Genomic DNA, 44,845 nt, shown 5'->3' on the forward strand with positions numbered 1-44,845 from the left:
GTTGGGCTGCTGGTTCTGGTGTGGGGAATTCTTGTTCGATGAGGTATTGCGGATGTGGGACCGAGGTGGTGGAGCCGAATGCGGGAATGACCGGCTCTGGCGTGGCTGCGGGTGCCGGCGCGGGGGCGTCGAAATCGAGCACGTAGTCCAGCCGCGGTACCGATCCCGATACCGCCGGATATTGCGGGCTCATGGTGGGCTGCTCCCCGTCCGGAGCCTGTTCCGGAACGGTCGAGTACCCACCGGACAGGGTCGGCCGGGCGGCGTCCGGCGTCTGGTCCACGGCACCATGAGGTCTTGCGGCCAACGTGGGCGGATCGAGATCGGGTTCTGCGTCGAAGAATCGCCATCCGAGGCGGCTTTTCTCCGGGTTCATAACCGTTTGTATGAATTGCTGCCCTGGCGCAGCCGGTTGCGGCTCGGGTGAGATCCACGTTTCGATGGCGGACAGGGCGGTTTCGAATTCCTCCGCGCTGTCGTAGCGGTGCGCCGGGTTCTGCGACAGTGCCTTGTCCAGAGCGGCCTGCAGTTCCGCCGGGACGACGTCGGCGGCGACGGGTGGCGCGGGTTCGCCCAGCGCGCGTTCGCGATAGGCGAAGAAATCCAGCTCGGTTTCACCCGGCCGGGCGAACGGCGGATGCCCTGCAAGCAATGTCCACAATGTCGAGGCGAGGCCGTAGACATCGGACGCCTCGGAGCGTCGCCCGCCGAGGAGCACCTCCGGCGCCGAGTGGTACGGCGTCGACATGCCGAGTGTGCCGGTGAGATCGTCCGGCGGACGTGAGATCGGAAAGTCGGTCAGCGCCGGGCCGGTCTGCGTCTGGAGGACATTGCTCGGCGTCACGGACCCGTGCAGCATTCCCTCGGCATGCGCCGCCGCCAGCGCCGAAGCGATCGCGACGCCCGTCTCGACGACCCTGGCCACCGGCAGGGACCCCCGGGCGGCGAGAATGTCGGCGTACGACCCGCCCTGGCAGTACTGCATCGCCACGCACGGACGGCCGGTCGTGGTGACGCCCGTCGTGAGAATGCTCACGATGTGCGGATGCGCCGACAGCCTGAGCATGGTGGCCAGGTCCTCGCCGTCGGACGGCGCCGCGACCGGCTCCTTGAGCCTCAGCACCTTCAGCGCGACCGGCGCGTTGGTGCCGTCCTGCAATGCGTGATAAATGACAGCGCCCTTGTTCCGATGACTCACCGACAACGAGTGATAACCGGTAACGAGACGGGCGACGGATTCATCGCCTTTCATCGTCGACATATCGGGCTCCTGCCATAACGGTGAGGCATCGGTGCGGCCGGTGCTTCACGGGCACGTTCAATCACGAGCAAGCCGTGCGTCCGCCGGGGATCTGGGATCCGGAAGACGCCCACCCTCCGTCGATGAGCCGGATGGGCTCCATCGTCGGATGGATGCGTCTTCTGGATGGGTCGACTGGCCACCCCTTCGCCGGCGACTCGACCCGGATCCGCGGCACTTCAAGTATGGCGGTCAGACCATCGGTTTTCCAGTCGGGCAGAACACGCATCCGGCCGGACCGCGCTGAATCATTCTGCCGCTGTCGGCGCTTTGGCCGGCGGCGCCCGTGGAACCTCGCGAGCGGTGCGGAACCCCTCCGATCTCATCGCCCCGGGGGTACATCTACGTACCGAACGTCGACTGACGAAGGCGGCGCGTTGTACGTTTCGAAGAGATCTCGAACCGCTTCCTGGCCCTCCCGTTCGAGATACGAGCCGTCCGCCCGGCCGAAAGGGCAGGAGGTGAGCCGTACCCGGAGGTCGGGCCGGATGGGCCACCCATCCGTCGGCTGGATTCTCGACAATTATCCATGGTATGGGTTCCGGCGTTGGAAGCCTCGGCCGTTCGGCTCCGCGGGCCGCCGGCCGTGCCCGCGTACAGAGGCGCCTCGGCCTTTCTTCCGGCCATGATGATATGCTGGCCTTCGATGTGCTGAGCCTCTCGGATATGAACCCGAAAGCTACTTTATTTTAGCTATTCGAGGCGATCATATAGCGCCGTATCCGAGCGCTGTCGGGTGAATCCGGGCCGGGCGAATATCCGGCCGGAGGCGATCGGCAGGGGGCCGAGGGCGGCCCGCCGCGACGGGGCCGAGATGCGAGTCGATCGATCGATCACTAACGTTGCGGCTGACATGCCAGATCTGAGCTTCATCGCCGTGGCCGGGTTCGCCGCCATCATCGGTGCGATCGTGCAGGGCAGCGTCGGACTCGGCCTCGGGCTGGTGGCCGCGCCGGTCGTGACGTTGCTGTTCCCCTCTCTCATGCCCGGGTCGGTGCTCGTCGCCGCCAGCGTGCTCCCGCTCTTCACGCTGGTCCGTGAGGTCCGTTTCGCGGACTGGCGCGGGCTCCGCTGGGCGTTCGGCGGCCGGCTGGCCGGGACCCCGCTCGGTGTCTGGGTCGTGGCGGTGCTGCCGTCCCGCCTCCTCGGGATCGTGGTCGGCGGCATGGTGCTGGCCGCGGTCGGGATCACGGCGCTGCCCCGCCTCGTGCCGCGCAGCCCCCGGACGCTGGTGGCGGCCGGCGTGTTCTCCGGCGCCACCGGCACCGCCACCTCAATCGGCGGGCCGCCGCTCGCTCTTCTCTACCAGCGCGAGGAGGGCCCGAGGATCCGGGCGACCCTCGCCGTCTTCTTCACCATCGGAGCGCTGATCTCGCTGCTTACGCTGGCCGCCGCCGACCAGTTGCCGGTACGGCAGGTCACGGCCGGGCTGGCGCTCACCCCGTTCGCCGCGGCGGGGTTCCTGCTCTCCAGGCCGCTGCGCCGGGTCCTGGACAACGGCCGCATGCGGGCCGGCGTCCTGCTCGTCACGGCGGCCTCGGCCACCGTGCTCATCCTCCGGAGCCTCGGCTGACATGGAACCGCGCCCCGGCTCCAAGCCGACCGCAGACCAGGTGAGGGACGCCCGAGGCCGTGCCATCGGTGACGTGCTGCCGCCCGCCGGAACGTCGCTGCGGGTGCTGTTCTGCGGCATCAACCCGGGTCTGTACTCCGGTGCGACGGGCCATCATTTCGCTCGCCCCGGCAACCGCTTCTGGCCGGCTTTGCACCGGTCCGGCTTCACCGACCGGCTGCTGGCACCGTACGAGCAGGAACTGCTGCCCTCGTACGGCCTCGGCATCACCAACCTGGTCGACCGCGCCACCGCCCGCGCCGACGAGCTCAGCGGCGAGGAGCTGCGCGAAGGAGGAGAGCGGCTCCGCACCCTCGTCGAGCGGCACCGGCCGCGCTATGTCGGGATCGCGGGGGTGACCGCCTACCGGGCCGCGTTCGGGCGGCCCCGCGCGGCCATCGGCCCGCAGCCGGAAGGGTTCGGAGCGGCCGGGCTGTGGGTGCTGCCGAATCCCAGCGGGCTCAACGCGAGCTGGACCCTGGACCGGATCGCCGCCGAGTTCGCGCGCCTTCGCGCCGCGGTCAGCGGTTGAGCCCGGCGGTCTCGAGCATGGTCTCGACGTCGGCGACCAGAGCGGACGGTGGCTGCCAGAGACCGGGCCGGCCGAGTGCGACGACGGGCCGGGGCAGGGCGTGCACGTTCGACAGCCGCCAGTGGTAGGCGCCGGGTTCGGCCCAGGCGCCGCAGGAGCACCGGACATCACCGTCCCCGCCGCCGTCCGCGCCGCCGATTTCGGCGCCCCCGTTCCCGGCGCTTCGGCCCGCGGCGCCCCGGGCCATACCGCGGACGGAGGCCGTGCAGACGTCGTCGAGCTCGGCGAGCGCGATGGCGGCGCCGAGCGTGGCGAGCGGGTCCCCGGGGTCCCATCCCGCGGTGTGCATGAGCGGTGAGTCACCGGCTTTCAGATCGACCCGCATGGAGGCATGGATGAGGAGCGGGCCTCGGTAGACGGTGGGCAGGCTCTGGTTGGAGAGCGTCTTGTGTCCCCGCGCGATGGCCCATGCCCACGGCTGCCGAACACTGATCGCCTGCAACGAAGTACCTCCCGTGTGCTCACCTGACACCCATCTTTACCGGGGTAACGGCTGGTGATGTGCCCGATTTAGAAGGATTTATGGCTTAGTAGAGACGTGATTCCGTTCGCACTCCCGGCTGGCCCCCGTTGACCAGTGGCTTCGACCGTCGGATGTGCTGAGACGCAATCTTCTGGCCCCATCAATGGGACGCTCGGCAATGCCATCCGGTTGTCCTGCGGCCGGTATTCCGGTCAACCCTTGAGCGCGCCCGCCAGCAGCCCGCGCATGAAGAACCGGCCGAGCAGAAGATAGACGACGAGCGTCGGCAGTGATGCCAGCAGCGCCGACGCCATCTGCTGGCTGTACTGCACGGCGACCGCACCCGACCCGGCGGTGTTGTTCAGCATGACCGTCACCGGCCAGCTCTTCGGCGCGCCGAGGAAGACCGCGAACAGGAAGTCGTTCCACAGCGAGGTGAACTGCCAGATGAGCGTCACCGCGAAGGCCGGCCCCGACACGGGGAGCACGATCGAACGGTAGGTCCGCAGCATCCCCGCCCCGTCCACCCGGGCCGCCTCGATCAGCTCCGTTGGAATCGTGACGTAGTAGTTGCGGAAGATGAGCGTGCAGATCGGGATGCCGTACACCACGTGCGCGAGCACCAGTCCGCTGATGCTGCCCACCAGTTCCATGCGGGTCAGCAGTCCGGCCAGCGGGATCATCACCGCCTGGTACGGGATGAACATCCCGAACAGGAACAGCGTGAAGACGGCGTCCGCCCCCGGAAAACGCCACTTCGCGAGCACGAAGCCGTTCAGCGACCCGAGTATCGCCGAGATCAGCGAACCTGTCACCGCGATCTTGAAGCTGTTCACCAGCCCGGGCTTGAGCGCCGTCCACGCGGCCTGCCACCCCTCGAAGCTCCAGTTCTTCGGCAGGCTCCACGCCGTGCTCGGGTCGGCCTCGCTGAGTGACTTGAAACTCGTGACGACCAGCACGTACACCGGCATCAGGAAGACCATCGCGATGGCCAGCAGGATCACCAGCTTGGCCGTCCGCAGCGCCTGTCCCCGGTGTACGGGGGAGAGCGCGATCACCGGCGGTCCGCGCGTACGGACCAGACGAGGTAGGGGATCACCAGCACGGCGACCGCCAGCAGCAGGTAGGTCGCGATGGTCGCGCCGTTGGCGGGGTCATGCCGGTCGAACACCTCCACGTACGTGGCGATGGCGGGAACATAGGTGATGATCTGCTTGCCCGCGATCGCCATGATGAGGTCGAACACCTTGAGCGAGATGTGGCCGAGGATGATCAGTGCCGAGAGCGTCACCGGCCGGAGCTGAGGGAAGACGATGTGGCGGTAGACCTGCCACTCGGAGCAGCCGTCCACCCGGGCCGCCTCGCGCAGGTCCTCGGGGACGCCACGGAAGCCGGCGAGATACAACGCCATGACATATCCCGACATCTGCCAGATCGCCGGGATCGCCATCGCGGCCATGCCCCACCGCGGGTTCTGCCACCAGTCGTTCGCCACGAAGCCGAGCCCGAGCTTGTCCAGCAGCTGGTTGAACCCCACGGCGCGCTCGTGCGGCGCGGGGTTCATCAGCCAGCGCCAGACGACGCCGCTCGCGATGAACGACACCGCCATCGGGAACAGGTAGATCGCGCGGAAGCCGCCCTCCCACCTGATCCCCTTGTCCATGAGGAAGGCCAGGAACCAGCCGAGCAGCAGCGCGCCGCCGACGAAGACCGCGGTGAACAGCAGCGCGTGCCGCACCGCTCCGGGCCAGCTGGGCTGGCTCCACAGGTCGACGAAGTTCTCGCCCTTGTCGAAGCGGTACGGGGAGATCTCGTCGTGCCGGCCGCTCACCGCGACCCGGGTGTTCCAGAAGATCAGCCCGTACACGAACACGCCGATCGCGACGATCGACGGCGAGACCAGCAGCAGGCCGGGCAGCCACTGGGGCATCCGGCGTGTTCTGGTCATCCGGCGAGTTTCGGGCACCCGGCCGGGCGCGGACGCGGGTGGGGCGGAGCGTCATTGGCTGTCGTTCTTGGCCGCCGTCACCAGGGCGCTCTGCAGCTTGGCCACGTCCTTGTTCTGCAGGAACAGGCCCACCGCGGTGTCGATGTCGGTGTGCAGCTTGTTGTTCGCGGTCACGCCGTGCCAGAACGACCCGGCCAGCTTGGTCGACGGGGACTGCCACTGCTCCAGTGCCCACGCCAGGTAGCCGGTGTAGAGCGCCTTGTCGCCGTCCTTGCGGGCCGGGATGGAACCCTTCTTCGGGTTGAAGAGGTCCTGGCCCTCCTTGCTGGCGGCCTCCTTCAGCCACGCGGTGGCGCCCTCCTTGTGCGGGGCCCCCTTCGGCAGGGTGAAGCTGTCCGACAGCCACATGTAGGTGCCTTCGGTGCCCGGCGACGCGGCCCACTTGAAGTCGGTGTCGGCCTTCTTGCCGAGTCCGTTCGGCGCGGAGCCGACGAAGTAGCCGTAGGCCCAGTCGCCCATGATGTTGAAGGCGGCCTTGCCGTCGACGACGGCCTTCGCCGCGCCCTGCCAGTCCGTGGAGGCGGCCTCGAAGGTCGTGTACTTCAGGATCTCGGCGAAGTCCTGCAGCGCCTTGGTGACCTGTGGACTGCTCCAGTCGGCGCCCGGCTTCCACAGCGCGTTGTAGCCGTCGGTCCCGAGATCGCCCAGCAGTACGTTCTCGAGCAGGTGGTCGGAGGTCCACTGGGCGCCGAGCGACAGCGGCACCTTCTTCGTCTTGTCCTTCACCGCCTTGAGCGCCGTGATGAACTCGGCGATCGACTTCGGCGCGCCCGAGACGCCGGCCTCCTTGAGCACCGAGGGGCTGTACCACAGGACGTTGGAGCGATGGATGTTCACCGGCACCGAGTAGATGTGGCCCTGGTAGCTGATCTGGTCCAGCAGCTGCTGCGGGTAGACCTGGCGCAGGCCGTTCTGGTCGTAGAACGAGTCGAGCGGCTCGATCTGCCCGGCCTTGATGTAGTCGAGCAGTTCGGCGCCCGCGTGCCCCTGGAAGGAGTCGGGCGGCTGCCGGTTCTGCAGCCGGCTGGCCAGCACCGCCTTGGCCTGGGTGCCCGAGCCGCCGGCGATGGCGGCGTTGTCGAACTTGATGCCGGGGTTCTTCTTCTCGAAGTCGGCCTTCATCGCCGCGAGCCCGTCGGCCTCACCTGGCCCGGTCCACCAGGAGAAGACCTCCACCTTGGTGTCGGGCTTGCCGCCGCCACTGTCGTCGCCTCCGCCGCAGCCGGTCGCCACCAACAGACTGCTCAGCGCGACCGCGGCGAACGCGGTCCACCGTCCTCGCATCGGCATGTCCCTTCGGGTTTCTCGCCGTCCCCCGATGCCCCGGCCGAACGGAAAGGGCGTTCCCGGCGCGTGTCCACAAACAAGCGTCTGCTTGGACAGCGTCCAAAGCAAGGTTCGTTACGCTCCCGTGATCATTTACCGGGCGGTCCGAAAGGCGACGGGGAGGGGATCACCAGGAGAGGGCGGGAGGCAGCAACGACACCGGGGCGCCGGGCCAGTCGGCGGGAGTGCCGAGCGAGGTGAGCTGCGCGACCTGGAGGCGGTACCAGGCCGAGGCCTCGGGCCGCCCGGCGAGATCGAGGCACTCGTCCCAGGTCCGCCACTCGGCGGCCGCCACCTCGCTGGGATTCGGCCGCAGCGCGCCCGCCTCCGCGGGGCCGACCCGCACCCGTACGACCGGGCACCGCTCGAACTCCGTCACGCCGTTGTCCATCTCGGCGCGGTAGGAGAACTCCGGCAGGAGCAGCGTGAAACCCTCCGCGCCCGGCCACACCCCGAGCTCGTCGCCGAGCCGGCGCAGCACGGCGTCCCGCAGCCCCTCGCCGGGTGCGGGATGCCCGCAGCAGCTGTTGGTCCACACCGAGGGGAACGTCGCCTTGTCGTGGGCGCGCTGAGTGATCAGCACCCGCCCGGCGTCGTCCACCAGATAGCAGGAGAACGCCAGGTGGTACGGGGTGGCGCGGTGGTGGCTGGCCGCCTTCGGGGCCGTGCCGATGGCCGCGCCCGCCTCGTCCAGGAGCACGATCTCCTCATCGCTCATGTCTCCGTACTACCCCCTCGCCGTTATGTCCGGATCCCGTGGGAAGATCCTTACAGATCCGAGACCGGCGCGGCGGAGCCGGCAACCACCATTAAACTCAGGACGTCCAATAGTCAGAGCCGAGGTCGTCTCTGATCCGAGGAGCGCATGTGAGCCTGCTGACGTCGATTCGAAGGCCGGAAGACCTTAAGCGACTGGACCAGGCGCAGTTGTCCCAGCTCGCCGGGGAGATCAGGGATTTCCTGGTCGACGCCGTGTCCAAGACGGGGGGACACCTCGGGCCCAACCTCGGGGCCGTGGAGCTGACCATCGCGCTTCACCGGGTGTTCGACTCTCCGCACGACAAGATCCTCTTCGACACCGGCCACCAGGCCTACGTGCACAAGCTGCTCACCGGCCGGCACGAGGGGTTCGACCGGCTCCGCCAGCGCGGCGGTCTGTCGGGCTATCCGAGCCAGGCCGAGTCCGAGCACGACATCATCGAGAACTCGCACGCCTCCACCGCGCTGTCGTACGCCGACGGGCTGGCAAAGGCCTACGAGCTGCGCGGCGAGTCCGACCGCACGGTCGTGGCCGTGGTCGGTGACGGCGCACTCACCGGCGGCATGTGCTGGGAGGCGCTGAACAACATCGCGGCCGGCCGGGACCGGCCGGTCATCGTCATCGTCAACGACAACGGCCGGTCGTACTCCCCGACGATCGGCGGGCTGGCCAGCCACCTCGCCGACCTGCGGGTCACCCAGGGGTACGAGCACGCGCTCGACCTCATCAAGAAGACGGTGCCGCGGGCGCCGGTCGTCGGCAACCTCGCCTATGAGGCGCTGCACGGCATCAAGAAGGGGCTCAAGGACGTCCTGCAGCCGCAGGCGATGTTCGAGGACCTCGGCCTGAAGTACGTCGGCCCGATCGACGGTCACGACGAGGACGCCGTCGAGCACGCGCTGCGCAAGGCGCGCCGGTTCGGCGGCCCGGTGATCGTGCACTGCATCACCCGTAAGGGCTTCGGCTACGCGCCCGCCGAGAACGACGAAGAGGACTGCATGCACGGCGGCGGGGCCTTCGACCCCGCCACGGGCAAGCAGCTGCCCAAGGGCGGCCCGGGCTGGACCAAGGTCTTCGGCCAGGAGATGGTCGAGATCGGCGCCGAGCGGCCGGACGTCGTCGCGATCACCGCGGCGATGTTGCACCCGGTCGGGCTCGGCGGCTTCGCCGACGCCTATCCGGAGCGGACCTACGACGTCGGCATCGCCGAGCAGCACGCCGTGACCTCCGCCGCCGGCCTGGCCATCGGCGGCCTGCACCCCGTGGTCGCCCTCTACGCCACCTTCCTCAACCGGGCCTTCGACCAGATGCTCATGGACGTGGCCCTGCACAAGCAGGCGGTGACGTTCGTGCTCGACCGGGCCGGCGTCACCGGCGACGACGGCGCCAGCCACAACGGCATGTGGGACCTGTCGATCCTCCAGTTGGTGCCCGGCATGCGCATCGCGGTGCCGAGGGACGGCGCCCGGCTACGGGAGCTGCTGCGCGAGTGCGTCGCCGTGACCGACGGCCCGACCGCCCTCCGCTTTCCCAAGGGTCCCGTCGCCGACGACCTCGACGCGATCGACTCACTCGGCGGGATGGACGTGCTGGCCCGCCACACCGGCTCCAACGGCGCGAGCGTCCTCGTCGTCGCCGCCGGCTCGATGGCCGGTCCCGCCGTCGAGGTGGGGGAGCGGCTGTCCGCGCACGGCATCGGCGTCACGGTGGTCGACCCGCGGTGGGTCAAGCCGCTCGACCCGGCGCTGGTCGCGGCGGCGGGCGAGCACAGCCTCGTCGCCGTCGTCGAGGACAACGGCCGGGTCGGCGCGGTCGGTGACGCGGTCGCGCGGTTGCTCCGCGACGCGGGCGTCGACACGCCGGTGCGCACCTTCGGCATCCCGCAGGAGTTCCTCGACCACGCCAAGCGCGCCGAGATCCTCGCCGACATCGGGCTCACGCCGCAGGCGCTGGCCCGCGACATCACCGCGGCGGTGGCCCGCGTCACGCACGTCACCGAACTGCAGCAGATCCCCACCGACTGAGGCGAGGCGGCCGGGCGCGGCCGGGCGGAAGCGAGCCCGGCCCGTCGGCGCCGCCGGTCAGAGCCGTGCGCCGGCGCCGCCGATCGGCGCGGCCCGCCGAAGGCGCGTGCGGGTAAGTGGGGTCGGTCAGGCGCGGTCAGACACCGTCCGCGGAGAAGAGCTCCCAGTAGTGCGTGATCGACGCGGTGGCGGTGCCGAGGTCACGGCCGACGTAGGTCCACCGTCCGCGCAGCCGCCAAGGCCGGCCGCTGCCGTCCTGGACGAACACCTGGAGCAGGAAGCCGGCGTCGTGGTCGCGGATCATGCCGCGTGAGTCCACCGACGCCTTGAGGTCGGGCCGGGACTCGCAGTGCACGCCCATCACCGAGGTGCCTGCGTCCTGACGCCGCAGACCCTGGGTGAGGTCGCGCACAAGAACGGCGACGTAGTCCTGGCCCAGCCACCTGAGCTGCGGTAGCTGCCTGGGCGTGGGGAATCCGGCCACCTCGGGAGCGTCGGGCACAAGCGCACGGTAGCGCCCGTGTCATGCCCGCGTCACCTTTTCCAGTACGCCCAATCCGCTCGGCAAGGCCTTTGGCGGCATTCGCCCGACAGGTCGTACGAAACGAGCGTCAGGGTCATATGAGCGTCCCGCGATCGACGGAGAATCTTCTCCGCAAAGCGCGACATCGCGGGCGTCACCCAACGGATACCCGGGAAACGTGACTCACCGCCCGCGGCGTGGCCGACCACGGGCCGTCCGGGTACCGCTCCTCCACCGGCCGTGGGCGAGACGTGGCGGAACCGGCACCAGGTCAACCGCCGTTGTCAGGACGGCCGTCCTCGGAGGTGCCTCAGGGGCGGCAGGCGTCCCGCATGGCCGCCCAGCGCCCGAGCTTGACGCGCTCGCCGCGGTCCAGCGACCGGGCCAGCGCGATCTCGGCGGCATCCAGGTTCAGCCAGTCGGCGTAGGTGATCGCCGGGACGCCGCGCGCCTCGATCAGCGACTCGATGCGCTGCTGCGGCCGGGTGTGCTCGAGCCCGCCGAGATCGGCGAGCAGGGCCCGCACGGTCTCGGCCGCGTCGGACTTGTTGGTGCCGACGACCCCGGTGGGTCCCCGCTTGATCCAGCCGGCGACGTACTCCCGCGGCACCACCCGGCCACCCGCACCGAGGATCCGGCCGGCCTCGTTGGGGACGACGTGCGAGCGCTCGTCGAAGGGCACCCCGTCCAGGGGCACGCTCTGATAGCCCACCGACCGGAGCACCATGCCGACCGGCAGCGTCTCGTACTCACCGGTGCCGGTCACCCGGCCCGCCTCGGTCAGGTGGGTCCGTTCCAGGCGCAGGCCCTCCACCTGATCGGTGCCGAGGATCTCCACGGGCGCGCGCCAGAAGCGCAGGTCGATGCGGCGCGGCCGGTCGCCCGGCGGCGACTCCATCCACGCGCGCATCGCCTTCATGTTGCCGCGTACCAGCCGGTCCGACTCGGCCAGCGCCGCACTGGCCCCGGTGGGGTCGGACGCGGCGAGGTCGAGGTCCTCGGGGCTCACGTGGATGGCGGCGTGCGGCAGCTCGCCGAGCTCCCGCGCCTCCTTGGTGGTGAACTTCGCCTGCGCCGGGCCGCGCCGGCCGATCATGTGGATCCGCCGCACCTCGCTCGCCGAGAGCGCGTCGAGCACGTCCTGCGGTACGTCGGTGTCGCGCAGCTCCTCGGCGGTCTTGGCCAGAATCCGGACGACGTCGACGGCGACGTTGCCGACGCCGATGACCGCGACCTCCCCGGCCGTCAGGTCGAACCGGTGATCGGCGGCGTCGGGGTGGCCGCAGTACCAGTTGACGAAGTCGGTGGCGGCGATGCTGCCGGGCAGGTTCTCGCCGGGGATGCCGAGGTGCCGGTCGACCATCGCGCCGGTCGAGTAGACGACCGCGTCGTAGCACGCGAGCAGATCCGCGCGGGTGAGGTCGCGGCCGAGCTCGACGCAGCCGAAGAAGCGCACCGCCGGATTCTCGAGCACACCCTGCAGATAGCGCGCGATCGACTTGATGGACTTGTGGTCGGGCGCGACGCCGTACCTGACCAGGCCGTACGGGGTCGGAAGCCGGTCGAAGACGTCGACCCGCACCTGTTCGCCCGCCTGTTTGACCAGGGCCTCGGCCGTGTAGATCCCGGCCGGCCCGGAGCCGATGACCGCCACACGCAAAGGAGTTTGGTCCGCCACACCTCGCATTGTGCCCATAGGACGGCCGATCACCTACTAGCAGGGGCCGCCGAAATCCGGCGCGGCGGCCTGTCGTCATTGGTCGATCTTGACCTCGTCCCGCGTGGCGAGCCGGCTGTGGCTACGGCCGTACAGGAAGTAGACCATGCAGCCGAGAGCCATCCAGGCGAAGAACCGCAGCCAGGTCTCCACCGGCAGGTTCAGCATCACGAACAGGCACGCGAGCACCGAGAGCGCGGGCAGCACCGGCACGAAGGGGGCGCGGAACGACCGGGGCAGATCCGGCCGGGTACGCCGCAGGATCACCACGCCGATCGACACCACGATGAACGCGAAGAGGGTGCCGATGTTGACCAGTTCCGCGAGGGCCGACAGCGGGATCAGGCCCGCCAGGACCGCGACGACGGCGCCCATGATGATGGTGGCGCGGTAGGGGGTGCCGAAGCGGGGGTGCACCGCGGCCAGCCACGAGGGAAGCAGCCCGTCGCGGCTCATGGCGAAGAACACCCGGCTCTGGCCGAGCAGCAGGATCAGCACGACCGTGGTCAGCCCGGCCAGCGCCCCGACGCTGATGATCGTGGCGAAGCCCGGATGCCCGACGGCCTTGAACGCCTCGGCCAGCGGCGCCTCGATGTTCAGCTTCCGGTAGTCGACCATGCCGACGACGACCAGCGAGACCGCGATGTAGAGCACGGTGCAGATCGTCAGGGAGGCGATGATGGCGAGGGGCAGGTCGCGCTGCGGGCGCTTGGCCTCCTCGGCCGCGGTGGCGACGACGTCGAAGCCGATGAAGGCGAAGAACACGATCGCGACCGCGGCGAACACCCCGAACCATCCGAAGCTGACCGGGGCGATGCCGAACAGTTCCTGGATGAGCGGAGCCTTCAGGCCTTCGACCGAGGGCGTCGAATGGGACTCGGGGATGAACGGGGTGTAGTTGGCGGCCTTGATGAAGAAGAGCCCGGCGACGATGACGAGCAGGATGACGGCGATCTTGATCGTCACGACCACGGCGTTGAGCCGGGACGACACCTTGACGCCGATGACCAGCAGCGTGGTCACCGCCACGACGATCAGTACGGCCGGAATGTTGAAGTTGGCGTGCTCTCCCGCTATCGAGTGGGGCAGATGGATGCCCATGCTGTCGAGCAGCGACTTGGCGTAGCCCGACCAGCCCACCGCGACCACCGCCGCGCCGAGCGCCAGCTCCAGGATGAGGTCCCAGCCGATGATCCAGGCCGGGAACTCGCCGAGCGTCGCGAACGAGAACGTGTAGGCGGAGCCGGCGACCGGCACCGTGGAGGCGAACTCCGCGTAGCAGAGGGCGGCGAGCCCGCACACGATCCCGGCGAGGACGAACGAGAGGGCCACGGCCGGTCCGGCCTTCTCCCGGGCGACCTCACCGGTGAGCACGAAGATCCCGGTGCCGATGATGACCCCGACCCCGAAGACGGTGAGGTCGAACGCCGATAGGTCCTTACGCAGCCGGTGTGCCGGATCCTCGGTGTCCTTGATGGACCGCTCGATCGGCATCGTCCGGAACAGACTCATCGGGCGCCTCCTTACGAGGGGTGTGCGTGTCGCCATCGGTACGTTCGGTGAGCATTCGGATGCTCCCCAATTCACGGCGAAAGTCACCTTCCCGGCCTCTATTCGCGCCGATGGGCACGCGGCGGCGGACGCCGGACATGCGCACGCCGCCGCGAGATCCCTGTTCAGGGACGTCGCGGCGGCGTGACGGAGCGCGGCGGCGTTACGGCAGTGACGCGACGCCCGGCTGGAGGAATCGTCCGCCGGCGACCTTCTCGGCGACGCCGGTACGGTCCAGATACGGCGTGACGCCTCCGAGGTGGAACGGCCAGCCGGCCCCGAGGATCATGCAGAGGTCGATGTCCTCGGGGGCCGCGACCACGCCCTCGTCGAGCATGATGCGGATCTCCTGGGCCACCGCCTCGACGGCCCGCTGCCGGACCTCCTCCTCGGTGGAGGGCCGGTCGCCGCCGGCGAACAGCTCGGCGGCCTCGGGGTCGATCGAGAAGTCGGGCGCGTACACGCCGGACCGTCCGGAGGCGACGAACTCCCGCAGCCGCCCGGACACCTGGTAACGGTCGGGGAACGCCTCGTGCAGCGTCTCGGCGACATGCAGCGCGACCGCCGGGCCGACCAGCTGCAGGAGCAGGAACGGCGACATCGGCAGGCCCAGCGGTGCCACCGAGCGGTCGGCGACCTCGAGCGGCGTGCCCTCGTCCACCGCGGTGAGGATCTCGCCGAGGAAGCGGGTGAGCAGCCGGTTCACCACGAACGCGGGCGCGTCCTTGACGAGCACGCAGGACTTCTTCAGCTGCTTGCCGACCGCGAACGCGGTGGCCAGCGTCGTCTCGTCGGTCCGCTCGCCACGCACGATCTCCAGGAGCGGCAGCACCGCGACCGGGTTGAAGAAGTGGAAGCCCACCACCCGCTCGGGGTGCCTCAGCCGTGAGGCCATCTCGGTGACCGACAGCGAGGAGGTGTTGGTGGCCAGCACGCAGTCGGGCCGCACCACGGCTTCGACCTCGGCGAACACCTTCTGCTTGACCGACATCTCCTCGAAGACGGCCTCGATGACGAAGTCGGCGTCGGCGAAGGCCTCCTTGCCCAGCGACCCGGAGATCAGCGACTTCAGCCGGCCCGCCTTGTCGGCGGAGACACGGCCCTTCGCGAGCAGCTTCTCGATCTCGCCGTGGGCGTACGCGACGCCCTTGTCGAGCCGCCCCTGGTCGAGGTCGGTCATGACGACGGGCACTTCGAGCCGGCGGGCGAACAGCAGCGCGAGCTGGCCGGCCATGAGCCCGGCGCCCACGACGCCGACCTTGGTGACCGGCCGGGCCAGGTTCTTGTCGGGTGCCCCGGCGGGCCGCTTGGCGCGCTTCTGGGTGAGGTCGAACGAGTAGAGGCCGGCGCGCAGCTCGTCGCTCATGATGAGGTCGGCGAGGGCGTCGTCCTCGGCGGCGAAGCCCTCGTCACGGCTCGCGGTCTTGGCCGCGGCCACGAGGTCGAGCGCACGGTACGGCGCCGGAGCGCCGCCGTGCAGCTTGCCCTCGACCGCGAACCGGGCGCCCGCCACGGCCTGGTCCCAGGCGTCGCCCCGGTCCACCTCGGGGCGCGGGGCGGTCACGTCGCCGGTGAGCACCCGGGCGGCCCACAGCAGCGACTCCTCCAGGAAGTCGGCCGGCTCGAACATGGCGTCGGCGATGCCGAGCTCGAACGCCTGCGGGCCCCTGAGCATCTTGTTCTGGGCGAGCGGGTTGTCGATGATGACCTTGAGCGCCTTCTCGGCGCCGATCAGGTTCGGCAGCAGGTAGGTGCCTCCCCAGCCGGGCACGAGCCCGAGGAAGCACTCGGGCAGCGCCACCGCCGGCACGCCCGAGGAGATGGTGCGGTAGGCGCAGTGCAGCGCGATCTCGACGCCGCCGCCCATCGCCGCGCCGTTGACGAAGGCGAACGACGGCACCGGCAGCTCGCCGAGGCGCCGGAACACCTCGTGGCCGAGCCGGCCGATGAGCGCCGCCTGCTCGCGGTCGGTGATGGCCGGTACGCCCTTGAGGTCGGCGCCGACCGCGAAGATGAACGGCTTGCCCGTCACGGCGACGGCGGCGAGGTCGCCGCGGGCCGCCACCTGGTCGAGCGCGTCGTTCAGCTCGAGCAGCCCGCGCGGCCCGAAGGTGTTCGGCTTGGTGTGGTCGAAGCCGTTGTCCAGGGTGATCAGCGCGGCGGTGCCGGCGCCGAGGGGCAGCTCGACGTCGCGCACGCGCACGTGCGTGACGACCTCATCGGCGTTCAGCTCTCCGCTCGCCAGCAGTGACCGCCAGGTCTCGACCGTGCTCACGCCGCCCCCTCGTAGTTGACGTTCTCCCAGAGAACGGTCCCGCCCATGCCCATGCCGACGCACATCGTGGTGAGGCCGTAGCGGACCTCCGGGCGCTCTCCGAACAGCCGCGAGAGCTGGTTCATGAGGCGGACGCCCGACGAGGCCAGCGGGTGGCCGACGGCGATGGCGCCGCCCCACGGGTTGACCCGGGGGTCGGTGTCGGTGATCTTGAAGTGCTCCAGGAAGGCGAGCACCTGCACGGCGAAGGCCTCGTTGATCTCGATGAGGCCGATGTCGTCCATGGTCAGCGAGTTGCGGGCGAGCAGCTTCTCGGTGGCCGGCACCGGCCCGACGCCCATGACCTCGGGCTCGACTCCGGCGAAGGAGAAGTCCACCAGCCGCATGCGGGCGGTCAGGCCGAGTTCGGCGGCGACGTCCTCGGCGACGAGCAGGCAGGCGGTGGCGCCGTCGTTCAGGCCCGCCGCGTTGCCGGCGGTGACGTTGCCGTGCACGCGGAACGGGGTCTTCAGGGTGGCGAGGCCCTCCAGCGTGGTGCCGGGGCGCGGCGGCTCGTCGGCCGTGGCGTACCCGTAGCCCTTCTCGGCCGAGCGCACCGCGGTCGGCACCAGATCAGGCTGGATCTTTCCGGCCGCGCGGGCCGCCGCGTACTTCTCCTGGCTGCGCACGGCGTAGGCGTCCGCGCGCTCCTTGGTGATCTCCGGGAAGCGGTCGTGCAGGTTCTCGGCCGTCATGCCCATCACGAGGGCCGACGGGTCGACCAGCTTCTCGGCGAGGAACCGCGGGTTGGGGTCGACCCCCTCGCCCATCGGATGGCGGCCCATGTGCTCCACGCCGCCGGCGATGACGACGTCGTACGCGCCGAACGCGATGCCCGAGGCGGTCGTGGTGACCGCCGTCATGGCGCCCGCGCACATGCGGTCGACGGCGAAACCGGGAACGCTCTTCGGCAGCCCGGCGAGCACGGCGGCGGAGCGCCCGATGGTCAGGCCCTGGTCGCCGGTCTGCGTGGTGGCGGCGACCGACACCTCGTCGACCCGCTCCGGCGGCAGGCCGGGGTTGCGGCGCATCAGTTCCCGGATCGCGCGGACGACGAGGTCGTCGGCGCGGGTCTCGGCGTACACCCCCTTGGGGCCCGCCTTGCCGAACGGCGTGCGTACGCCGTCGACGAACACGACGTCACGTGCGGTACGAGGCACGGTCAGTTCTCCCTCGATGCTGAGGCTCGACGCGAGCCGATGCCCACAAGCGGATTACTACTCGCTGGTAACACACATGATACTCGTCAGTAACCACTGACCGCCGACGCCGGTCAGCGGTCGGCGGCGGCGAACGCGAGGAAGTTCTCGACCGCCGGTGTCCGCGTGCGGCTCGTCACCCAGGCCAGCCCGACCGTGCGGCTCGCCGCGGTGTCGCCGAGGACGAGGTGCCGTACGCCCTCGCCCTGCGGCGGCGGCGGCACGATGGCCACGCCGAGGCCGGCCCCCACCAGCCCGCACACGGTGGAGATCTCCTCGCCCTCGAAGGCGATCTCGGGCCGCAGCCCGGCCTGCCGGGTCAGCTCGTCGGTGATCGCGCGCAGGCCGTACCCGGGCCGCATGGCGATGAACGGCTCGCCCGCCGCGTCGGCCAGCCTGGCCCGGCGGCGCCGTGCGAGCCGGTGACCCGCCGGGACGGCCAGCAGGAGCCGCTCGACGACCAGCGGGCGCCACGAGAAGACGGGGTCGTCCGGGCGCGGGCTGACGATGGCCAGATCGGCCTCGCCGGTCCGGAGGGCCGCCGTCATCCGGGCGGAGCTGTCCTGCAGCAGCCGGAACGTCACGCGCGGGTACCGCTCCCGGTACCGGCGGATCAGGTCCGGCACCAGTGAGGCGCCCTGGGTGTGCAGGAAGCCCAGCCGGATCTCGCCCTGCCCCGGATCGGCGGCCTGCGCCAGTGCGCGCCGGGCCGCGTCGTCCTCGGCGACCAGCCGGCGCGCGTGCTCGCGGAACACCTCGCCGTAGCGGCTCAGCCGGACGTTGCGCCCCTCGCGGTCGAAGAGCGCGGCACCGAGCTCACGCTCCAGGCGCGCGACCGCCCGCGACAGCCCGGGCTGCGAGACCCGCAGCTCGGCCGCCGCCCGGGTGACGTGCCCGTGCTCGGCCACGGCGAGGAACCAGCGCACCGTGGTCAGGTCCACGACCCTGATGATAAATGCTCATCACGCATCGATTTGAGGACGAAGCCTCATTGGACGCATCGATGGTCACCGGGCAGCCTGGTGCGGGGAGAGGAGCCGCCAGATGATCTTGGCGCGGAGCCTGGTGCGGGCCCGCCCGGCGACGACCCCGGCGGAGGACCGGCACGATCATGGATCGCCGGGACTGCGCCGCGTGAACCTCGCGCTCTTCGCCGCAGGGCTCACCACGTTCATGTCGCTGTACTCCACCCAGGCGCTGCTGCCGGTGCTGTCGCAGGCGTTCGCGGTGTCGCCCACCGCCGCCAGCCTGCTGGTGTCGCTGTCCACCGGCACGCTCGCGCTGGCGGTGGTGCCGGTCAGCGCGCTGTCGGAGCGATACGGCCGTACGCGCGTCATGACCTGGTGCGCGCTCGCCGCCGCCCTGCTGGGCCTGCTCATGCCGGTCGCGCCGACTTTCGCGGCGCTCGCCGTCCTGCGGGCGACGCAGGGCGTCGCGCTCGCGGGGGTGCCGGCCGTGGCCATGGCCTATCTCGCCGACGAGGTGCACCGCGACGCGCTCGGCGGCGCGATGGGCCTCTACATCGCGGGCAACACCGTCGGCGGGCTCCTCGGGCGGCTCGTCCCCGGCCTGGTCACCGACGTCGCGGGATGGCGGTGGGGGCTCGGCGTCACCGCGCTGGTCGCGCTCGCGTTCACGCTGGCCTTCTGGGCGCTGCTGCCCCGCTCCCGTTTCTTCCGCCCGGCCCGGGTCGACCACCATGCCGTCGCGGCCCACCTGCGCGACCCCGGCCTGCGCCGGCTCTATACCACCGGCCTGTTGCTGATGGCCGGTTTCGGCTCCGTCTACAACTTCCTCGGCTACCGGCTGCTCGCCGCGCCGTTCCACCTGCCGCAGGCGGTGGTCGGGCTGATGTTCCTGATGTACCTCGGCGGCACCTGGAGCTCGACGGCGGCGGGGCGGCTCGCCGACCGGGCCGGCCGGCGGGCCGTCCTTGCCTGCGCCCTCGTGACCATGACCGCCGGGCTCCTGCTCACGCTGCCCGCCTCGGTGCCGGCGGTCGGGGCCGGCCTGCTCGTCTTCACCGCCGGTTTCTTCGCCGCGCACTCGGTGGCGAGCGGCTGGGCCGGGCTGCGCGCGAGCACCGCCCGGGCGCAGGCGGCGGGGCTGTACCTGTTCGCCTACTACCTCGGCGGCAGCGCCGGAGGGTCGGCCGGCGGCCTCGCGTTCGAGCATGGCGGCTGGCCGGGCGTCGTCGCGTACGTCCTGATCCTCACGGCGCTCGCCGCGCTCGCCGCCACCACGATCGGTACCCGCGCGCGGCGGGGAGGCATCGCGGTTCGCGGTGAGCATTCCGGTCACTCAGAAGAACAGTGATCGGCCGGGATGGCACGCGGATACAGTGATCTGCGTGCAGCACAGCTTCAACGTGGATCTGCGTGGAATCGTCGATCTGCTCAGCCACCATCTGTACAGCAGTCCCCGTGTCTACGTGCGGGAGCTGCTGCAGAACTCGGTCGATTCGATCACCGCTCGCCGTCTCGTGGCGGGCGCGGCGCCGGCGCGTATCCGCATCGAGCCACGTGAGACGACCGTGGACGGGTCACTGCGGATCCACGACACCGGCATCGGGCTGACCGAGCCGCAGGTGCATGAGCTGCTCGCCACGATCGGAAACTCCTCCAAGCGGGACGAGCTCGGATTCGCGCGGCACGACTTCCTGGGGCAGTTCGGCATCGGACTGCTCTCATGCTTCCTCGTCGCCGACGAGATCGAGGTGATCACACGTAGCGGGGACGCCGAGACGGTCATCTGGCGTGGGCACGCCGATGGTCACTACACGGTTCACCGGGCGATCGGGGAGCACGGGCCGGCACGGGAGGAGCCGGGCACCACCGTCATCCTGCGGGCGCGCCGGGACTGCGAGCACTGGCTCGGCGCCTCCACCGTCACCGAACTTGTGCGGCACTACGGCGCGCTGCTCCCCTATGACGTGCGGGTCGGCGAGGAACTGGTCACCGAGGGCACGCCGCCGTGGCGGGTGGAGCATCCGAGCCCGGACGCCCGCAGGGACGCCCTGCTGCGGTACGGCGAACGGCTCATCGGCACGGCGCCGTTCGACGTGATCGACCTCGCGGTCCCCGAGGCGGGGCTGAGCGGTGCGGCGTTCGTGCTGCCGCACGAGACCAACCCGGGCGAGCGGGCCTTCCACCGCGTCTATCTCAAGCGGATGCTCCTGGGCGACCGGGTCGAGAAGATCATGCCCGACTGGGCGTTCTTCGTTCGGTGTGTGATCGATACCGACGGGCTGCGTCCCACCGCGAGCAGGGAGCAACTGCACGAGGACGATCTGCTGACCAGCACACGCGAGGCGCTCGGTGGTCAGCTGCGCGGTTGGCTGGTGCGTCTCGCGGCGACCTCTCCCGAACGGCTGTCGGCCTTTCTGCGCGTCCATCATCTCGGAGTGATGGCGCTGGCCCTTCATGACGTCGAGATGTTGCGCATCGTGGACGAGTGGCTGCCGTTCGAGACGAGCGAGGGACCGGTCAGCCTCGGCGAGTTCCGCCGGCGCCATCGCACCATCCACTACACGCCGAACATCGAGGAGTTCCGGCAACTGGCGGGTATCGCGGCCGCTCAGGGCATGGGCCTGGTCAACGGCGCCTACACCTACCACGCCGACATCCTCCGGCGGCTCCGCCGGATCGATCCGGATCTCGTCGTACGGCGGCTCGATCCGGACGATCTCGCCACCCGGTTCGTCGCTCTCGACCCCGCCGCAGAGTTCGCCGCGCGCGACTTCGTCGGCATCGCGCGTACGACCCTCGCGTCCCGGGGCTGCGAACCCGTCCTGCGTTCCTTCTCTCCCGCTTCGCTGCCGGTGCTGTATCTGGAGGGAAGGGACGGCCGGCTCGCCGCCGACATGCGGGCCGCGCGCGAGGAGGCGGACGGCGTCTGGGCGGAACTCCTGGAGGCAGGCGATCCTGAAGAGGACGAGCAGGCCCGGCCCCTGCTGGTGTTCAACTATCGCAACCCGCTCGTCGCACGCCTGACGACCACCGTCGACGCCGGTGTCGTCGAGTTGTCGACCGAGGCCCTGTACGGCTACGCGATGCTGGCGGGCAACCGGCCGCTGGGCCCCGACGCCGTGGCGGGCGTGAACCGCGCGTTCCTCGGCCTCGTCGAGCACGCCGTCCACGCGGGACGGCGGATCTGATCCGATGCCGCTCGGCCGAGACGAGATCCGCGCCAGGCTCGAGGCCGCGAATGCGTTGGACCCCCTGGACGGAGGCCCCGGCGGCGAGGTCTACGTGGAGGCGATGCGGGACATCGTCCCCCACGCCGAAGCGCTGGGCGATCCGGCGCTCATCTTCCGCGCCAGGTTGTCCTTCGCCTGGGCGTTGCGGTACAAGCCGCTGACGAAGGGGTCGTCGGACTTCTTCGGCGAGGCCGTTCCCGTCCTGCGCAGGTGCCTGCTGATGTGGCACGAGCAGCCGCACCGGATTCCCGAGGACGATGTCCGCGCGATGTGGAACCAGCTGTTCCTCATCGTCGACGCCTATGTCTGGCTCTATCCCGCACCGGCCCCGCGGATCCACCGCCTGCTGGACGAACTGGAAAAGCACTGCCCCCCGACCCGGCGATCGACGCGCTACGCCATCGACCACTACCGGATGTGCGTGGAGGCCCGTAGAGGAGACCTCGACGCGGTGGAGCGGTTGTGGGGGCGCCTTCGCGCGCAGGGCGAACCGGAAGATCACTTCCACTCGGACGGGATGGCCACCAAAGGGGCCACCATGTGGCAGCGGCTCGGCCGAAACGACCGGGCCGTCGAGGCGCTCGCGCCCCTGGTGGCAGGTCAGATCCCCACGGGGGAGCGCCAGGAGCACGCCGATGATCTGGTCATGCCCTACCTGCGCGCCGGACGCCTCGAGGAGGCGGTGGCGGCGCACCAGCGCACCTACGCGCGGCCCGGCATGAAGCTGGAGGATGTCGCGGGTCATCTGGAGTTCTGCGCACGCACCGGCAACGAGGAGCGCGGACTCGACGTTCTGCGGCGCAACCTCCACTACTTCGAGCAGGACGTCGCATCGGTCGAGCTGATGTGGACGGCGACCGCCGCGGCGCTGCTGTGCCACCGGGTCATGCAGAAGGACCTCGACACCGAATGGATCTGGCCCTGTGACTGCGACGATCCGGAATGCGACGCCGATGTGGTGTGGTCCTATGCCGACCTCGGTTCCCTCCTGCGCTGGCAGGCGGTGAACTTCTCGCATCGGGTCGACGAGCTGAACGGGACCTCGTTCCAGAGCGAGAAGATCACCGAACTCCTGCACGCCGAGCCGATCGCCCTCGACCTGCCCCTACCGCCCGACACCGCCGAACCTCGCCACCGCGCGGCGCCCCCGCCCGCCACGCATCTCGCGAGCGCCACGGCCGACGACCTGCGCGACGGGCTCTGCGCGGCCCGCACGCTGGAGCGACCCAAGGCCAAGAGCATTCGGATGCAGCTGCTCCTGCAGAACGCGATCGCGCAGGAGCAGCCGGAGACGGCGCTGGAGATCCGTCTCGCGCTCCTGGAGGAGCTGGGGTCGTGGGAGCGCGCCCGGCGTTATCGTCTCTTCACCACCCTCGTTGAGATCGCCCGTCTGCACGACGCCCGCCCGTCGCTTCTGGGCGCCGACCGCCTCGACCGGATGTGGGCCGCGGTTCCCGTCACGCTGGACCGGGTCCTGACCCACCCGACCGTGCACGCGGCGCAGATCCGGGGACTCCTGCGCACGCTGGAACCGCACTGCCGTCCGGGGACCGAGGACGCGCACCACCTGCGCTGGTTCCGCGTCGAACTCGAGGTCCGGCGCGGTGACGTGGACGCGGCGAGGGCCGCGTGGGCCGCGTTCGGCGACCTCCCGCCCACTCAGGCCTTCACCACCCGGCCGAACATCCTTCGCCGTACGCGATGGTGGCTCGACCTGGGCCGCGACGACGAGGCGGTCGAGTCCATGGCACCCCTCCTGGAGGCCGCCCGTCCCGGCGATGTTCTCTCAGAGGACAGGAAGGACTATCTTCTGCTGCCCTACCTGCGCGCCGGTCGGCTCGACGAGGCGCGGGAGATCCACGAGCGCACCTACCGAACGGTTCAAGGGGCCCCCGAAGTGGCGGCGCACCTTGAGTTCTGTGCCCGGGCGGGCGAACCGGACCACGGGCGCGAGATCGTCCAGCGCAATCTCGACCTCTTCCACAGTTCGCGGGACGACCACGAGTGCTCGATCGACCGGGTACGGGCCTATGCGGCGGCGATGCGGATGAGCGAGCGCATCGTGGCGGACGGGCTCGACGAGACCTGGACCTGGCCGGCCGACGAATGCTGTCCTCCCGAGGACGGCTGGAGCTACGCCAGGTTCGCCGCGTCCTGCCGTTTCGAGAACGAACTCTTCATCACCCGGTGGGACGAGCTCATGGGGACCACCGCCACCCGGACGCTGGTCGCCGGCTTCGATCACCCGTGAACCGGCTCGCCCAGATCATGCAGTAGGGCTTGCGCGGCGCCGGCGTTCATGCAGATGACGACGCTGGGCTGACCGGCGGGGTCGACATAGGGGGAGATCCCGACGGTCGCCGTGATGATCCCGCGACGGGCGAGCCGGCGGCCGATGCGCTGACGCAGACGATGGGCGAGGTCGATGGCCTGGCGGTCTTGGACGGTGAGCCGGTCGTCGGAGGGCATCACGATCATCTTTCTCACACGGTGCGGCGCGTGCCCCGGGTATGTGTCCCGCATCGTCCCCCTGTGAGCTCTCGGGCCAAGAGCAGTCCACGGCCGCTGACGGCATCGGCATCGGCGTTCACCACATGCGGTGCGCTGCGTGCCGACCCGGCGTCGGTGACCTCGACCCGGATGGCCGGGCCCACGGCCAGAACGACGACCGAGACGATCCCGGGGCGACCCTGGTCGTCGAGCCGCGCCGAGTCAGAGTGCAGCACCGCATTAGTGAACAGTTCGCTGCCCAGCAGCTCGATCTCGAAAGCCACCGGATGCTCCTCGCCGAGCAGGTCACGTAGCCAGTGCCGCACGGCTGAGACCCGGCGGGCCTCAGCCGGTATGTCAATGGCTCCGAGGAACACCGCGGTCGTCATGACGATCCTCCATTGATTGCGAAATCGCGTTTTGGTGCACGCCTACTGCGCACAGGTCGAGTCGCCGAGTTCGATGAACACGCTGTGTCGGTGTCGCTAAGCTCAGAGTGTGCATGCTTGTCTATGGTCGCGTAAAGCTCTTTCAATGGAACTAGTGCCATTTTCATAAGATCCGCAGGCGGCAAATGGCGTAAGGAGAAATAAAGATGGCGAATCGGACCAGCCCGACCGTGCGGCGTCGACGACTGGCCACCGAGCTGAAGCGGCTGCGCAAGGAGTCCGGAAAGACCAGGGAGGAAGTGGCCGACTTCGTGAGCTGTGCACCCGCGACCATCACAAAGATCGAGTCTGCGGCCACCAGTGCCCCGCCCGCCTACGTCGCACGGATGTTGGAGCTCTACGGCGTCGACGGCCAGGAGAGGGACGCCTGGCTGACCGTCGCCAAGCAGGCACGCAAGCGCGGCTGGTGGCAGCAGTTCAACGATGCGATCCCCAACTGGTTCACCGTTTACGTCGGCTTGGAAGAGGAGGCCGGCACGATCCGCGAGTACGAATGCGAGATCATCCCAGGCCTGTTCCAAACCGAGGGTTACATCCGTGGGCTGATGGACGCCGCGCCGACGCTTCCACCAGAGGACGAACTGGAGCGGCGTATCGCCGTGCGCCTCAAGCGGCAGGAACTGTTGACGGCGAACGACGCCCCCCAGCTCTGGGTCGTCCTGAACGAGGCGGCCCTGCGCCGAGAGGTCGGAGGCCGTGCCGTGATGCGGGAGCAGCTCCGCAGGCTCGTCGAGGTCTCCGGACTCGACACCGTGACGCTCCAGGTCCTGCCGTTCCGGGCGGGTGCCCATCCCGCGATGCAGCACGGGTTCTTCATCCTCGGCTTTGCCGAGCCACTGGATCCGGACGTCGTGTACGTTGAATACCGGACAGGCGGCCTTTATCTGGAGCAACAGTCGGAAATAGCTGCTTATGGTGTGATCTTCGATCATCTGCGTGCGAAGGCGCTCGCCCCCGATGAGTCGCGCATGCTGATCAAGGAGATCGCCTCCCAGATGGAGCGGCACGAATAAGGAAGGATCCGGGCGGATGGATCTCTCCCGCGTCGTTTGGCGCAAGAGCCGGCGCAGTGACAACGGCGGCGCCAACTGCGTTGAGATCGCATCCGTCGGCGACCTGATCGCCGTCCGCAACTCCAAGAAGCCCGAGGGTCCGAACCTCGCTTTTGACCGTGCCGCCTGGGAAGCGTTCACGAACCGCATCCGTGGCGGAGAGCATGACCTCTAAGCCCCTGAAAAGCTAGAACGGCCACCCGTGCCATGAGCCGGACTCCGACGAAGTGGCTCCACGTTGCTGTGAGGGTGCTCGCTGCTTCCGGTTCCGGTCAGGCTCGTGAAAGCTCTGGGCAGAATCTTCCGCAAGGCGCAGAACCGGATCCAGGACCCGGCCAAACTCAAGAAGCTGGTCGTCGAGCTGATCGACAAGGAGCAATGGTCGAGCCAGGGCGTGGACGTCAAGGGCGACGCCTACGAGGAGCTGCTCGCCAAGGGAGCCGAGGACGTCAAGTCAGGGTCCGGGCAGTACTTCACTCCGCGTGAGCTGATCGCCGCGATGGTCGACTGCGTCCAGCCAGGCCCGGGCGACACGGTCTGTGACCCGGCCTGCGGCACCGGCGGCTTCCTGCTGGCCGCGCACGACTACATCCAGCGCCACCACGGTGGCGACCTGGCGCCCGAAGATCGTGACCGGCTCGGTGACGGGAGCATCAGCGGCGTCGAGCTGGTCGATGGCACCGCTCGGCTCGCGGCGATGAACATGCTGCTGCACGGCATCGGCAGGCCCAACGGCCGCTCGCTGATCGAGGTCCGCGACGCCCTCGCCGAGCCACCGCGCAGCTACCCGAGCGTAGTGCTGGCCAATCCGCCGTTCGGCCGCAAGTCGTCGATCACCGTCGTCGGCGAGGACGGGCGGGCGAATCGCGAGGACATCGAGTACCTCCGCAACGACTTCTGGGTCACGACCAAGAACAAGCAGCTCAACTTCGTCCAGCACATCGCCTCCATGCTCGGCATCCCCGGCCGCGCGGCCGTCGTCCTGCCCGACAACGTGTTGTTCGAGGGTGGGGCCGGCGAGACGATCCGGCGGCGGCTGCTCAAGCAGTTCGACGTGCACACGCTGCTGCGCCTGCCGACCGGCATCTTCTACGCGGGTGGCGTCAAGGCCAACGTGCTGTTCTTCGACAAGAAGCCGGCCCGCCCCGACGCTCCCTGGACCTCCAGGCTGTGGGTGTACGACTTCCGTACCGGGCAGCACTTCACGCTCAAGCAGAACCGGCTCACTCGCGCGCACCTGGACGACTTCGTCAAGTGCTACCGACCCGGCGAGCCACGCGAGAACCGCATCGAGAATGAGCGGTTCAAGTCGTTCGATTACGACGAGCTGATCGCACGCGACAAGGTCAACCTCGACATCACCTGGCTGAAGGACCCGAGCCTGGAGGATGCCGACAGCCTTCTTCCACCAGAAATCATCGCCCGCGAGATCGTCGAAGACCTGACGGCGGCCCTCGCCGAGTTCACCGCCATCGCCGAAGCCCTTGAACGGCCCAAAGCCACGCAGAGCGACGAGGAAGCGTAGCCCACCCCGACGATTCGGTCGTGGGGCGCCAGACCTCCGATTTCGAACTCTTACGTTGCTGCAGCCGCCGAGGGCACTCGTCCGCTGTCTCTGCCCCGGCGCGTACGGGTCGTCGAGCCGCTTCGCCTTCAGGTACGGGGGCTGGCCTGGTGTCGTCGCGTACGTATCGGTGCTCGCCGCTCGCGCAGCGGCGGAGGTGCGGTCAGGTGCGTGAGCGGGACGTGGCACGGCCTCCCGGCCCACGGGCGGCCGGACGGTGAGAACCAGGCCGCCGCCCGCCGCGGCACCGCCTCGGCCACCCCGTCGTGCGCCCGGACCACGGCGCGGACGATCGACAGGCCGAGACCGGCCCCCTGCGCCGAGCCGGACCGGTCGGTGCACAACCGGGGGAACGGTGCGAACAAGGTGGGATCTCCGTTGGGTCGACCGGCCGCCCGGTGTTCTCCACCCGCAGCACTGCCGCACCCGCGTCACCGCACGTGCGCACACAGATCCGGCCGTCGGGCGGTTGTACTTGATCGCGCTCTCCACCAGGTTGACAGCGGACCGCTCCAGCAGTACCGCGTCGCCCGAAGCCACCGCCGGAGCGCTCCGCGGTGATGATCACGTCGGCATCCTCGGCGCGGCCGGCCAGGTGTTCCAGACGATCGGTCGGCGGGACCGTGCCCGCTTCGCCGATCAGGCGCTCGCCTCGGCTGGTCTGGCTCCACGGTAAATGCCGGGGTGGAACCTACGATTGCACACAGCCAACAGCGACCAATGACTGAACGTACAAAGAGCGTCACATATGCCCGATTCGCGCCCTTTTGTGGATTGGAAATTCGCGATCAGTGACACTGGGAACTGCATTCTCTTCACCTATCACGGTTACATCTCGGCGATGGATTCGCTACCATGTTCGAAGGCGTGGTTGTCCTTTCCTGTCGAGGAATGCGCGGGAGGAGGTGTCCCCGGGTGCCTGGCCTGGACGTTGAGGAGTTGCCGGATATTTCGGGGAGGCTTCCCGGCCCTGCGCTGGCGGGTGAGCTCGCTGATCTGCCGCTGGGCGGGTTGGATGAGCACGCTTTGATCGAGGCGATGCGGGCGGCTCGGCGGTTGACTTCGTGGGCGGAGTCGCTGGAGCTTTCGGCGATCGCGGAGCTGGACCGGCGCCGTTCGGTCCAGGCCGATCGGTACGGGGCGTGGACGGTGGAGATGGGCCGGGCGCTGTGCGATGAGGTCTCGGCTGCGTTGACGTTGTCGGGCACCGCCGCCGTGATCCGGTTGGGAATGGCGACCATGCTGGAAGGGCCGCTGCTGGAAACCGGCCGGGCCCTTGCCCAAGGCCGCATCGACGCCGGGAAAGCGCGGGTGATCTGTGATGGTGTTCTTGGGGTGAGCCACGACATCGCCCGCAAGGTCGAGGCTCTCGTGCTGCCGGACGCGCCGCGGTTGACCACCCGGCAACTGGCGGGACGGGTTCGCACAGCGATCAAAGACGCCGACCCGGACGCCTACGAGCGGCGCCGCAAGGCCGCCGAGAAGGGCCGCCGGGTAGAGCTGTACGACAACCCCGACGGCACCGCGGATCTGGCCGCCCGCGATCTACCCGCCGAGGACGCCGACGCCGCCTATAACTACCTCAACGCGCTGGCGAACGCGCTCAAGGCCGACGGAGACCAGCGGCCCATCGACGCCATCCGCGCCGATGTGGTCTTGGAGCTGCTGCGTGGCAAACGACCCCAGGACCTGTTCCCCGCGGCGGCCGAGCCCGAACAGGCTCCAACGCCAGGAACCCCCGCCGCACCCGAGGACACTGCCGCCGCACCCCAGGACACCGCGTCCAGCGCATCCGACATTCCGGCAGTCACCTCCCGGGAAGCCGACAGTGAGGCGGCCGCTGAGACAGCCGGCCTCGTGGCTGAGGCCCGCGCATCCCAGCGCCCCACCGGCCCCGGCGGCACACGACGAAACGATTCCCCGAGACCAGGCCGGACCGGTGGCGACACCGGGCGTGAAGAGGCCGCCGCGATGACCCAGGCGATCCGCGACGAGCTGAGCGACCTGTTCGGCCAGACCCGCCACCGGGGCGGGCCCGCGGAGAAGCGGCTGCTGGTCGCCGAAGCCGCCCGCCGCATCAAGGACGCGCTCTCGCCGCTCAAGGTCCGCTGGTGCGCCCTGGCCGTCGACCCGGAAGGCAACCTCGTCCACGGGCACGATGCCTACCGGCCACCCGCCGGAATGCGCCGCCTCATCCAGACCAGAGACGGCACCTGCACCTTCCCCACCTGCAACCGCCGCGCCGCAAAATGCGATCTGGATCATACAATTCCATATCACAAAGGCGGGCCGACCTGCCCATGTAACGTCGCCACATTATGTCGCGGTCACCATTTACTCAAACAACACCCCGACTGGACCCTGATCCACATATGGCCCGGCGTTCTGCTGTGGATCTCACCCACCGGCCATTGGTATCTCGTCGGCCCCGCCCCCTGACCGGCCAGCGGGGAACGACCCCGGGCTGGAGCAGCTGACGTTCCTGCTGTTCCTGGAAACGTACCCGTCCTGACCGCAGGCGGGCAGCCGTACTGTGACGGCGAGGCCGCCGCCCGGCCGCGGCACCGCCTCGACCACCCCGTCGTGCGCCCGGACGACGGCGCGGACGATCGACAGGCCGAGGCCGGCACCGCGCGCCGAGCCGGTCCGGTCGGCGCGGAGCCGGCGGAAGGGCTCGAAGATCGTGGCGACCTCGTCCGGCGCGACGGGAGGCCCGGTGTTCTCCACGCGCAGCACCACCGTGCCGGCCTCCCGGCACGTCCGCACCCACACCCGGCCGCCGGGCCCGTTGTACTTGATCGCGTTCTCGACGAGGTTGACCGCGCACCGCTCCAGCAGCACGGCGTCGCCCGTGGCCACCGCCGGGGCGAGCCTGGTAGTGATCTTCACGTCGGCCTCTGCCGCGGGGCCGGCCAGCTGCTCCAGCGCGCCGTTCACGGTCTCGTCGAGCGGCACCGGCGTACGGTTGCCCAGTTCGCGTTCGGACCGGGCCAGCAACAGCAGCCCCTCGATCAGCCGTTCGTGCCGTGCCGTGTTGCCCAGCAGCGACCGGGCCAGCACACGCGTCTCCTCCGGCGACTTGCGGCTCGCCGCCGCGACCTCCAGCACGGTGCGGTTGACGGTCAGCGGTGTGCGGAGCTCGTGCGACGCGTTCGCGACGAACCGCCGCTGCGCGTCGAAGGCGCGGTGCAGCCGGTCGAGCATGTCGTCGAAGGTGTCGGCCAGCTCCTTGATCTCGTCCCTCGGGCCCTTGAGGGCGATGCGCTCGTGCAGAGTGCTCTCCGACAGCCGCCGAGCGGTCGCCGTGACGTGCTGCAACGGAGCCAGGGCCCGTCCCGCGACGGCATAGCCCACGCCGACCGCGAGCAGCCCGACCACCAGCAGCGTGAGCACCGAGCCCTGCAACAGCAGTTCCAGGACGTCACTCTTCTGCTGGGCGACCTGACCGGCGACCATGCGCCGTGCGGCGAGCAGCTTGTCGGGGTCCGGCGCCTGAGGCAGCGAACCGAGCTGTGCCTGCCCCGTCGCCCCCAGGGGGTTCATCGGCGAGGGCAGGTCCTCCTTGGACATGAGGACCTTGACGGTGATCTTCTTGTTCAACGTGCTGGCGGTCAGCGCGTACGTCACACCGACGAGGGCCGCGCCGGTCACCAGGAACAGCGACCCGTAGATCAGCGTCAGCCGCGTCTTCAAGGTGAGTCTCACAGGCGATACCCCACTCCGGTGATCGTCTCGATGACCGGCGGAGCACCGAGCTTGCGGCGCAGGGTCGCCATCGTCACCCTGACGATGTTGCTGAACGGGTCGATGTTCTCGTCCCAGGCCTTGTCGAGCAGGTGCTCGGCGCTGACGACGCCGCCGTCGGCGCGCAGCAGTTCCTCGAGAACGGTGAACTCCTTCTTGGTGAGGGTCACCTCCAGGCCGTCGCGGCTGACCGTACGGCGGCGCGGATCCAGCCGGATCCCCGCCCGTTCGAGCACAGGTGGCAGCGGCGGCGCCGACCTGCGCCCCAGCGCGCGCACCCGTGCCACCAACTCGGTGAACACGAACGGCTTGGCCAGGTAGTCGTCGGCGCCCAGCGACAGGCCGTCGACCCGCTCGTCCACGTCACCGGCGGCCGTCAGCATGAGGATGCGGCCGCCGGTGCGGTCGGCGACAAGCCGCCTGCACACCTCGTCACCGTGCACCTCCGGCAGGTCGCGGTCGAGGACCACCACGTCGTAGTCGACGTACGAGGTGCGCTCCAGAGCCGCCGCGCCATCGTAGGCGACGTCGACGGCTATCGCCTCCTCACGCAACCCGGCCGCGATGGTGTCCGCGAGGAGCCCCTCGTCCTCCACGACGAGCACGCGCATGGCGATCCTCCTCTGTTCCCGTGGACGTGGCCTGCCAGGGTCGACCCTGTCCGGTCGGGCGTTAAACCTGGATAAGCCGGCGTAGGGCAGGCTCAAGGAAAGAGGACGGAGTCCGGTTCGCCCATCAGACGCCGGACCGGTCACCCGACCGAGGTCGCGTGACTGGCCCTAGTGAGTCGGTGGTGTCAGTCCGTAACGCGCCACGACGTCGTCGAGCCAGTCGGGGTGGCCATAGGTCAGGCCGTATCTCGTTGCGAGTTCGGTGAATTCGGGCGTCTCGTGGAGTTTCACGCCGGCCGCCGGCCCGACGGAGGTGAGCAGCTCGCCGAGTTCACGGAAGTAGTTCTCGAAGCCGCCCGGTGTGATGACCTCGACGATGCGGCCGGGCGCGGCCCCGGCGTTCCACATGGCGTGCATCTGCCCGCGTGGTTTGGTGATGTAGCCACCGGGTCCCAGGACGACCTCGTCGGCGTCGGATCGGAAGCCGATCTGGCCTTCGAGCACGATGGAGTGCTCGTCCTCGCGCGTGTGGCGGTGCGGCGCGGTGATCGTGCCCACGGCGAACGGATGCTCCATGATGGCCACTTCGCCGTTGTTGTCGCGGCTGTAGAGCTTGAAAACCGAGCCGAAACCCGGGATGGCGACCGAATCCCCGCCGCCGGGCGGCACCACCCTCACAGCCGGCGCGCTGGGCACGTCCATCAGGTCCTGCCCTCCTTCGTGCTGCCCCCGCACTGAGTCAATTATCCCTCCGACCTTCGGTGACAGGTTGGGGGGCCCACCGCACCCCCTGAGGGCGACTAACGAAGGTTTAATCCGTATCCGGCTGCAATGGGCCGCGCCGGCGGCGAGTGACCGCCGGTGTGGAGGTCGACATGAGAATGCGCAGATTGGCCCTGGCCCTGGTGCTGCCGGCCGTGCTGGCGCTGGCGGCGTGCGGTGGCGGCGAGGACGGCGACGGTGTCGCGAGTGCCGGAGGCGGCGAGGCGAAGAACGCGGCGGCCTCCCCGTCGCAGTCGCTGAGTCCCGAGGACGCCCAGCTGAAGTTCGCGCAGTGCATGCGCGAGAACGGTGTGGAGATGGCCGATCCGGAGTCGGGCGGCGGGGTACGGATCCAGGTCACCGGCAAGCCCGGCAGCCGGGAGAAGACAGAGGCGGCGATGAAGAAGTGCCGGCCGTATCTCGAGGCCGGCGGCAAGATGCCCAACATGCAGGACCCGAAAGTCCGCGATCAGTTCGTGAAGTTCGCCCAGTGCATGCGCGAGAACGGCGTGAACATGCAGGACCCGGGGCCCGACGGTGGTCTGAGGATCCAGGGGAAGCCCGGCGAGATGGGCCGCGAGAAGCTGGAGAAGGCGCGTAAGGCGTGCGAGTCGCTGCGGCCCGGCGGGGGCCAGAAGTGAGGCGGATCCTCGTGACCGGTGCGGCCGTCGCGGTCGTCGCCGTCGGCGGGACGGCGGCCGTGCTGGCCGGCGGCGGCGGCGAGGCGAGCGGCCAGGCGCCCGCCGTCGCGATGACCACCGCCGACGTGACCAGAGGCGACCTCGTCGACTCCGAGAGCGTCGACGGAACCCTCGGGTACGCCGACGAGCGGGAGGTGCGGACCGGCGCCTCCGGCACCGTCACGTGGGCGCCGGACGAGGGCGCCACGGTGAAACGGGGCGGGTCACTGCTCCGGGTGGACGGTGAGCCGGTGTCGCTCATGTACGGCACCACGCCTCTCTACCGGCCGCTGAGCCTCGGGGTGTCCGACGGTGCGGACGTACGCCAGCTCGAGAGCAACCTGAAGGCGCTCGGCCACGGCGACGACCTCACGGTCGACGACGAGTTCACCTCCGCGACCGCGCAGGCGGTGATCGACTGGCAGGACGACCGGGGTCTGCCCGAGACCGGCTCGGTGGACGCCGGTCAGGTCGTGTTCCTGCCGGGAGCCGTACGGATCAAGAAGCTCAATGCCACGGTAGGCGCGCGGACGAGTCCGGGCCAACCCGCGCTGATCGCGACCGGCACCACGCGGATCGTCCACGTGGACCTCGATGCCGACAAGCAGGACCTGGCGCGCAAGGGCGCGACCGTGAGCATCGAGCTGCCCGGCGGACGCAGCGTCAAAGGCAAGATCGCGGAGGTCGGCACGGTCGCCGAGCAGAGCGGCGCCGAGCAGGACCAGAAGACCACCGTGAGCGTCGACATCTCGCTCGGCAAGAGCGGGACGGGGCGGCTCGACGAGGCGCCGGTGACGGTCGAGCTGGAGAGCGAGCGCCGCAAGGGCGTGCTGTCGGTGCCGATCGAGGCCCTGCTGGCACTGCGCGAGGGCGGCTTCGGCGTCGAGGTGGTCGAGGGCACGGCGAAGCGGGTCGTGCCGGTCACCACCGGAAGCTTCGGCGGCGGCCGGGTCGAGGTCTCGGGAGACGCGATCCGCGAGGGCATGAAGGTCGGGGTGCCCGCGCAATGACGGCCGTCGTCGAACTGTCCGGCGTGACCAAGCACTATCCGGGGGGTGTCGCCGCGCTGCGCGGTGTCGACCTGCTCATCGAGGCCGGTGAGCTCACCGCCATCGTGGGGCCCTCGGGCTCGGGCAAGTCAACGCTCCTGCACATGATCGGCACTCTGGACCGGCCGAGCGAGGGGTCGGTGCGCATCGCCGGGCACGATGTGGCGGCGCTCTCGGACCGGGAGCTGTCGGCCCTGCGCGCGCGGCACATCGGCTTCGTCTTCCAGCAGTTCCACCTGGCCGCCGGGGTCAGCGCACTCGACAACGTCGCCGACGGCCTGCTCTACCACGGCGTGTCCCTGCGGGAGCGCCGGGATCGGGCCGGTCGGGCCCTCGAGCGGGTCGGTCTCGGGAAGCGCACGGGGCACCGGCCGAACCAGCTGTCCGGTGGAGAGCAGCAGCGCGTCGCGGTGGCGCGCGCCGTGGTGGGCGATCCCGATCTGCTGCTCGCCGACGAGCCGACCGGCAACCTCGACTCCGCGGCCGGTGCCGAGGTACTGCGCCTGCTGGGCGATCTGCACGGCGCGGGCACGACCGTCGCGATCATCACGCACGACATGGAGATCGCCGCGTGGGCGCCACGGCAGGTACGGATGCGCGACGGCCGGATCGTGACCGGTGAGCGCCTCGTCGAGGCGGGGGTGCCGGTCCGATGATCAGGAGAATGCGCAGATCCGCGCCGGAGCGGCCCGGTGCGGAACGGCTGATCCCGGCACGGCTCGGCGGCCGCGACGTGGTGCGCGTGGGCGTCGGGGGCCTGCGCGCGCGGCCCACCCGAGTGCTGCTGTCGGCCCTGGGCATCGCCATCGGCATCGCCACCATGATCGCCGTGATCGGGATCTCGGCGTCGAGCAAGGAACAGTTGCTGCGGCAGCTCGACACCCTCGGGACCAACCTGCTGACGGTGAAGCCCGGCAGCACGATGTTCGGCGAGGACGCCAAGATGCCCGAGACCGCCGTCGACATGGTCCGGCGCATCGGCCCGGTGCGGACCGTCGGCGCGACCGGTGCGGCGGACACGACCGTACGCCGCACGAACCACATCCCCGAGGCGGTGACCGGGGGCATCTCCGTCCAGGCGGCGACGGGGGAACTGCTCACGACGCTGGACGGCCGGGTGCGCACCGGAAGCTGGCTCAACGCCGCCACCGAGAGCCACCCCGCGGTCGTGCTCGGCTCCGCGGCCGCCGAACGGCTGGGGCTGGACCGTACGGGGACGCAGGTGTGGATGGGCGGCCGGTGGTTCACGGTGGTCGGCATCCTCCGGCCGCTGCCGCTCGCCCCCGAGATCGACCGGTCGGCGCTCGTCGGCTGGCCGGCGGCCGAGCGCTACCTCGGCTTCGACGGGCACCCCACGATGCTCTACGAGCGCTCGTCCGACGCCTCGGTCGAGGCGGTGGGGGACGTGCTCGCCCGCACGGTCAATCCGGAGAACCCCGACGAGATCGACGTCAGCCGGCCGTCCGACGCGCTGGAGGCCAAGGCCGCGGCGGCGGGAGCGTTCACCAACCTGCTGCTCGGGCTCGGTGCCGTCGCGCTGCTCGTCGGCGGGGTCGGGGTGGCGAACACCATGGTCATCTCAGTGCTGGAGCGGCGCCGTGAGATCGGGCTGCGCAGGTCGCTCGGTGCCACGCGGGGGCAGGTGCGGGTGCAGTTCCTGTCGGAGTCCCTGCTGCTGTCGGTCCTCGGCGGGGTGGTGGGCGCCGGCGTGGGGGCGCTGGCGACGGTGGCGTTCGCCGCCTATCGCGACTGGCCGCCGGTCGTGCCGGTGTGGGCGCTCGGCGGGGGAGTGGCCGCGACCCTGGCCATCGGCACCATCGCCGGCATCTACCCGGCGATGCGGGCGGCCCGGCTGTCGCCCACCGTGGCGCTGACGGTCACCTGATCGCACGAGCCCGCGACGGCTTCATCCAGTGTCGGCGAACGCACCATCCGGCCGGACCACGGTGGTGCGTTCGCCGACACCGAGTGGCGTTCGGCCTCTGCCTGCCGGCCTACTCCCGACGATCTACCGGCGGAGGGCGATGGCGTCGCGTACGTCTTCCACACGCCGCTCGGATCGAAGACGTCGGCGATGGCGACCGGTCTGGGCAGGCCCGCATCAATGAGGATCATGCGAAGCCGGGTCTCCATCGGCGAGTTCTAGAAACAGACGTTCCGGACGTACTGCGTAAAGGCCGCGGACCTTGTGCATCTGATCGAGCCTCAGGGCGTACCGGTGCGTCACGCCCGGCGGTGCGCGGGATCGTCGAGGTGCCGGGCGGCAGCGCGAGATGGACGCGGTCGTCGGCCGAGTCCGGCAGCGGTACCCGGTAGAGCCGGGCCGCCGTGAACCCGCAGAACACCGAGCCGGTCGCGGCGATCAACAGCGCCGCGCGGCACCGCAGTTCCACCGAGTCGGGCGGGTCCGCGATCACATAGACGTGGTGGAAGATCCTGCGGAAGCGGTTCCCCGCCAGTTGCCGTCGCGTCACTCCCAGGTCGAACGCTTCGTCGCAGCGGAACGGGCCCTTCGTGAGGGCGGGCGGGATCTCCCGGGCGGCGGGCATGACGGCCACGGTGACACTCCGTGGCGCCGCGCACACCGAAAACGCGATCCGAGTGGCGTTCGGTGTAGGTGAACGCACCACCGTGGTCCGACCGGGTGGTTCGTTCCCCTACATCGAGTGACGTTCTAGCGCCGGGTGACGTTCTAGCGCAGTGCGGCGGCCGTGTCGGCGGCGGAGGCCTCGTGGACGAAGTCGGCGAGGCGGGCGAGCTTGTCCGGGTCGGTGGAGGGCAGCACGCCGTGGCCGAGGTTGAACACGTGGCCCTCGGCGGTACGGCCCCGGGCGAGGATGTCGCGGGTCCGCTCCTCGATCACCTCCCACGGCGCGAACAGCACCGCGGGATCGAGGTTGCCCTGCAGCGCCTTGCCCGCCTCGACCCGGCTCACCGCCGCGTCGAGCGGCACCCGCCAGTCGACGCCGACCACGTCGGCGCCGGCCTCGCCCATGAGGCCGAGCAGCTCGCCGGTGCCCACGCCGAAGTGGATCCGCGGCACGCCGAGCCCACCGACCGCAGAGAAGATCTTGCTGGTGTGCGGGAGCACCGAGCGCCGGTAGTCCTCCGGGCTGACCGCGCCGACCCAGGAGTCGAACACCTGGACGGCGCTCGCCCCGGCGGCCACCTGGATCTTGAGGAACTCGGTCGTGATGTCGGCCAGCCGGCCGAGCAGCTCGGCCCACAGATCCGGCGCGCCGTACATCATGGCCTTGGTGAGGTCGTGGGACTTCGACGGTCCGCCCTCGATGAGGTACGAGGCGAGCGTGAACGGCCCGCCCGCGAACCCGATGAGCGGGGTGTCGCCGAGCTCGCCCACGAGTTCCTCGATCGCCTCCGTGACGTACGTCACGTCGCCCGGGTCGAGCGCCCGCAGCTTCGCGAGACCGGCGGGGTCGCGGATCGGGTCGGCGATGACCGGGCCCACACCGGGCTTGATGTCGAGATCGACGCCGATCGCCTTGAGCGGCACCATGATGTCGCTGAAGAAGATCGCGGCGTCGACCGCGTAGCGGCGTACGGGCTGGAGCGTGATCTCGATGATCATGTCGGGCCTCGTGCAGGCCTCGAGCATCGGTACGTCGGCCCGTACGCGCAGGTATTCGGGCAGCGACCGGCCGGCCTGGCGCATGAACCACACGGGGGTGTGCGGCACCGGCTCGCGGCGGCAGGCACGCAGGAACACGGCTTCGTTGTCAACAGGCACCTAAGGATCGTCCCACGGATCCGCCGAAGAGACGCACCGAGTCCCGAACCTCGCATGTGGCCGCCGGCCAGGGCTGGGTCGGGGCCCGGCCGGGCCGCGGCGCGGCGCACGCTTCGGGGGGGCCGAGAATGGGTGGAGCGCGGGGCCATGAACTTCGGACACGCCGAGCGAAGTCCCGCAATCCGCCGCTCCGGCATGCAACCGTGCGGTTCTCACCCCTTATGCCGCGAGCCGAGGGAGGCCCGATGGCCGTGACCATCCGTCACTGCTCCACCTGCGGCGACGAGCGCCCGTTCGAGCGGCCGCCGTGCGCCGACGAACACGGTGATCTCTGTCCCGAGCTGGCCTGTGCGGACTGCGGTGCGGCCATTCTCATCGCGGCACTGCTGGAGCCGTGGCAGTCCGGACCGGCGGAGCTGCCGGCCGCATCCTCCCGGGCCGCCTGAGCGGCCCCTGACACCCCGAGACCGTGCACAGTGTCCTCATCCTCCGTGATCACGCCGCATCCCCCGCCGATCCAGCTTCCGCCGGTTCTTCCGGCGTGGCAGTCCCAGGTTCTGCCGGCAAAACGATCTACGCTCAGCCCATGGGCGCCCCGCGCATGACGCCGCCCCCGACTCAGGCCAGTGAGGTACCGGCGCCCTTCCAGCGGGCACTCGACACCCTGCGCCTCGCGGTCGAGGGCGATCAGATCCGTTCCGAGCTCGAGCTCGAGAGCATGCCCGCGCCGCAGCGCCTGGCGCCCTACTCGGCCGCCCTCTCGGCGTCGGTATACCGCGGCGACGACACCGAGATCGCCATGGGCCGGCTGATCGTGCTGTACGACCCGGACGGCCACAGCGGCTGGGTCGGGCAGTTCCGGATCGTCGCCTACATCCGGGCCGACCTGGAGCCGGAGATCGCCGCCGACCCGCTCATCGGGTCGGTCGCGTGGAGCTGGCTGACCGAGACCCTCGACGTCGTGGGCTATGCCGGGGTGTCGGGCACGATCACCCGGGCGGTCTCGGAGAGCTTCGGCGACAAACAGGACGACCCCTCCACGACCGAGCTGGAGATGCGGGCGTCGTGGTCGCCGACGGGCGAGGATCTGGCCGGTCACGTGGCGGCGTGGTGCGAGGTGATGTGCATGGCGGCGGGGTTGCCCCCCGCCGGAATCACCTCGCTGACGAGTTCGGGCACCTGAACGGCGTACGGTAGGCGCGTGGGAGTGTCGGAAACCAGTCAATCGGCCCAATCGGCGGAGGCCGCACCGCAGGACACCGGCGAGAAGACCGCCACGCCCCTGCTGGAGCCGGGCGAGGGGATCCCCCCGGTGGTACAGACGGCGGAGGCGCTGGACCGGGTCGTCGAGGCGTTCGCGGTCGGCACCGGTCCGGTCGCGGTGGACGCCGAACGGGCCTCGGGCTACCGCTACGGGCAGCGCGCGTATCTCGTCCAGCTGCGGCGCAAGGGCGCGGGCACCGCGCTCATCGACCCGATCACCTGCCCGGACCTGTCCGGGCTCGACGCCGCGCTCGCCGACGCCGAGATGGTGTTGCACGCGGCCAACCAGGACCTGCCGTGCCTGGCCGAGCTGGGGCTGGCCCCGCGCCGGCTCTTCGACACCGAGCTCGCCGGGCGGCTGCTCGGGCATCCCCGGGTGGGGCTCGGCTCGATGATCGAGAACGTGCTGGGGTACTCGCTGGAGAAGGGCCACTCGGCGGCCGACTGGTCGACCCGCCCGCTGCCGGAGGAGTGGCTCCGCTACGCGGCGCTGGACGTCGAACTGCTCGTGGAGCTCCGCGAGGCGCTGCACGCCGAGTTGTTCGAGACCGGGAAGCTGGCGTGGGCCACCGAGGAGTTCGAGGCGATCCTGGCCGCGCCGCCCAAGCCGCCGCGTGCCGAGCCCTGGCGCCGTACGTCCGGGATCCATCGCGTACGGAACCGGCGCGGCCTGGCGATCGTACGAGGGGTGTGGGAGGCCCGCGACCGCATCGCGCGCGACCGCGACCTGTCGCCCGGCCGAGTGCTCTCGGACGCGGCGATCATCGAACTGTCACTGACCGTCCCGCACACTCTCGTCGATCTGCAGGCGATGCCGACGCTGCGGAACCGCAACGCGCGGCGCCATCTGTCGGTGTGGCTGCGCGCGGTGTCGAAGGCCCGTGCGCTGCCGGAGAGCGAGCACCCCGAGCAGGGGCAGGCCGGGGACGGCCCGCCGCCCGCGCACCGCTGGGCCGAGCGCGACCCGGAGGCGGCCAAGCGGCTCACCGCGACCCGCGCGGTGGTCGCCGCACTGGCCGATGAGCACCACATGCCCACCGAGAACCTGCTCCAGCCCGACGCCGTACGCCGGCTGGCGTGGTCGCCGCCCGACGAGATCAGCGCGGAGGCGGTCAGCGCGGCGCTGGTCACCCTCGGAGCCCGGAACTGGCAGATCGAGCTCGCCTCGGTGCCGCTGGCAAAGGCGCTCCAGCGGCTGGAGTGCAAGGGCGACCTGTAGTAACCGGCGCGCCACCGTGCCTCGCTCGCCCAGGGCGATGTTTACCGAAGGGCCCGGCTTAGGTTAGCTTTTCCTAAGTAAGCATCCCTGCCGTCGGACGGATCGCGGCTCGATCGTGAGGAGCGCAACGGTGCTGCTCGGCAACTACCTCATCGGTCTGCGCGAGGGGCTGGAAGCCGCTCTGGTGGTGAGCATCCTCATCGCCTATCTGGTCAAGACGGGCAACCGGGGCGCGCTCGCCCCGGTCTGGGCGGGCATCGCTCTGGCGGTCGCTCTCAGCGCGGGGTTCGGCGTCGCGTTGAGCGCCGCCTCCTCGGACATGCAGTTCAAGACCCAGGAGCTGTTCGGCGGGATCCTGTCCATCGTGGCCGTGGGCCTGGTCACCTGGATGGTCTTCTGGATGCGCAAGGCGGCCCGGGGCATCAAGGCCGAGCTCGAGGGCAAGCTCGAAGGGGCACTCGACGTGGGCCCGCTCGCGCTGGCCGTGGTGGCGTTCATGGCCGTCGGCCGCGAGGGTCTCGAGACGGCCCTGTTCCTGTGGACGAACATCAGCAACTCCACGGAGGGTTCCACCCAGCCGATCGTCGGCGCCGTCCTCGGTCTGGTCACCGCGATCGTGCTCGGTTACCTCCTCTACCGCGGCGGGCTGAAACTGAACCTCAAGGTGTTCTTCACCTGGACCGGGGCCGCGTTGATCGTGGTCGCGGCGGGCGTCTTCGGGTACGGGTTCCACGACCTGCAGGAGGCCGACGTGCTGCCCGGCCTGAACGCGGTGGCGCTGGAGCCGGCCACGTTCTTCGCCGAGTTCGGCAGGGCCGGCCAGTGGGCTCAGACGATCTTCCAAGGTGTGCTGAACGTCACCCCGAAGATCACCTGGCTGCAGCTCACCATGTGGGTGGCGTACGTGGTGCCGGTCATGTACCTGTTCCTGCGGCCCACCAGGCCCACCAGGCCCGCCGGCGTCACGCGTGAGCGCGAGCCCGCGAAGTCCTGACCCGCACCGGCTCCCGGCCTCGAACCGCCCCCGCCGCCCCAGCCCCCGGCTTCCGGCCGGTCACGGCGGTGGCGCGGGCCGGCTGCCGGAGTCCGGACCGCCGAGGTCGCGCGCCTCGGCAGGCCGCCGGCGCGGCCACCATCTCGGCCGACCGCTCAGCAGCCAGGCCGCGGCACCGATGAGCAGGAGCGCTCCGAAGAAGGGCAGCAGCCAGCCGAGGGCGAGGGTGAGCGCCGAGAGGACGGCGACGAACGCCGCCCAGCCGGACTTCAGCCCGCCGGTGAAGCCGCCGCCGGGCCGCGACCCGGCCTTGGCGGCGGGCTCGATGCGCACCGTCACGGTGGCGAAGGCGGTCTGCTCGGCGAGCGCCTTCCGCTTGGCCTGGAGCGCTTCCAGGTCGGACTGCCGCTGGGCGATCTCGCGCTCGACGTTGATGACCTCGGTGACCGTGCCGGCCCGGTCGAGCAGCTTCCGGAACGACTTCAGCGCCGCCTCGGCCGACCGCACCCTGCTCTCGACGTCGGCGACCGCCTCGGTGACGTCCTGCGCGTCCTGCCGCAGCGCGCGACGGGTCCCGAGCCGGCGCGAGAGGCCGTCGAGGACGGTGCCGTACCGCTCAGCAGGGATCTTGAAGGTGATGCTCGCGCCCACGGGTTCGGTGGTGGCGTTCTCGTTCGCGACGTGGCCGCCCGCCTGCGTCACCAGCGCCTTGGCCCGGGTCACGGCCGCGTCGACGTCCTTGGTCTCCACCTCCATGCTCGCGGTGTAGACGACGGCGCGCGCGGCCCCGGCGGAGAGCTCGGCCCGCTGCGTCGGCGCGGTCTCCTGCCGCTTCATGTCCACCGCGGTGCCCGAGCCGTCGGACATCCCGGACGAGTCGTTCGGCCCGTCGCCCGCGCAGCCGCTCAGCAGGACGGCCACCACCACCGGGACGAGCACGAGCCCTGCTCTGGCTGTACGCACGGAGATTCGACGATGTGATCCCCGTCATAGTTCCGCCGATACGCGGGTTTCTGCGAGCTTCTCGGCATCCGCGAGGTTCGGCGGTCTTCGCAAGCCACCGGGCACGATCTGCCCGGGATCCTTCGGCACCCCCGCCGTGCCCTGGTCAGAGCACGGCCGATTATCTGCGATCGTGGAATCTATGTCCCATGTCGTAGTGATCGGCGGTGGCATCGCGGGCCTCGCCGCAGCGCGTTTCCTCGTCCGCGGCGGCGCGCGGGTGACCGTACTCGAGGGATCGCCCGAGATCGGCGGCAAGCTACGGGTGAGCGAGATCGCGGGGCTGCCGGTCGACGAGGGCGCCGAGGCGATGCTGGCCCGCCGCCCCGAGGGCCTCGACCTCGTGCGCGATCTCGGCCGGTCCGAGCAGCTCGTCTATCCGGGGACGACGTCGGCGGCGATCCTCAGCCGTGGCGAGCTGCGGCCCCTGCCGACCGGCCACGTCATGGGCGTGCCGGCCGATCTGCGGGCGCTGGCCGCATCGGGGATCCTGTCCCGTGCCGGGCTCGCCCGCGCACCGCTCGACCTGGTGCTGCCGAAGAGCCCGCTCGGAGCGGACGTATCGGTCGCCGACTATGTCGGGGCGCGGGTCGGCGCCGAGGTCGTCGATCGCATCGTCGAGCCGCTGCTCGGCGGGGTCTACGCCGGCCGCACGGAGGAACTGTCCTTCGACGCGACGCTGGGCGGCCTCGCGGGCGCGGCACGTACGCACCGGTCGCTCATCACCGCGGCCCGGGCCGTACGCGACGCGGCCCCGAAGGACGCCGGCCCGGTGTTCACCACGCTCCCCGGCGGGCTCGGTTCGCTTCCGCGCATCCTCGCCGACCTGGTCGAGGCCGCGGGCGGCACGGTGCGGACCGGGGCGATGGTCCGGGAACTCGTCCCCACCGCCGAAGGCGGCTGGCGGCTGACCCTCGGGCCCACCCGGGCGCCTGAGGCGCTGACGGCCGACGGCGTGGTGGTGGCGGTGCCCGCGAGCCCGGCGGCGCGCCTGCTGGCCGGTGTCATACCGGCCGCCGCCGAGGATCTGGCGCGGATCGAGTACGCGAGCATGGCGATCGTCACCTTGGCCTATGCCTCGACGGCGTTCCCGCAGCGCCCGCGCGGCAGCGGGTACCTCGTGCCGGCCGTCGAGGGCCGGACGGTGAAGGCCGTGACGTTCAGCACGGTCAAGTGGCCGCACCTCGCCGAACGTGATCCGAACCTCGTCGTCGTACGGTGCTCCATCGGGCGGCACGGTGAAGAGCACACACTGCAGCGCCCGGACGAGGAGCTCAAGGCCGCGGCCATGACCGAGCTGGCCACCACCTGCGGGGTCGGCGAACTGCCGATCGACAGCCGGGTCACCCGTTGGGGCGGGGCGCTGCCGCAGTACACGGTGGGCCACGCCGACCGGGTGGCCAGGATCCGCTCCGCGATCGCGGAGCGGCCGGGGCTCGCGATCGCCGGAGCCGCCTATGACGGGCTCGGCATCCCGGCCTGTGTCGCCACCGCGCGGGCGGCGGCAGCCCGGGTGCTCGAACACCTGAGCGGTCGTGGAGAATTGAGACATGGCAGCGACGGACAAGCCCAAGGCGCGCGACCTCAACCAGACGATCCGGTACACGATGTGGTCGGTGTTCCGCGTGAGGACTCTGGGGGATCTGGTCGGTGACACGGTCGCCGGCGAGGTCAGCGACCTGCTGGAGCAGGCGACCGAGAAGGACGTGACGACCCGGGGACTGTACGACGTCGCGGGGTTCCGCGCCGACGCCGACTACATGTTCTGGTGGCACGCGCCCACCGCGGACGACCTGCAGGAGGTCTACGGCCGGTTCCGCCGTACCGCCCTCGGCCGCGCGTCCGAGCCGGTCTGGTCGGCGATGGCGCTGCACCGCCCGGCCGAGTTCAACAAGGGCCACATCCCGGCGTTCCTCGCCGACGAGGAGCCTCGGGCCTATGTCTGCGTCTATCCGTTCGTGCGGTCCTACGAGTGGTATCTGCTGCCCGACGAGGAGCGCCGCCGGCTGCTGGCCGAGCACGGGATGATGGCGCGCGACTATCCCGACGTGCGGGCCAACACGGTCGCATCCTTCGCCCTGAACGACTACGAGTGGATGCTGGCCTTCGAGGGCGACGAACTTCACCGCATCGTGGACCTCATGCGGCATCTGCGCGGCTCCGAGACCCGGCGGCACGTCCGCGAGGAGATCCCCTTCTACACCGGCGTGCGCAAGCCGGTGGCCGAACTCGTCGCGGGCCTTCCGTAACGGCGGCCTAACTCACAGAGACCATTTCGGACGGTATCCGGAAAGTCACGGTGCCGACCAAAGTAGAGTGCGCTTTCGGGACGGCGCCCACTCGAGGGGCCGTGCCCGTGGTGCTCTGACGGGAGACCGGGCGGAGCCGAAGGGGAGGGATCGTGACTGACGCGCCACGGCATGCCCGGGGTCGGCATGCCAAGCCCCCGTCGGAGTTCAGCCGGGCGTGCGATCGGACGATCCGCACCATCATGACCGAGCGGAGCCGACGCAAGATCGTGGTGGTGTCGAGCGGTACGGCCTCCGTCATGCTCGGAGTGGCCGCGATCGTGGGGCTGTCCATGGCGGGCTCGGCCGATACGCCGACGGCCGCCACCGCGGGTGCGGCCGG

The 44,845-nt window shown here is 70.2% G+C and carries 43 protein-coding genes; 21 read left to right on the forward strand and 22 right to left on the reverse strand.

From position 1 onward, the window contains the following. The coding region (locus HKK72_RS14950; RefSeq protein ID WP_187234963.1) for a serine/threonine-protein kinase at window positions 1-1,261 on the reverse strand (1,261 nt) is incomplete at its 3' end. Window positions 1,262-2,153: 892 nt separating this feature from the next. Here HKK72_RS14950 and HKK72_RS14955 point away from each other — a divergent pair. Further along, window positions 2,154-2,873: a sulfite exporter TauE/SafE family protein gene (locus HKK72_RS14955; protein ID WP_187234964.1), complete on the forward strand. Its 720-nt coding sequence runs from the start codon at window positions 2,154-2,156 to the stop codon at window positions 2,871-2,873. A 1-nt stretch (window position 2,874) separates the two neighbouring features. Continuing rightward, the gene (gene mug / locus HKK72_RS14960; protein WP_187234965.1) at window positions 2,875-3,444 is read left to right on the forward strand and encodes a G/U mismatch-specific DNA glycosylase; all 570 of its coding nucleotides are present in this window, start codon (window positions 2,875-2,877) and stop codon (window positions 3,442-3,444) included. Here mug and HKK72_RS14965 read toward each other — a convergent pair. The 5 genes from HKK72_RS14965 to idi form a co-directional block, all read right to left on the reverse strand. Then, window positions 3,434-3,946 (reverse strand): hypothetical protein, encoded by a 513-nt coding sequence (locus tag HKK72_RS14965; RefSeq protein WP_187234966.1) that lies wholly within the window; start codon window positions 3,944-3,946, stop codon window positions 3,434-3,436. The two genes, mug and HKK72_RS14965, sit on opposite strands and share 11 nt — an antisense overlap. Before the next feature lie 233 nt (window positions 3,947-4,179). After that, the gene (locus HKK72_RS14970) at window positions 4,180-4,950 is read right to left on the reverse strand and encodes a carbohydrate ABC transporter permease (RefSeq protein ID WP_187234999.1); all 771 of its coding nucleotides are present in this window, start codon (window positions 4,948-4,950) and stop codon (window positions 4,180-4,182) included. A gap of 71 nt (window positions 4,951-5,021) precedes the next feature. Then, window positions 5,022-5,915, reverse strand: coding sequence for a carbohydrate ABC transporter permease (locus HKK72_RS14975; protein ID WP_187234967.1), 894 nt, complete (start codon window positions 5,913-5,915; stop codon window positions 5,022-5,024). A gap of 51 nt (window positions 5,916-5,966) precedes the next feature. After that, on the reverse strand, window positions 5,967-7,259 hold the full coding sequence (locus HKK72_RS14980; RefSeq protein WP_187234968.1) for an ABC transporter substrate-binding protein: 1,293 nt from the start codon (window positions 7,257-7,259) through the stop codon (window positions 5,967-5,969). A 169-nt stretch (window positions 7,260-7,428) separates the two neighbouring features. After that, window positions 7,429-8,019 carry an isopentenyl-diphosphate Delta-isomerase gene (gene idi, locus HKK72_RS14985; protein WP_187234969.1) on the reverse strand — a complete coding sequence of 197 codons (591 nt, stop codon included), beginning with the start codon at window positions 8,017-8,019 and terminating at the stop codon, window positions 7,429-7,431. A 149-nt stretch (window positions 8,020-8,168) separates the two neighbouring features. Here idi and dxs point away from each other — a divergent pair, with 149 nt between their 5' ends. Continuing rightward, window positions 8,169-10,085, forward strand: a complete 1,917-nt coding sequence (dxs, locus tag HKK72_RS14990) for a 1-deoxy-D-xylulose-5-phosphate synthase (RefSeq protein ID WP_187234970.1) — start codon at window positions 8,169-8,171, stop codon at window positions 10,083-10,085. Between the two features lie 136 nt (window positions 10,086-10,221). On the opposite strand, the gene HKK72_RS14995 is transcribed toward dxs, so the two are convergent. The 6 genes from HKK72_RS14995 to HKK72_RS15020 all read right to left on the reverse strand — a co-directional run bounded on the left by HKK72_RS14995 (window position 10,222) and on the right by HKK72_RS15020 (window position 18,330). Continuing rightward, window positions 10,222-10,587, reverse strand: coding sequence for a hypothetical protein (locus HKK72_RS14995; protein WP_187234971.1), 366 nt, complete (start codon window positions 10,585-10,587; stop codon window positions 10,222-10,224). A 331-nt stretch (window positions 10,588-10,918) separates the two neighbouring features. After that, complete coding sequence (locus HKK72_RS15000) at window positions 10,919-12,286, reverse strand: FAD-dependent oxidoreductase (RefSeq protein WP_410050304.1); 1,368 nt, start codon at window positions 12,284-12,286, stop codon at window positions 10,919-10,921. A 75-nt stretch (window positions 12,287-12,361) separates the two neighbouring features. Beyond that, window positions 12,362-13,837 carry an amino acid permease gene (locus tag HKK72_RS15005; protein WP_187234973.1) on the reverse strand — a complete coding sequence of 492 codons (1,476 nt, stop codon included), beginning with the start codon at window positions 13,835-13,837 and terminating at the stop codon, window positions 12,362-12,364. Between the two features lie 202 nt (window positions 13,838-14,039). Next, window positions 14,040-16,151 carry a 3-hydroxyacyl-CoA dehydrogenase NAD-binding domain-containing protein gene (locus HKK72_RS15010; RefSeq protein WP_187234974.1) on the reverse strand — a complete coding sequence of 704 codons (2,112 nt, stop codon included), beginning with the start codon at window positions 16,149-16,151 and terminating at the stop codon, window positions 14,040-14,042. Beyond that, on the reverse strand, window positions 16,148-17,350 hold the full coding sequence (locus tag HKK72_RS15015; protein ID WP_187234975.1) for a thiolase family protein: 1,203 nt from the start codon (window positions 17,348-17,350) through the stop codon (window positions 16,148-16,150). The genes HKK72_RS15010 and HKK72_RS15015 overlap by 4 nt, the downstream gene beginning before the upstream one ends. Before the next feature lie 113 nt (window positions 17,351-17,463). Continuing rightward, the gene (locus HKK72_RS15020; protein WP_187234976.1) at window positions 17,464-18,330 is read right to left on the reverse strand and encodes a LysR family transcriptional regulator; all 867 of its coding nucleotides are present in this window, start codon (window positions 18,328-18,330) and stop codon (window positions 17,464-17,466) included. 103 nt (window positions 18,331-18,433) lie between these two features. On the opposite strand from HKK72_RS15020, the gene HKK72_RS15025 reads away from it, so the two are divergent. From HKK72_RS15025 to HKK72_RS15035, 3 genes are read left to right on the forward strand one after another with little or no spacing between them, the layout of a single operon-like run. Next, window positions 18,434-19,705, forward strand: coding sequence for an MFS transporter (locus tag HKK72_RS15025; protein ID WP_187234977.1), 1,272 nt, complete (start codon window positions 18,434-18,436; stop codon window positions 19,703-19,705). A gap of 34 nt (window positions 19,706-19,739) precedes the next feature. After that, window positions 19,740-21,545, forward strand: a complete 1,806-nt coding sequence (locus tag HKK72_RS15030) for an HSP90 family protein (protein ID WP_187234978.1) — start codon at window positions 19,740-19,742, stop codon at window positions 21,543-21,545. Window positions 21,546-21,549: 4 nt separating this feature from the next. Beyond that, window positions 21,550-23,838 (forward strand): hypothetical protein, encoded by a 2,289-nt coding sequence (locus tag HKK72_RS15035; RefSeq protein ID WP_187234979.1) that lies wholly within the window; start codon window positions 21,550-21,552, stop codon window positions 23,836-23,838. On the opposite strand, the gene HKK72_RS15040 is transcribed toward HKK72_RS15035, so the two are convergent. Beyond that, window positions 23,829-24,065 carry a hypothetical protein gene (locus HKK72_RS15040; RefSeq protein WP_222720728.1) on the reverse strand — a complete coding sequence of 79 codons (237 nt, stop codon included), beginning with the start codon at window positions 24,063-24,065 and terminating at the stop codon, window positions 23,829-23,831. The two genes, HKK72_RS15035 and HKK72_RS15040, sit on opposite strands and share 10 nt — an antisense overlap. A 5-nt stretch (window positions 24,066-24,070) precedes the next feature. After that, window positions 24,071-24,466 (reverse strand): ATP-binding protein, encoded by a 396-nt coding sequence (locus HKK72_RS15045; protein WP_187234981.1) that lies wholly within the window; start codon window positions 24,464-24,466, stop codon window positions 24,071-24,073. Window positions 24,467-24,672: 206 nt separating this feature from the next. Here HKK72_RS15045 and HKK72_RS15050 point away from each other — a divergent pair, with 206 nt between their 5' ends. From HKK72_RS15050 to HKK72_RS15060, 3 genes are all read left to right on the forward strand, one after another. Further along, window positions 24,673-25,539, forward strand: coding sequence for a helix-turn-helix domain-containing protein (locus tag HKK72_RS15050; RefSeq protein WP_187234982.1), 867 nt, complete (start codon window positions 24,673-24,675; stop codon window positions 25,537-25,539). A 16-nt stretch (window positions 25,540-25,555) separates the two neighbouring features. Continuing rightward, window positions 25,556-25,753, forward strand: coding sequence for a DUF397 domain-containing protein (locus HKK72_RS15055; protein ID WP_187234983.1), 198 nt, complete (start codon window positions 25,556-25,558; stop codon window positions 25,751-25,753). Window positions 25,754-25,858: 105 nt separating this feature from the next. Continuing rightward, the gene (locus HKK72_RS15060) at window positions 25,859-27,103 is read left to right on the forward strand and encodes a class I SAM-dependent DNA methyltransferase (protein ID WP_222720729.1); all 1,245 of its coding nucleotides are present in this window, start codon (window positions 25,859-25,861) and stop codon (window positions 27,101-27,103) included. Window positions 27,104-27,231: 128 nt separating this feature from the next. Here the strand turns inward: HKK72_RS15060 and HKK72_RS15065 are convergent, their stop codons facing one another. Beyond that, complete coding sequence (locus HKK72_RS15065; RefSeq protein ID WP_187234984.1) at window positions 27,232-27,507, reverse strand: hypothetical protein; 276 nt, start codon at window positions 27,505-27,507, stop codon at window positions 27,232-27,234. Window positions 27,508-28,057: 550 nt separating this feature from the next. Here HKK72_RS15065 and HKK72_RS15070 point away from each other — a divergent pair. Next, window positions 28,058-29,581, forward strand: a complete 1,524-nt coding sequence (locus HKK72_RS15070) for an HNH endonuclease signature motif containing protein (RefSeq protein WP_187234985.1) — start codon at window positions 28,058-28,060, stop codon at window positions 29,579-29,581. Here the strand turns inward: HKK72_RS15070 and HKK72_RS15075 are convergent. The 3 genes from HKK72_RS15075 to HKK72_RS15085 all read right to left on the reverse strand — a co-directional run bounded on the left by HKK72_RS15075 (window position 29,540) and on the right by HKK72_RS15085 (window position 32,199). Continuing rightward, window positions 29,540-30,847, reverse strand: a complete 1,308-nt coding sequence (locus tag HKK72_RS15075) for a HAMP domain-containing sensor histidine kinase (protein ID WP_315987264.1) — start codon at window positions 30,845-30,847, stop codon at window positions 29,540-29,542. The genes HKK72_RS15070 and HKK72_RS15075 overlap by 42 nt on opposite strands. Then, the gene (locus HKK72_RS15080; protein ID WP_187234986.1) at window positions 30,844-31,497 is read right to left on the reverse strand and encodes a response regulator transcription factor; all 654 of its coding nucleotides are present in this window, start codon (window positions 31,495-31,497) and stop codon (window positions 30,844-30,846) included. Before HKK72_RS15080 ends, HKK72_RS15075 begins: the two co-directional genes overlap by 4 nt. Before the next feature lie 168 nt (window positions 31,498-31,665). Continuing rightward, window positions 31,666-32,199, reverse strand: a complete 534-nt coding sequence (locus tag HKK72_RS15085) for a cupin domain-containing protein (RefSeq protein ID WP_187234987.1) — start codon at window positions 32,197-32,199, stop codon at window positions 31,666-31,668. Window positions 32,200-32,372: 173 nt separating this feature from the next. On the opposite strand from HKK72_RS15085, the gene HKK72_RS15090 reads away from it, so the two are divergent. Genes HKK72_RS15090 through HKK72_RS15105 form a run of 4 tightly spaced genes read left to right on the forward strand, consistent with a single transcriptional unit; the run spans window position 32,373 to window position 35,873 of the window. Continuing rightward, the gene (locus HKK72_RS15090; RefSeq protein ID WP_187234988.1) at window positions 32,373-32,900 is read left to right on the forward strand and encodes a hypothetical protein; all 528 of its coding nucleotides are present in this window, start codon (window positions 32,373-32,375) and stop codon (window positions 32,898-32,900) included. A gap of 11 nt (window positions 32,901-32,911) precedes the next feature. After that, window positions 32,912-33,949, forward strand: a complete 1,038-nt coding sequence (locus HKK72_RS15095; protein WP_315987265.1) for a peptidoglycan-binding protein — start codon at window positions 32,912-32,914, stop codon at window positions 33,947-33,949. Then, on the forward strand, window positions 33,946-34,644 hold the full coding sequence (locus tag HKK72_RS15100; RefSeq protein WP_187234989.1) for an ABC transporter ATP-binding protein: 699 nt from the start codon (window positions 33,946-33,948) through the stop codon (window positions 34,642-34,644). Before HKK72_RS15095 ends, HKK72_RS15100 begins: the two co-directional genes overlap by 4 nt. Before the next feature lie 8 nt (window positions 34,645-34,652). Beyond that, window positions 34,653-35,873: an ABC transporter permease gene (locus HKK72_RS15105; RefSeq protein ID WP_187234990.1), complete on the forward strand. Its 1,221-nt coding sequence runs from the start codon at window positions 34,653-34,655 to the stop codon at window positions 35,871-35,873. Here HKK72_RS15105 and HKK72_RS15110 read toward each other — a convergent pair. From HKK72_RS15110 to hemE, 3 genes are all read right to left on the reverse strand, one after another. Next, complete coding sequence (locus tag HKK72_RS15110; RefSeq protein WP_187234991.1) at window positions 35,816-36,103, reverse strand: hypothetical protein; 288 nt, start codon at window positions 36,101-36,103, stop codon at window positions 35,816-35,818. The two genes, HKK72_RS15105 and HKK72_RS15110, sit on opposite strands and share 58 nt — an antisense overlap. Continuing rightward, on the reverse strand, window positions 36,100-36,546 hold the full coding sequence (locus HKK72_RS15115) for a hypothetical protein (protein WP_187234992.1): 447 nt from the start codon (window positions 36,544-36,546) through the stop codon (window positions 36,100-36,102). The genes HKK72_RS15110 and HKK72_RS15115 overlap by 4 nt, the downstream gene beginning before the upstream one ends. A 134-nt stretch (window positions 36,547-36,680) precedes the next feature. Then, window positions 36,681-37,736: a uroporphyrinogen decarboxylase gene (gene hemE / locus HKK72_RS15120; protein ID WP_187234993.1), complete on the reverse strand. Its 1,056-nt coding sequence runs from the start codon at window positions 37,734-37,736 to the stop codon at window positions 36,681-36,683. A gap of 245 nt (window positions 37,737-37,981) precedes the next feature. Between hemE and HKK72_RS15125 the strand changes: the two genes are divergently transcribed. The 4 genes from HKK72_RS15125 to efeU all read left to right on the forward strand — a co-directional run bounded on the left by HKK72_RS15125 (window position 37,982) and on the right by efeU (window position 41,212). Then, a complete protein-coding gene (locus HKK72_RS15125) occupies window positions 37,982-38,182 on the forward strand; it encodes a hypothetical protein (RefSeq protein ID WP_187234994.1) in 201 nt (66 codons plus the stop codon). Between the two features lie 140 nt (window positions 38,183-38,322). Further along, the gene (locus HKK72_RS15130) at window positions 38,323-38,919 is read left to right on the forward strand and encodes a DUF3000 domain-containing protein (protein ID WP_261986835.1); all 597 of its coding nucleotides are present in this window, start codon (window positions 38,323-38,325) and stop codon (window positions 38,917-38,919) included. Between the two features lie 18 nt (window positions 38,920-38,937). Beyond that, window positions 38,938-40,218, forward strand: coding sequence for a ribonuclease D (locus HKK72_RS15135; protein WP_410050305.1), 1,281 nt, complete (start codon window positions 38,938-38,940; stop codon window positions 40,216-40,218). Window positions 40,219-40,333: 115 nt separating this feature from the next. Continuing rightward, entirely contained in the window at window positions 40,334-41,212 is an 879-nt protein-coding gene (efeU, locus tag HKK72_RS15140) for an iron uptake transporter permease EfeU (RefSeq protein WP_315987266.1), read from the forward strand. A gap of 60 nt (window positions 41,213-41,272) precedes the next feature. On the opposite strand, the gene HKK72_RS15145 is transcribed toward efeU, so the two are convergent. Beyond that, window positions 41,273-42,175 (reverse strand): DUF4349 domain-containing protein, encoded by a 903-nt coding sequence (locus HKK72_RS15145; protein ID WP_187234995.1) that lies wholly within the window; start codon window positions 42,173-42,175, stop codon window positions 41,273-41,275. Window positions 42,176-42,356: 181 nt separating this feature from the next. Here HKK72_RS15145 and hemG point away from each other — a divergent pair, with 181 nt between their 5' ends. The 3 genes from hemG to HKK72_RS15160 form a co-directional block, all read left to right on the forward strand. Then, on the forward strand, window positions 42,357-43,868 hold the full coding sequence (hemG, locus tag HKK72_RS15150; RefSeq protein WP_187234996.1) for a protoporphyrinogen oxidase: 1,512 nt from the start codon (window positions 42,357-42,359) through the stop codon (window positions 43,866-43,868). Further along, the gene (gene hemQ, locus HKK72_RS15155; RefSeq protein ID WP_187234997.1) at window positions 43,765-44,463 is read left to right on the forward strand and encodes a hydrogen peroxide-dependent heme synthase; all 699 of its coding nucleotides are present in this window, start codon (window positions 43,765-43,767) and stop codon (window positions 44,461-44,463) included. The genes hemG and hemQ overlap by 104 nt, the downstream gene beginning before the upstream one ends. A 152-nt stretch (window positions 44,464-44,615) precedes the next feature. Beyond that, window positions 44,616-44,845 (forward strand): hypothetical protein (locus tag HKK72_RS15160; RefSeq protein WP_187234998.1); only part of this gene is annotated, 230 nt, incomplete at its 3' end.

This window comes from Actinomadura sp. HBU206391 (genome assembly GCF_014323665.1).
Lineage (GTDB): Bacteria > Actinomycetota > Actinomycetes > Streptosporangiales > Streptosporangiaceae > Actinomadura_C.

Coding starts and splice junctions, on each gene's coding strand:
- hemG (WP_187234996.1), top strand. CDS start 42,357: ATGTCCCATGTCGTAGTGATCGGCGGTGGCATCGCGGGCCTCGCCGCA.
- HKK72_RS15050 (WP_187234982.1), top strand. CDS start 24,673: ATGGCGAATCGGACCAGCCCGACCGTGCGGCGTCGACGACTGGCCACC.
- hemQ (WP_187234997.1), top strand. CDS start 43,765: ATGGCAGCGACGGACAAGCCCAAGGCGCGCGACCTCAACCAGACGATC.
- HKK72_RS15085 (WP_187234987.1), bottom strand. CDS start 32,199: ATGGACGTGCCCAGCGCGCCGGCTGTGAGGGTGGTGCCGCCCGGCGGC.
- HKK72_RS15125 (WP_187234994.1), top strand. CDS start 37,982: ATGGCCGTGACCATCCGTCACTGCTCCACCTGCGGCGACGAGCGCCCG.
- HKK72_RS15105 (WP_187234990.1), top strand. CDS start 34,653: ATGCGCAGATCCGCGCCGGAGCGGCCCGGTGCGGAACGGCTGATCCCG.
- HKK72_RS15080 (WP_187234986.1), bottom strand. CDS start 31,497: ATGCGCGTGCTCGTCGTGGAGGACGAGGGGCTCCTCGCGGACACCATC.
- HKK72_RS15040 (WP_222720728.1), bottom strand. CDS start 24,065: ATGATCGTGATGCCCTCCGACGACCGGCTCACCGTCCAAGACCGCCAG.
- HKK72_RS15090 (WP_187234988.1), top strand. CDS start 32,373: ATGAGAATGCGCAGATTGGCCCTGGCCCTGGTGCTGCCGGCCGTGCTG.
- HKK72_RS14975 (WP_187234967.1), bottom strand. CDS start 5,915: ATGACCAGAACACGCCGGATGCCCCAGTGGCTGCCCGGCCTGCTGCTG.
- HKK72_RS15045 (WP_187234981.1), bottom strand. CDS start 24,466: ATGACGACCGCGGTGTTCCTCGGAGCCATTGACATACCGGCTGAGGCC.
- HKK72_RS15025 (WP_187234977.1), top strand. CDS start 18,434: ATGATCTTGGCGCGGAGCCTGGTGCGGGCCCGCCCGGCGACGACCCCG.
- mug (WP_187234965.1), top strand. CDS start 2,875: ATGGAACCGCGCCCCGGCTCCAAGCCGACCGCAGACCAGGTGAGGGAC.
- HKK72_RS15130 (WP_261986835.1), top strand. CDS start 38,323: ATGGGCGCCCCGCGCATGACGCCGCCCCCGACTCAGGCCAGTGAGGTA.
- HKK72_RS15110 (WP_187234991.1), bottom strand. CDS start 36,103: ATGATCCTCATTGATGCGGGCCTGCCCAGACCGGTCGCCATCGCCGAC.
- idi (WP_187234969.1), bottom strand. CDS start 8,019: ATGAGCGATGAGGAGATCGTGCTCCTGGACGAGGCGGGCGCGGCCATC.
- HKK72_RS14970 (WP_187234999.1), bottom strand. CDS start 4,950: ATGGTCTTCCTGATGCCGGTGTACGTGCTGGTCGTCACGAGTTTCAAG.
- HKK72_RS15035 (WP_187234979.1), top strand. CDS start 21,550: ATGCCGCTCGGCCGAGACGAGATCCGCGCCAGGCTCGAGGCCGCGAAT.
- HKK72_RS15100 (WP_187234989.1), top strand. CDS start 33,946: ATGACGGCCGTCGTCGAACTGTCCGGCGTGACCAAGCACTATCCGGGG.
- HKK72_RS15005 (WP_187234973.1), bottom strand. CDS start 13,837: ATGAGTCTGTTCCGGACGATGCCGATCGAGCGGTCCATCAAGGACACC.
- HKK72_RS14955 (WP_187234964.1), top strand. CDS start 2,154: ATGCCAGATCTGAGCTTCATCGCCGTGGCCGGGTTCGCCGCCATCATC.
- HKK72_RS14980 (WP_187234968.1), bottom strand. CDS start 7,259: ATGCGAGGACGGTGGACCGCGTTCGCCGCGGTCGCGCTGAGCAGTCTG.
- HKK72_RS15055 (WP_187234983.1), top strand. CDS start 25,556: ATGGATCTCTCCCGCGTCGTTTGGCGCAAGAGCCGGCGCAGTGACAAC.